The following is a 56212-nucleotide window of genomic DNA, read 5'->3' on the forward strand; positions in this document are numbered from 1 at the left end:
GGTTACATTCCGAACCCGGAAGCTAAGCCTCGTAGCGCCGATGGTACTGCAGGGGGGACCCTGTGGGAGAGTAGGACGCCGCCGAACAATTCTTCAGGGCAAAGCCCCCACCCGTTCAGGGTGGGGGCTTTGTTGTTGTAGGGTCAAGGCCGCACATGTTCACGGCTGTACAGCTGTCAGTAGGAGGGTCCCAGGTGGAGGTTCAGGAGACGCGCGTGCAGACGGACCGCGTCCTCACCATCCCCAACCTGCTGAGCATGGGCCGGCTGGTGGGTGTGCCCATCTTCCTGTGGTTGATCCTCTGGCCGGTGTTCGGCGGGCCCGAGAACGACGGCTGGGCGATCCTCGTCCTGATGCTCAGCGGTATCAGCGACTACCTGGACGGCAAGCTCGCGCGGCGCTGGGGCCAGGTCAGCCGGCTCGGTCAGATCCTGGATCCGGCGGCGGACCGGCTGTATGTGCTGTCGACCCTCGTCGGTCTGACGTGGCGTGAGATCCTGCCGCTCTGGGTGACGGTGGTGCTGCTGGCGCGCGAGGTGTTCATCGGCTCGCTGCTGCCCATTCTCAACCGACACGGTTACGGGCCGCTCCAGGTGAGTTTCCTGGGGAAGGCGGCCACGTTCAATCTGATGTACGCGTTTCCGCTTCTGCTGCTGGGCAACGGCGAGAGCTGGCTCGCCACGGTTGCCGAGCCGGTCAGCTGGGCATTCATCTGGTGGGGCACGGTGCTCTACTGGTGGGCCGGCATTCTCTATGCCGTCCAGGCCCGGCAGCTTGTGCGGGCGGACCGTGCGGCCGCCGTTTGAGAGCTGTTGACAAGATCTTCACGTCCGACTTGCCACGACACGGTGAGTCGGACGTTTTTATCCGGGTAGAGAAGCTCTGGAACGGTTTGATGGATCTGCAGGGTTCACCACCGCGAAGGAGGACGCACCCGAATGAAAGCCGTTGTGATGGCGGGTGGCGAGGGCACTCGACTTCGTCCGATGACGTCGAGCATGCCCAAGCCACTGTTGCCGGTGGCCAACAGGCCGATCATGGAGCATGTGCTCCGGCTGCTACGGCGGCACGGTCTCACGGACACCGTGGTGACCGTCCAGTTCCTGGCCTCCCTGGTGAAGAACTACTTCGGGGACGGCGAAGAGCTGGGGATGAACCTGACCTATGCCAATGAAGAGATCCCGCTCGGTACCGCGGGCAGTGTGAAGAACGCCGAGGACGCGCTCAAGGACGACTCCTTTCTGGTGATCTCCGGTGACGCCCTCACCGATTTCGATCTTTCCGAGCTGATCGCGTTCCACCGGGAGAAGGGTGCGCTGGTCACCGTCTGCCTGACCCGGGTGCCGAACCCGCTGGAGTTCGGCATCACGATCACCGACGACGAGGGCCGGGTCGAGCGCTTCCTCGAGAAGCCCACCTGGGGCCAGGTCTTCTCCGACACGGTGAACACCGGCATCTACGTGATGGAACCCGAAGTCTTCTCCTACGTGGCGGCCGGCGAGTCGGTCGACTGGTCGAGCGACGTCTTCCCGCAGTTGCTCAAGGAAGGCAAGCCGGTCTACGGCTACATCGCCGAGGGCTACTGGGAGGACGTGGGCACCCACGAGAGCTACCTGAAGGCCCAGGCGGACGTGCTGGAGGGCAAGGTCGAGGTCGAGCTGGACGGCTTCGAGATCTCGCCCGGCGTGTGGGTGGCCGAGGGTGCCGAGGTCGATCCGGAGGCGGTGCTGCGCGGTCCGCTGTACATCGGCGACTACGCCAAGGTCGAGGCCGGGGTGGAGCTGCGCGAGCACACCGTGCTGGGCAGCAACGTCGTCGTCAAGCGCGGTGCCTTCCTGCACAAGGCGGTCATCCACGACAACGTGTACGTCGGCCCGCAGTGCAACCTGCGCGGCTGCGTGATCGGCAAGAACACCGACGTGATGCGGGCCGCCCGGATCGATGAGGGTGCGGTGATCGGCGACGAGTGCCTGATCGGCGAGGAGTCGCTGCTGGCGGGCAACGTCCGGGTCTACCCGTTCAAGACCATCGAGGCCGGCGCGGTCGTCAACACCTCGGTGATCTGGGAGTCCCGCGGCCAGGAGCACCTGTTCGGCGTGCGCGGCGTCTCCGGCATCCTGAACGTGGAGATCACCCCGGAGCTGGCCGTGCGGCTGGCCGGGGCGTACGCGACCACCCTGAAGAAGGGGGCAACGGTCACCATCGCACGTGACCACTCGCGTGGTGCGCGGGCGCTCAAGCGGGCGATGATTTCGGCGCTGCAGACCAGCGCCATCGACGTCCGCGACCTGGAGAACGTCCCGATGCCGGTCGCCCGGCAGAACACCGCGCGCGGCAGCGCGGGCGGCGTTTTCCTGCGGACCACGCCCGGTGTGCCGGACTCGCTGGACATCCTGTTCTTCGATGCGAACGGCGCCGACCTCTCGCAGGCCGGCCAGCGGAAGCTGGACCGCGTCTACGCTCGCCAGGAGTTCCGACGGGCCTTCCCCGGCGAGATCGGGGACCTGCTGCACCCGTCCAGCGTGTTCGACTCGTACGCGCGGAACCTGCTGCGGGCGATCGACACCAGCGGGGTGCGCGAGGCGGGCATGAAGGTCGTCGTGGACGCCGCGCACGGCAGCGCCGGGCTTGTTCTGCCGAGCATCCTCGGCCGGCTCGGTGTCGAGGCGCTCACGGTCGACAGCGGCCTGGACGAGGCGCGGCCGACCGAGGACGCCGAGGAGCGGAGGGCCGCGCTGGCCCGGCTCGGCGAACTCGTGGCCTCCTCCCGGGCGGCCTTCGGCGTGCGCTTCGACCCGGTCGGTGAGCGGGTCTCGTTCGTCGACGAGCTCGGCCGGGTGATCCAGGACGACCGGGCGCTGCTGGTGCTGCTCGACCTGGTCGCGGCCGAGCGGCGCAGCGGCCAGGTGGCACTGCCGGTGACGACGACCAGGATCGCCGAGCAGGTGGCCGCGTACCACGGCACCCAGGTGACCTGGACGACCACCTCGCCGGACGATCTGGCGAAGGCGGCCGCGGAGGAGGGCACGGTGTTCGGCGGCGACGGCCGCGGCGGATTCGTGGTGCCCGAGTTCAGCGGGGTGCTGGACGGGCCCGCGGCGTTCGTCCGGCTGGTGGGCCTGGTGGCCCGGACCCAGCTCACGCTGAGCCAGATCGACGCCCGGATCCCGCAGGCGCACATCAAGCGGCGGGACATCGCGACGCCGTGGGCGGCCAAGGGCATGGTGATGCGCTCGGTCGTGGAGGCGGCCGGGAGCCGACGGCTGGACACCACCGACGGTGTGCGGGTCGTGGAGGCCGACGGCCGCTGGACGATCGTCCTGCCGGACCCGGCCGAGGCGGTCACCCACCTGTGGGCGGAGGGCCCGGACGACGAGGCCACCGAGCAGCTGCTCGACGAGTGGGCGGCGGTGGTGGACTCGGCCGGGCGCTGAGCACCGTCAGGGAGAGAACCTCCCGGTGAAACGGCCGGGGCGCGGCGGTCCGGTACCGCCGCGCCCCGGCCGGTCACGGTTCGGTGACCGTCGGGGTCCCTGACGGTGGGGGCTGTGCGTACGCCGCCTCGGCGACATGGGACGATGTAACGCATGCCAGCAACGCCGACGCCGAGTGACTCGAACGGACGGTTCACCCGTCCGGACGCCTCGATGTCCCTGCTGACCAACGTCATGGACCACAGCCTGGACGAGGGCTACGCCGAGGCGGCCCGTCGGGGCGACGGTCCGACCCGGCTGCCGACGAGCCTGCGCGGCAAGCTCACGCTGGCCATCGGGTTGGCGCTGGCCGCGACCGTGGTGACCGTGGCCGGGGTGAACACCTCCAAGGCCGAGCCGACGCTCGCCAAGGAGCGGGACGCGCTGGTGCACCGCGTCAACGACGCCACCAAGACCGCGGACACCCTGCAGCGGCAGGTCCAGGACCTGCGCAAGCGGGTCGGGGCGGCCCAGCAGGAAGCGCTGCCGGTCGGCGGCGACAGCACGCTGGCGGCGCTCGGCGCCCGGACCGGCACGGGGGAGATCAGCGGCCCCGGGATCAAGCTCGTGATCGAGGACGCCGCCGGGACGGGCGCCGGCGGGTCTGTGAGCAACCCGCGCGAGGCCGAGGGGTTCAGCAACACCGGCCGGCTGCGCGACCGCGACCTGCAGCTCGTGGTGAACGGCCTCTGGCTGTCCGGCGCGGAGGCGGTGTCCATCAACGGCCAGCGGCTGACGACGCTCTCCGCGATCCGCGCCGCCGGTGACGCGGTGCTCGTGGACAACCGGCCGCTGGTCCCGCCGTACACCGTGCTGGCGATCGGCGACGGCGAGCGGTTCGCCCAAGTCTTCGACTCCAGCTCGGCCGGGCGCTACCTCAAGCTCATCCAGGACAGCTACGGCATCAAGTCGAACGTGTCCGTGCAGAAGAAGCTGTCGCTGCCGGCCGCGCTCGGCGTGACGTTGCGGACGGCGAAACCCGGCGGCGCCGAGAGCGCCGCCTCGGCGGGCCCGGGCGCGTCCGGCAGCCCGTCGCCGTCGGGCGGCAGCTCGGCGTCGCCCGGCGCCTCGCCGTCCCGCTCGGCCGGGGCGGGCGGACCGACCGCCCCGCCCACCAAGTCGAACCCCACCCGGACAGGAGTACCTTCACCGTGATTGCCGTTCTGGGGCTCGTGATCGGCGTCGTCGTCGGCCTCTTCGTTCAGCCGGAGGTCCCCGACGCCGTGGTGCCGTACCTGCCGATCGCGGTGGTGGCGGCGCTGGACGCGGTGTTCGGCGGCGTCCGGGCGATGCTGGACGGGATCTTCAACGACAAGGTCTTCGTCGTCTCGTTCCTCTCGAACGTGGTCGTCGCGGCCCTCATCGTCTTCCTCGGCGACCAGCTCGGGGTGGGCGCGCAGCTCTCCACCGGCGTCGTCGTGGTGCTCGGCATCCGGATCTTCTCCAACGCAGCCGCGATCCGGCGGCATGTGTTCAGGGCGTAGGGAGAAACACGTCGTGGAACAGGACGACAAGTCGAACGGCCGCCCGGACGGGCAGCCCGCGCCCTCCTCCGAGGGGACGGGGGCGTCCGAGGGGCGGAAGACCCCCGGGAAGCCCGGCGGGTCCGTGGTGCCGCCGGCCGTGCCGCCGGTGTCCGGGGAGGCCGCCGCGGAAGCCGGACGGGCCTCGGAGGAGCCCGAGGAGCCGTCCGTCGGGCCCGTGGGCGACACGCCCGAGCCCGAGCCCGAATTCGAGGTCGCAGCCGAGCCGCCCACCGCGACGCAGCCGGCGGAGCAGGCCGAGGAGACCGGGCAGCCGGAGCAGGCAGAGCAGGCCGAGGAGGCCGAGGAGGCCGAACAGGCGGGGCAGGCCGACCCGCGTCGTCGGCTGCGGTCCGCGGTCTGGCCGCCTCGGCTGTCGCGCGGGCAGCTCGTCGTCGCCGTGCTGCTGTTCGCGCTGGGTCTGGGCCTGGCGATCCAGGTGCGGTCGACCAACGACCACAACCAGCTGCGTGGGGCGCGTCAGGAGGATCTCGTCCGCATCCTCGACGAACTGGACAGTCGCCAGCAGCGTCTCCAGCAGGAGAAGACGCAGCTGGAGCAGTCCCTGACCCAGTTGGAGAACAGCTCCAACCAGGCCAAGGAGGCTCAGGAGCAGACCAGGGAGAAGGCGGCGGAGCTCGGCGTGCTCGCCGGGACCGAACCGGCCACCGGCCCGGGGATCGTCTTGACGATCAATGATCCCCAGGGGCAGGTGAAGGCGGATATGCTGCTGGACACCCTGCAGGAACTCCGAGCGGCTGGAGCGGAGGCGATTCAGATCAACGATGTGCGAGTGGTGGCCGGCACCTACTTCACCGACGGCCCCGACGGCGGTGTGCAGATCGACGGCAAGAAGGTGTCGCAGCCGTTCCGCTTCACGGTCGTGGGCAACCCGCAGGATCTGACGCCGGCGCTCAACATCCCGGGCGGTGTGGTCCGCACCCTGGAGAAGGAGCAGGCGACCGCCGTCATCACCCAGCAGCAGAAGGTGGTCGTCGACGCCCTCGCCGAACCGAAGCCGCTGCAGTACGGCAAGCCGGCGGCGAAGTGACGGGTCGACTGTCCTACGGTCCGTCAGGTCTCCACCGGCCCCGGTGGCGCGCCGCGGTGCGGCCTGAGGCACACTGGGATGTTCCACCCCGGCGGTGTGCTCCGCCGCCTGCTCGGGCCCGGCCGGATGCCGGGCCAGCTGCCAGTCCGAGCCTGTCACCCTGCCCCGCGGGCGGGTCTGTCACACGCAAGGGGATTCGCCCGTGAGTCTGTTCTCGAAGCTGTTCGGCCGCAACAACCGCCAGGAGTCGGCAGACGCGCCCACCGCGCGCCACCGCCGCCCGGGAGAGGAGGCCGCCGTCCCCGGCATGCGGCCCGCGCCCGAGGCGGACCGGTACGCCGAGCGTCCGCTGTTCCGTGACGGCCACGGCGCGGCTCCGTACGAGGGGAATGCGCAGGGCTACGGCGCGTCGGTTGAATCCGGTGCCGCGCCGCGCATAGGTTTCCCGGCAGCACCCTCAACCTCCGGTGGAGGGTTTACCCCGGACCCCTACGCCGGGCACGTCCAGCAGGGTGTGCCGAGCCAGGAGGCTGTGACGATGGCTGGCACCTCCCCGTGCCCGCGGTGCGGCAACCAGAACCCGCTCACGGCCCGGTTCTGCTCCAACTGCGGCTCGGCCCTGCGCCACGCGCCAATGCCCGAGGGGGCCGCCGAGACCACCTCGACCATCTCGATCTCCGGGATCGAGTCGTACGAGCCCGGTGCCACGTCCACCGGCGCCACCCCGGCGCTGTCGCCCGAGGTGCTGGCCGCGATCGACGCGCTGCCGCCGGGTTCGGCCCTGCTGATCGTGCAGCGCGGCCCGAACTCGGGCAGCCGCTTCCTGCTGGACTCCGACGTGACGACCGCGGGCCGTCACCCGCAGGGCGACATCTTCCTGGACGACGTGACGGTCTCGCGCCGCCACGTGGAGTTCAGGCGGCTGCCCGGCGGCGGCTTCTCGGTGGCGGACGTGGGCAGTCTGAACGGCACGTACGTCAACCGCGAGCGGATCGACGAGGTCACGCTCAGCAACGGTGACGAGGTCCAGATCGGCAAGTACCGGCTGGTGTTCTTCGCCGGTCACGTCCGGGGGTACTGAATCCGACATCGGCAGGAGCCCGAGTGACCGCGAACCCTCCCACCACTCTCGGGGCCACCCCCGTGCCCGCCACACGCCGTGCGGCCGAGGTACGGGGGAGGGGCGGCGACGAGCTGCTCTCGATCGGCGCCGTGCTGGCGTTCCTCCGGGACGACTTCCCCGAGGTCACCATCTCCAAGATCCGCTTCCTGGAGGCGGAGGGGCTGGTCGACCCGCAGCGCACCCCCTCGGGCTACCGCAAGTTCAGCGCCGGGGACGTCGAGCGGCTGGCGTACGTGCTGCGCATGCAGCGCGACCACTACCTGCCGCTGCGGGTGATCCGTGAGCACCTGGACGCCATCGAGCGCGGGGAGGCGCCGCCGGCGCTGCCCGCCCCGGAGCCCCGGCCGGGCCCGCTGGAGGAGGCCGACCGGGAGCTCGGCGTCGCGGCCGGCACGGTCGCCGGGGTGCGGCTCGGGCGGGCCGAGATGCTCGCGGCGGCCGAGGCCGAGGAGGCCGAACTCGGCGAGTGGGAGTCCTACGGCCTGGTCTCGGCCGGGCCGGACGGCGGCTACGACGGCGAGGCCCTGCAGATCGCGCGGCTGGTCGCGGAGCTCGGCCGCTACGGCCTGGAGCCGCGCCACCTGCGGGCGATGAAGGCCGCCGCCGACCGCGAGGTCGCCCTGGTGGATCAGGTCGTCGCGCCGCTGCGCCGGCACCGCAACCCGCAGACCCGGGCGCACGCCGAGACCACCGCCCGCGAGCTGGCGACGCTCTCCGTCCGGCTGCACGCGGCCATGGTCCAGGCGGGGCTGCGCGCCCGACCCAGCTGATCGGGCGGCCGCCCGCGACACCCCGGTGCCGCGCTGCTGACCAGGGCCGGACGTGCTGCGCTTTCCTATCGGCGGCGCGAGCCATAGGGTTGCCAGTGTGAATGAGCTCGACGTCGTGGGTGTCCGGGTGGAGATGCCTTCCAACCAGCCGATCGTGCTGCTGCGGGAGGTAGGGGGCGATCGGTACCTGCCGATCTGGATCGGCCCGGGCGAGGCGACCGCGATCGCTTTCGCGCAGCAGGGCATGACCCCGGTGCGGCCGCTGACGCACGACCTCTTCAAGGACGTGCTCGACGCGCTCGGCCAGCAGCTGACGGAGGTCCGGATCAGCGACCTGCGCGAGGGCGTGTTCTACGCCGAGCTCGTCTTCTCCGGCGGTGTCGAGGTGAGCGCACGCCCCTCGGACGCCATAGCGCTGGCCCTGCGGACCGGTACGCCGATCTACGGCAGCGAGAACGTGCTCGCCGAGGCGGGCATCGCCATTCCGGACGAGCAGGAGGACGAGGTCGAGAAGTTCCGCGAGTTCCTCGACCAGGTCTCGCCGGACGACTTCGGCGGCGGCCAGCAGTAACCGTCGGCCACGGCCACGGTCCACGTACCGCAGAGTCCTCGTAGTCCTCGTACTACCGGCCTTGAGTCACTGCAACGGCGCTTTGCAAAAAGTCGGCTTCCTACCCACACTAAGGGCACGAAAAACCACTCTCCGGAGTGACATCCGACCGGAGCCCCGGCGTGGCGATCGTTGACGGGCCTGTGGTGACTGCCTACCGTCAAGGGAGGTTCCGGTCGGCCTGCGCCGTCCGGCGCCCCGGTGAGCCGAAGGACCGAGTGGACGGAGGCAGGCATGAGCGGTACTGGCGACGACGCCACCGCCGGGGGCCTGTGCGCCGTGCACCTGCCGCGCTCCGGCCGCACACCGGCCCCGCGGGCCTGGGAGGCCCCGGCCGAGCCCGTCGACACCGAACTGCCCCGGGTGGGGCGCTTCCCGGCCGTCCAGGCCGGGCAGCCCGCGATCGAGCGGATCCCGCCGACCTCCGCCCTGGTCGGCTACCGCGGGCCGACGGCCTGCGCCGCCGCCGGCATCACCTACCGTCAACTCGACTACTGGGCCCGCACCGGGCTGCTGGAGCCCAGCGTCCGCACCGCGTACCCGGCCGGCGCGCAGCGACTCTACAGCTTCCGCGACATCCTCCTGCTGAAGATCGTCAAGCGGCTGCTGGACGCGGGCGTCTCGCTGCAGAACATCCGGGTCGCCGTCGCCCACCTCCAGGCGGCCGAGCCCACCGACCTCACCGGCCTGACGCTGATGTGCGACGGCGCCACCGTCTACGAGTGCACCAGCCCGCAGCAGGTCGTCGACCTGATCGGCGGCGGCCAGGGCATGTTCGGCATCGCCGTCGGCGCGGTCTGGCAGGAGCTGGAGAGCGCGCTCGGCCGGCTGCACGCCGAACGCACCGACACCGGCGAGACCCTGATCGGCCATGACCCGGCCGACGAGCTCGCCCAGCGCCGCAACCGCGCCGTCTGATTCCCGTCCACGCAGGCCCCGGCACAGGACCGGGGGAACCGCGCCGGCCGTCCGCCGCGTCCCGCCAGATGTGTCGATCAAGGATCTGAAGAGGCTGCGCCGGGCCGCAGCACGGCTGCGGCGGATTCCCGGGCTCGGCGACCGCACAGGCCGGCGGCGCTGGTTCCAGGCCGCCGTCGTCGTCAGCACCCTCGCACTCGCGCCCAGCGCCTGGCTGTGGACCGGCGAGGACGGCCGCGTCCGCGCGGTGGCCGACGCCCCCGCCGCGCCCGTCGCCGTGGTCTTCGGCGCAGGACTCTTCGGCAGCGAGCCCTCCCCGTACCTCGCGCACCGGCTGGACGCGGCACTGAACCTCTATCAGCAGCACAAGGTGCAGGCCATCCTGGTCACCGGCGACAACAGCACCACCGACTACGACGAGACCGACGCCATGCGCCGCTATCTGACGGACCGGGGGGTGCCCGACATCCGGGTGGTCGGCGACTACGCCGGCTTCGACACCTGGGACTCCTGCGTGCGGGCCCGCCGCATCTTCGGCGTCGACCACGCCCTGCTCGTCAGTCAGGGCTTCCACGTGCGGCGCGCCCTGGCACTGTGCGAGGCCGCCGGCATCGACGCCTACGCCGTGGCCGTGGACGAGCCGCACGACACCACCTGGTACTACGGCGGGCTGCGCGAGATCCCGGGGGCGGGCAAGGCGGCGCTGGACGCCTGGCTGCGCCCCGACCCCCGGTTCCTCGGGGCCACCGAGCAGGGCGTCACCCTGGCACTGGCGGACGCGGCCCGGCGGTAGGGCGCGGCGGTACGGCCCGGCTCGGCGGTGGGGGCGCGGGCGGTCTCCCGGCCGGGAACGGCCGCTGCCCCGCCTCGAACGGATTGTCACAGCCGTGCGCGATGATCGCCCTGTGCGGACTGTGCCGAGCATCATCCACCTCGACATGGACGCCTTCTTCGCGTCGGTGGAGCAGGCGGCCAAGCCGAGCCTGCGCGGCAAGCCGGTGATCGTCGGCGGCCTCGGCGGCCGCGGTGTCGTCTCCACCGCCTCCTACGAGGCCCGGAAGTTCGGTGTGCACTCCGCGATGCCGATGGCGCAGGCCCGCCGGCTCTGCCCGAACGCCGCCTTCCTGGCCGGTCGCTTCGCCGCCTACCGGGAGAACAGCGACATCGTCATGGCCCTGCTCCGCGAGCGCTCACCCCTGGTCGAGCCGCTCAGCCTCGACGAGGCCTTCGTCGACCTGGAGGCCGGCCCGTACGGCCCCGCGCTCGCCGCGGCCGAGCCGGCGGTCGGCGCCCAGCTGGTGCTCGCGGTCGCCGAGGACCTGCGCGCCGACATCCTCGAACACACCGCCCTCACCGCCTCGGTCGGCGCCGCGGGCTCCAAGCTGATGGCGAAGATCGCCTCCGAGCAGGCCAAGCCGGACGGCCTCGTCCTGGTGGAGATCGGCTCGGAGCGCGCCGTGCTCAGCCCGATGCCCGTCCGCGCCCTGCCCGGGATCGGGCCCGCCACCGAGCAGACCCTGCGCCGGGCCGGCCTGACCACGGTCGCCGATCTCGCCGAGGCGGGCGAGGCCGAGCTCGTCCAGCTGCTCGGGCGGGCGCACGGCGCCGGGGTGCACCTGATGGCCACCGGGTACGACGAGCGCGCGGTGGTGCCCGACCGGGACGCCAAGTCCGTGTCGGTGGAGGACACCTTCGAGGTCGACCTCGCCGACCGCGACCGCATCCTGCACGAGATCGACCAGCTCACCGCCCGGTGCGTCCGGCGGCTGCGGGCGGCGGGCCGCTCCGGCCGCACCGTGGTGCTGAAGGTCCGCCGCTTCGACTTCTCCACGCTCACCCGCTCCGAGACGCTGCGCGCTCCCACGGACGACGAGGCGGTGATCGCGGAGACCGCCCGCCGGCTCGCCCTGCAGGTGGACACCACCGGCGGGGTGCGGCTGCTCGGCGTGGGCGTGTCCCAACTGGCCGACTACACCCAGGAGGACCTGTTCGCGCAGGCCGCGCACGCTGCCCAGGCGGAGGCAGAGGCGGAGGAGGCGGAGGAGGGCTCTGAGGGCACGGCGGGCGCGGGGGAGGAGCCGCCCGCACGGCCGTCCGGGCCGGCGGCGGAGGCCGTGCCCCCGCTGCTGCGCCGCTGGCTGCCCGGGCAGGACGTGCGGCACGCCGAGTTCGGCCCGGGCTGGGTGCAGGGCAGCGGGGTCGGCCGGGTCACCGTGCGCTTCGAGACGCCGTACGGGCCGCCGGGCCGGGTGCGGACCTTCGCCGTGGACGACCCGGATCTGGAGCCGTCCGAGCCGCTGCCGCTGCGCCAGGCCTGAGCCGCGGCCCGAGCGGTACGCGGCGGACATGGCGAGCGGCCCCGCACCGTCCCAGTGCGGGGTCGCTCGGTGGGGCCGGGCCGTGTCCGTGGTCGCATGCCCACAACCGTCCACGGGGCCCGGCCCCCTCGCGCCCTGTCCCCTGGCGCGAGGAGACGCCTCGTCAGGCGTCGGTCTTGGCCAGCTCGGGGCTGGTGGCGGAGGGGGTCCCCGCGGCCGGGCCGACGGCCGGGGCCTCGGCGGACTTGATCCGGCGGATGGCGAACGGCACCAGGCCGGCGACGACGCACATCACCGCGGCGGTCCAGTAGGCGTGCTCGTAGGCCTGCAGGGTCGGCAGCGCGACCGGGATCGGCAGCTTCATGGTGTCGCCGGTGAGGATCGCGGCCATCACCGCGGTGCCGATGGCACCGCCGACGGTGCGCAGCACCGCGTTCATGCCGTTGGCGATGCCGCTCTGCTCGGCCGGCACGGCGCCGTTGATGTAGGCCGGCATGGCGGCGTAGGCGAGGCCGACGCCGAGGCCGAAGACGGCGGAGGCGAGGTAGATGTCGATCTCGTGGCTGTGCCGCAGGGCGAGGTAGGCCATGGCGACCGCGCCGAGGATGCCGCCGGCGACGAGCGGCAGACGCGGGCCGCGGCGGGCGATCATCAGGGCGCCGAGCGGGGCGGCGACCATCGAGCCGAGGGCGGACGGCAGCAGCATCACGCCGGCGTGCAGCACGGTGGCGGTGAAGCCGTAGTGGGCGAGCTTCTCCGGGGTCTGCGCGAAGTTGCTGATGACCATGAAGGAGCCGTACATCCCGAAGCCCATGAGCAGGCCGGAGATGTTGGTGAAGGCGACGGCCGGGCGGGACATCATCTTCATGTCGACCAGCGGGTGCGTGACCTTGACCTCGATGAGGATCCAGACCAGGGCGATCACCGCGGCGACGGCGAACAGGCCGAGCGTGCGGTTGGAGGTCCAGCCCCAGTGGTTGCCCTGGCTGACGGCGATCAGCAGGGCGGAGAGCCAGCCGGCCAGGGTGAGCGCGCCGAGCGGGTCGGCGCCGCCCTCCTTGTCGACGACCGGGTCCGTGGGCACCCGCAGGGCGACCAGGGCGACCGCGATGATGCCGAAGACCAGGCCCATCCAGAAGATCGACTTGTAGCTCCAGTGCTCCAGCAGCAGGCCGGTGGCGACCAGGCCGAGGCCGCTGCCGACGCCCATGGAGGCGCTGATGGCGGCGACGCCGCCGGTGACCTTGGCCTTGGGCAGCTCGTCACGGACGATGCTGATCGCGAGCGGGAGCACGCCACCGCCGGCGCCCTGCAGCACGCGGGCGACGACCAGCCAGGTGAAGGAGTGGGTGCCGACCGCGAGGGCGGAGCCCGCGACCAGGCCGGCGAGCGAGACCAGCAGCATCGGCTTGCGGCCGCGGAGGTCGCCGAACCGGCCGAGCAGCGGGGTGAGCACGGCCGCGGAGAGCAGGTTGGCGGTCATCAGCCAGGTGATGCTGGAGCCGGAGACGTTCAGCTCCTTGGCCAGCGACGGCAGGATCGGCACGACCGCGGTCTGCACCACGCTGAACGCCAGCATGGCCAGCACGAGCGCGGGGAGCACCCGCGCACTGCTCGGCTTCTCGTCCGTGGCGGCGGGCTGTGGGGCCTCACTCACGGTGGGTTTCCTCCCGTTGGGGCTGCCGGAAGCCGAAATCACTGCTTCAGGCAAGCGATAGTGAATGAACTGAAGTAACGATGCAGGTCGATACTTCACTCTGTCAAATATCGATCGGTGAAGCTTCGGCAAAGCGCAGGTCCCGGCCCGCCGCAGCGGACCGGGACCTGTCGTCGTCAGGAGCCGGAGTCGGGAGCCGGAAGGGTCAGACCGGGTGCAGCGGCTCCGGCCGGGGCGGCTGCGCGGCGGCCCGGGCCGCCACCTGGACGTGCGCCGGCGCCGACGCGTGCGGTGCCGGCCCGCCCGCCGCGGGGGCGCGGCCCGCCGGACCGGCCGCCCGCTCGGCCGGCGGCGGGCTGAAGGGCTGCGGACCGTACGGCTGGTGCGCGGTCTCGTCGTGCACCTCGACCTGCTCGCGCTGCAGCTCCTCGCGGACGAGCTCCTCCTCCGTGTACCGCTCGACCACCAGGCGCACCCGCTCGATCGGGGCCAGGTACTTGCGCACCACCGCCCGCTCCTCGCGCAGGGTCACCTCCTCGACCGCATCGGCGATCTCCTGGTCGCTCAGCGCGGCCCGCTCGGCGTCGCTCACCGGCACCCGCTCCACCCGGGCCCGTTCGCGCACCACCGGCACCCGGCGCTCCACCGCCTCCGAGGTCACGTACTTGCGCAGCCGGACGGTGCCCAGCACGTGCCACTCGGTGCTGATGTCCAGCCGCTCCTCGCGGCAGACGATCTCGACCGGCCGGTGCGCCCCGGCCTCGCCGCCGGCGTGCCGCTCGGCCCGGTCGGGGCGCTGCGCCGCGGCCGGCGTCGCCGGGCGGACGTTGGCGCCGGCCGGTACCGCCTGGAGCTGCATGGTGATCTCCTGGTCGTTCTCCCGGCCGCCGTGGCTCTCGGGCCGGGCGTGCTCCCGGCGTGCCCCGCCGTGCTGCCCGTCGGCGTGGTCGGTGCGGCCCTGGTCGGTGCGGCCGTGGCCGTTCGCCGCGGACCGGGCGTCCGCCGGGGCCTGACCGTTCGACGCGGCCCCGCCGGGTGCGGTCTGCGCGACCGTGCCGAAGTCGGTGTCCCTGGGGCGCTCGGCCGGTGCCGGGGCGGCCTCCGCGCCGGGCCGGCCGGCGCCGGCGGTGTCCAGCCCGTAGTAGCGGTACAGCTGCAACTCCTGGGCGGGCGACAGGTGCTGGCCCACGCCGAAGTCGGGGGACTCCTTCACCAGCGACTTGTCGTACGGGACCTTCAGCTCCTCGCCCGAGAACTCGCTGGTGGTCAGCGGGACGAAGGCGTCCCGGCCGAAGATCCCGGTGCGGACCGCGGCCCACTCGGGCTCACCGGTCGCGTCGTCGAGATACACCTCGTCGACCGTGCCGATCTTTTCACCGTTCCGGTCGACCGCCTTGTGCCCGATCAGGTCTCGCGGATCGATATCGGTCTGCACGCTGTCCTCCAGTGCTACTGCTCCTGTGGTACGCGGACGTCGGGACGGCTGGAGGAGCTGGCCAGACGCCATCTACACAGAACGCCACGAACCGGACAGCGGCGAGCCGAACGGGGCCGTCCGGGCCGGTGATCGGCCGTCCGGGGGAGGGCCGGACCGGTGGGACGCCGGTCACAGCGCCCGCCATTCCAGGCAGTCCCGCTGGTACCCTGGGCGGCGACCGCCGAGCCCGCGCGGGAGAGTCCCGGACCCCGTTGAGCAGGGGGAAAGGGGCGCCGAAGGAGCAACCCCTCCCCGGAATCTCTCAGGCACCCGTACCGCACGGGCCAGGTCACTCTGGAAAGCAGGGCAGGATCGTCGGCACAGGAGCCGGCGGCACCACCCTCACCGACGGTGCAAGCCGACGAGATGCCTTCGGGCGTCATGGCGGCGAAGCTCTCAGGTACCGATGACAGAGGGGGAGGCCTGACGGGTTCGTGCGTCTTTGGCTCCCCACGGCGGCCGACCGGCGTGCGTACCCCCGCCGGTCCGTGACCAGGAGGCCTCGACCCCCATGAACGCCCAGCCGAACCTCACCGAGCTCGAGCAGGCCAGTCCCTTCGAGACCCGCCACATCGGCCCCGACGCCGCCGCCCAGGAGAAGATGCTCGCCCACGTGGGCTACGCGTCCCTGGACGAGCTGTCCGAGGCGGCCGTCCCCGAGGCCATCCGCAGCCTGACCGCACTGGACCTGCCGGCCGGCCGCAGCGAGGCCCAGGTCCTCGCCGAGCTGCGCGAGCTGGCCGACCGCAACCGGGTCGCCACCTCGATGATCGGCCTCGGCTACTACGGCACCTTCACCCCGCCGGTGATCCTGCGCAACGTGCTGGAGAACCCGGCCTGGTACACCGCCTACACGCCGTACCAGCCGGAGATCTCGCAGGGCCGCCTCGAGGCGCTGCTGAACTTCCAGACCCTGGTCTCCGACCTCACCGGCCTGGCCACCTCCGGCTCCTCGCTGCTCGACGAGGGCACCGCGGCCGCCGAGGCCATGGCCCTGGCCCGCCGCGTCACCAAGGTGAAGGGCGGCGTCTTCCTGATCGACTCCGACACCCTGCCGCAGACCGTCGCCGTCATCGAGACCCGCGCCGTGCCGACCGGCGTCGAGGTGGTCGTCGCCGACCTGTCCGAGGGCATCCCGGCCGAGATCGCCGAGCGCGGCGTCTTCGGCGTCCTCCTCCAGTACCCGGGTGCCGCCGGCGTCGTCCGCGACCTCACCCCGGTCATCGAGCAGGCCCACGGCCTCGGCGCGGTCGTCGCCGTCGCCGCCGACCTGCTCGCCCTCACCCTGCTCAAGTCCCCGGGCTCGATGGGCGCCGACATCGCCTGCGGCACCTCGCAGCGCTTCGGTGTCCCGATGGGCTTCGGCGGCCCGCACGCCGGCTACCTCGCCGTCCGCGCCGAGTACGCCCGCAACCTGCCCGGCCGCCTGGTCGGCGTCTCCGTCGACTCCGACGGCAACCGCGCCTACCGCCTCGCCCTGCAGACCCGCGAGCAGCACATCCGCCGCGAGAAGGCCACCAGCAACATCTGCACTGCCCAGGTGCTGCTCGCCGTGATGGCCTCGATGTACGCCGTCTACCACGGCCCCGACGGCCTCGCGGACATCGCCCGCCGCACCCACCGCTACGCCGCCGCGCTCGCCGCGGGCCTGCGCGCCGGCGGGGTCGAGCTGGTGCACGGCGAGTTCTTCGACACCGTCACCGCCCGCGTCCCGCAGCGCGCCGACGAGGTCGTCACCGCCGCGCTCGCCGCGAACATCAACATCCACAAGGTCGACGCCGACACCGTCTCGATCTCCTGCGACGAGACCACCACCCGCGAGCACGTCACCGCGCTGTGGGCCGCCTTCGGCATCGCCGGCGGCGAGCTCGACGAGACCGCGGACGCGCTGCCCGCCGCCCTGCTGCGCGAGGACGAGTACCTCACCCACCCGGTCTTCCACAGCCACCGCTCCGAGACCGCCATGCTGCGCTACCTGCGCCGCCTGTCGGACCGGGACTACGCGCTGGACCGCGGCATGATCCCGCTGGGCTCCTGCACCATGAAGCTCAACGCCACCACCGAGATGGAGCCGGTCACCTGGCCCGAGTTCGGCCAGCTGCACCCCTTCGCCCCGGCCGACCAGGTGCAGGGCTTCCTCAGCCTGATCCACGGCCTGGAGCAGCAGCTCGTCGAGGTCACCGGCTACGACGCGGTCTCCATCCAGCCGAACGCCGGCTCCCAGGGCGAGCTGGCCGGCCTGCTGGCCGTCCGCGCCTACCACCACGCCAACGGCGACACCCAGCGCGACGTCTGCCTCATCCCGTCCTCCGCGCACGGCACCAACGCCGCCTCCGCGGTCATGGCCGGCATGCGGGTCGTCGTGGTGAAGACCCTCACCGACGGCGACGTGGACGTCGACGACCTCAAGGCCAAGATCGAGCAGCACCGCGACCAGCTGTCCGTGCTGATGGTCACCTACCCGTCCACCCACGGCGTGTTCGAGACCGAGATCACCACCATCTGCGAGATGGTGCACGACGCCGGCGGCCAGGTCTACGTCGACGGCGCCAACCTCAACGCCCTGGTCGGCCTCGCCAAGCCGGGCAAGTTCGGCGCGGACGTCTCGCACCTGAACCTGCACAAGACCTTCTGCATCCCGCACGGCGGCGGCGGCCCGGGCGTCGGCCCGGTCGCGGTCCGCGCGCACCTCGCGCCGTACCTGCCGAACCACCCGCTGCAGGAGGAGGCCGGCCCGGCCACCGGCGTCGGCCCGATCTCGGCCGCACCCTGGGGCTCGGCGGCGATCCTGCCGATCTCCTGGTCGTACGTCCGCCTGATGGGCGGCGAGGGCCTCAAGCGCGCCACCCAGGTGGCAGTGCTGAACGCCAACTACATCGCCAAGCGGCTCGCCCCGCACTTCCCCGTGCTCTACACCGGCCCCGGCGGCCTGGTCGCGCACGAGTGCATCATCGACCTGCGCCCGCTCACCAAGGAGACCGGCGTCACCGTCGACGACGTCGCCAAGCGTCTGATCGACTACGGCTTCCACGCCCCGACGATGTCGTTCCCGGTGGCCGGCACGCTGATGATCGAGCCCACCGAGTCCGAGGACCTGTACGAGATCGACCGCTTCTGCGAAGCGATGATCGAGATCCGCGCGGAGATCGAGAAGGTCGGCTCCGGCGAGTGGCCCGCCGAGGACAACCCGCTGCGCAACGCCCCGCACACGGCCGCCAACCTGGCCGCCGACTGGCAGCACGCGTACACCCGCGAGGAGGCCGTCTTCCCGGCCGGCGTGAACCCCGCGGACAAGTACTGGCCGCCGGTGAGCCGGATCGACGGCGCCTACGGCGACCGCAACCTGGTCTGCTCCTGCCCGCCGCTGGACGAGTACGGCGTCTGAGCCCTCAGGGCATGACGGCGAGGGCCCCGGAGGAGATCTCCTCCGGGGCCCTCGCGGCGTTCCGGGCCGGCGCCCCTGCCGGCGATCCCGGCGGGCGTTCCGGGTCGGTGGTCAGGCCGCCACGGCGAGCGGTCGCCGCGGGGCGATCACCCGGCCGTCGGGCAGCAGTTCACCGGTGTCCTCGAACAGGAGGACGCCGTTGCAGAGCAGGCTCCAGCCCTGCTCGGGGTGGCGGGCCACCGGTACGGCCGCTTCGCGGTCGGCCGACTCCGCCGAAGGACATTCAGGACGGTGCTGGCACATAGCTCGTACCCTCGCTTCGCTCGCGATCCTGCCCCGCCGCCGGCGCCCCCGTGGTGCGCCGCCCTGCCGGCGGATCATCCTCGCCGGCCCAGGTGTGAACCGGCGCTTCGGTGGGTAGGACAAGCCCCCACAGCCGCTGGTTCCCAGTGTCGGCATCCCGGGCCGCTCCCGCAGCAGTTTCGTGACATGCGCCACAACCCGTTGCAGGAGATCACCCGTTCAGGCGGCCGACCGGCGCCGGAACGACCGAACGGGCCACCGGGTGTCTGACCCTGATAGGTCAGACCCGATGGCCCGTCCGGGTGATTCGGGGGTGTCAGCTCTGGCTGAGCAGCATCGTCGCGCCGCCGAGCGGCGGGCGCTCCAGCGCCGCCAGCAACTCGCCCGCCCGGTAGATCCGGTGGGCCGTCACCCCGAGCGGCGCGGGGGAGAGCGGAATCAGCAGGTCGTCCCGGCCGTCCGGTGCCGAACCGTTCAACCACAGGGCCGTCGCGTAGTGGCCCGGCATCGACAGCAGCCGCGGCAGCCGGATCGTGCGCGAGCCCTGCGCGAGCTGCCACGCCTGGCGCAGCGCCTGCACCGTGGAGTCGAGATAGGGGCCGGCCGCGAAGTGCGCGAAGGTGTGCCCGGCGGGCGTCTCCGCCACCTCCGCGGCCGCGACGACACCGCCGCTGCCCTGCTTGATCAGGAACCGCCAGCCGGTGCGCCGCGCGGTGCCCAGCGCGGACCCCTCCAGCACGTACACGGCCAGCGGGTGCGCGGGCAGCAGCGGACCGGCGGTATGGCGCAGCGCTGCGGCCGCTGGCTTGCTGAGCGCGCCCTCGTCGTCGAGGGCGGCCAGCACGGCCCGCAGGGCACTGGGCGGCGGCTGAGGGGTCTGCAGAGTCATGGCGGGTCGCCTCTCTGTGCGAGATCGGCGTGCGAGTGCGGCATACCGGCGTGGCGGGACCTGGCCGTGTCCGGTTGGGCATGATCGCGGTGCGGGCACGGAACCACGCGAGCACGAGGTCGTCGTGCGGCGGGAAACCGGCCGGGAGCGCAGTGCGAATTCTACTCGAACAGGTGCGCAGGGTGACCTTCTTATCACGTTCGGTGTGGTGCGGCAAGTCCGGTATTCACTGACGGGCCGTCAGTTCCGGGCCTCGCCACCGCGTTCGAGACCCCGGGCTATCGATCTTCCGGATGGGCATGATGCATGCACGGTCGACCTAGGGGAGGAGGACGCTCATGGGCGAGAAGGTCGCGGCCACTCGCGCTGAACTGTCCGACCGGCAGCTGTACCGGCGCAAGCTCCAGTCCTGTCTGGACGTGTTCGAGCGGATGCTGCGCGAGGGACGTTTCGACCGCCCCAGAGCGATGATGGGCCTGGAGATCGAGCTCAACCTGGCCGACGAGCAGGGCATGCCGGTCATGCGCAACGCGCAGGTGCTGGAGTCGATCGCCTCGGCCGACTTCCAGACCGAGCTGGGCCGCTTCAACATCGAGGTCAACGTCGCCCCGCGGCGGCTCGGCGGCCACGTCCTGGAGGAGCTCCGCGAGGAGGTCGACACCTGTCTGCGCTACGCCGACCGGCAGGCCGAGGAGGCCGGCGCCCGGATCGTCATGGTCGGCATCCTGCCGACCCTCGACCTGGACCACACCGGCCTGGACAGCATGTCCCACAACAACCGGTACAGCCTGCTCAGCGACCAGATCCTGGCCGCCCGCGGCGAGGACATCGCGCTCGACATCGAGGGCGTCGAGCACCTCGCCGTCGAGTCGGTCTCGATGGTCGCCGAGGCCGCCGCCACCTCGCTCCAGCTCCACCTGCAGGTCACCCCGGAGAAGTTCGCGCCGGTGTGGAACGCCGCCCAGGCGATCTCCGCCAGTCAGGTCGCGCTAGGCGCCAACTCGCCGTTCCTGTTCGGCCGCGAACTGTGGCGCGAGACCCGGCCGGTGCTCTTCCAACAGGCCTGTGACACCCGTTCGGCGGAGCTCAAGGCGCAGGGCGTGCGCCCCATCACCTGGTTCGGGGAGCGCTGGGTGGACTCCGCGCTGGATCTCTTCGCCGAGAACCTGCGCTACTTCCCGGCCCTGCTGCCGATCTGCGACGACGAGGACCCGGTCAAGGTGCTCGCCTCCGGCGGCGTCCCCAAACTCGCCGAGATGCGGCTCCACAACGGCACCATCTACCGCTGGAACCGCCCGGTGTACGACGTCGCCGACGGCATCGCCCACCTCCGGGTGGAGAACCGCTGCCTGCCCGCCGGCCCCACCGTCACCGACGTGCTCGCCAACGCCGCCTACTACTACGGCCTCGTCCGCGTGCTCGCAGAGCAGTCCCGCCCGGTCTGGACGAGGCTGCCGTTCGAACGCGCCGACGAGAACTTCCAGACCGCGGCCCGGCACGGCATCGACGCCGTCCTGCACTGGCCCCGGCACGGACGGGCCGGCCGCGGCGGCACCGCCCCCGTCCCGGTGACCGAGCTCGTCCTCAACGAACTGCTCCCGCTCGCCCACCAGGGCCTCGACGAGTGGGGCGTCGAACCCGCCGACCGCGACCGCTACCTCGGCGTCATCGAGCAGCGCTGCCTGCGCCGCACCAACGGCGCCTCCTGGCAGGCCGCCACCGTGCACCGGCTGCGCGAGCACTTCGGCATGGACCGCACCGCCGCCATCGCCGCGATGACCAGGAGGTACGTGGAGTACATGCGCACCGGGGAACCGGTGCACACCTGGCCGGTCGGCTGACCGGCCGCGCCCCGCCGCAGGCAGCGCCCCGCCACGGGCCGAGCTTGCGGCGGGGCGCTCTCATCCGCGTGTGCGAGGATGATCGGCCCGGAGGCCGTCCGTGCCCCCGGGCCCGCGCGCCGGCCGGCCGCGGGCAGCGAGCCGCCGCGCGGGAGACCAGGTGACCAGCGTTTCGACCGAGCCCGAGACCGGCACCCCGGCCCGCCGTCTGCTCGGCGTCGAGCTGCTCATCGTGCTCGGGCTCTCCCTCGGGGCCAGCGGCGTCGCCGCCCTGATCAGCTTCGCCGACTCGGTGACCCAGCCCATCGCCCTCGGCCGGCAGGTCGCCACCCTCAACAGTTCCCGCGCACCGGGCCGGCCCTGGATCGACCTCGCCTGGCAGGTCTACTACATCGCCCGCGGGCTGATGCCGGTCGTCCTGGTCGGCTACCTGCTGGTCCGGGAGTCCACCTCGCTGCGGGTGCTCGGCTTCGACCTGCGGGACAAGGCGCGGGACCTCGGGCGCGGCACACTGCTCGCCGCCGCGATCGGCGGCACCGGCCTCGGCCTCTACCTCGCCGCCCAGGCCGCCGGCTTCAACCTCACCGTCGCCCCCTCCGGCCTGCCGGACGTCTGGTGGCGGATCCCCGTCCTGATCGGCTCGGCCTGGCAGAACGCGATCCTCGAGGAAGTGATCGTGGTCGGCTACCTGCTGCGGCGGCTCGGACAGCTCGGCTGGTCCTGGCCGGCGATGGTGGTCACCAGCTCGCTCCTGCGCGGCTCGTACCACCTGTACCAGGGGGTCGGCGGACTGGTCGGCAACATGGTCATGGGCATCGTCTTCTGCCTGCTGTACCGCCGCTGGGGCCGGGTGATGCCCCTGGTGGTCGCGCACGCCCTGATCGACACCGTCGCCTTCGTCGGCTACGCCCTCCTCGCGGGCCACGTCAGCTGGCTGCCGACGGCCTGACCGCCCCTGCGCCCTTGGCGTCCGCCCTACCTGGGCGGGCGGTGCAGGAGGCGGTCGACGTGCCGGCGGCGGAGGCCCTCGTGAGGGTCGACGGGGACGAGGAGGCGGTCCCGGCGGAGGCGGGAGTTGCGGACGAGGCGCGGCGGGATCACGTCGTCGATCCAGGCGAACGGGCGGCCCGCCGCGTACCGGAGGATCGGTGCCCACTTGAAGCCGGAGAACAGCTCGAAGAGGCGGACACGCGGGTCGCCGGGCTGCCGGACGTAGCGGTTGACCCCCACCACCGGAAGCTCCGGCAGCCCGAGCAGCGGCGCGAGGTGCTCGTTGGCCGACTCCTGCCAGGTCGTGGCCCAGCAGAGCCGGTACACCTCGGCGAGTTCCCGCAGCCAGGCGCCGTGCACGGGCGAGAGCAGCACCTCGTACCCGAGCAGCTCGTGCCGCCGGAAGTCCTCGTCCGGGTGCGGGTCGGCGGGGTTGAGCACGCCGTCGACGTCGATGAAGAGCAGTGGTGCGTCCGGCATGCGCGGCCCCCCGGGTCTGTGCCGGGTAAGGACGCGGCGCGGGGCCGGGCGGTTGCTCAGCCGCCGACCGGCTCGGGGACGGAAGCCGCGGTGGTGGTGGCGGGCAGCGGGCGGGTGAGCCGGCGGACCTCGGGGACGACCAGGACGGCGGCGGCCAGGGCCAGGGTGCCGGCGGCGCAGGTCCACAGGGCGCCGTCCAGGCCCAGCGCGTCGGCGGCCGGGCCGGCCATCGCGGTGCCGAGCGGGGTGAGGGCGATCGAGCCGAGGTGGTCGTAGGCGCAGACCCGGGAGAACATCTCGGACGGTATCTCCTGCTGCAGCGCGACCATCCAGTTGACGCCGAACACGGTGACCCCGGCGCCGGAGACGAACATCGCCGCGACCAGGACGGGCAGTGCGGCGCCGACCGCCAGGGCGAGACCGGGCAGTGCGAACAGGAAGACACCCCAGTTGCCGGTGAGCAGGATGCGCCGCGGCTGCCAGCGGGTCATCAGCACACCGGCCGCGAGCATGCCGATGCCGAAGGCGGCCATCGCCAGGCCCCAGGCACGGGCACCGCCGAAGCGCTGGGCGGCGACCACCGGGCCGTACACCGTCTCCACCGCGCTGATGCAGGCGACCACCACGGAGAACTGCAGCACCACCGCCCAGAGCCACCTCCGGGAGGCGAACTCACGCCAGCCGAGCCGGAGTTCGTGCACGAGGCCGCCCGTCTGGACGGTGTCCCGGGGTGCCGCGTCGAGGCGGAGGAAGACCCGCAGGCCGCCGGCGACGGCGAAGCCGACCGCGTCCAGCAGCAGCACCCAGCCGGGCCCGACCGCGGCGGTCAGCGCTCCGCCGACTGCCGCGCCGCCGATCTGCGAGCCGTTCATCGCCATCCGGTAGACCGAGAACGCCTTGCCGGCGTGTTCGGCGGCCACGCTCTCCATGATCATGCCCTCGGAGGCGGGCGCGTAGAACGCCTGCCCGGCGCCGCCGGCGGCGGACAGCAGCACCAGCGACCAGAGCGGCGGCGCGCCGGCCAGCACCAGTGCCGCCAGTGCCGCCTGGGAGAGCGCGTTGAACAGGTTGGCCGCGACCATCACGTGGTGCCGCGGCAGGCGGTCCGCGAGCGCGCCGCCGACCAGCAGGAAGAGCACCAGCGGCACCAGACGTGCCGCCGTGACCCAGCCGACCTCGGTGGTGGAGCCGCCCGCCTCCAGGACGGCGAAGGCGGTGGCGATCGGGGCGGCCGCGTTGCCGAGCCCGCTCACCACGGTGGCGGCGGTCTGGATACGGAAGTTCCGCCCGGCCCAGGCGAAGGGGCGCGGTGCGGCGGCGGTGGTGGTGGGGGAGGCGGGGGAGCTCACCCGGAGACTATCGGCGTTCCGCCGCGCGGTGTCCATCCGGTTTCCGGTGCCCCTCGTCCGGACTCCGGTTGGTGCCGTCCGGACTCGGGCGGACCGGGCGGGCCGGGTGCGGTCGGGCGGTCAGCCCAGGTGGCCCCAGAGGAAGCTGAGCGTGCGCTGCCAGGCGATCCCCGCCTGCAGCGGGTCGTAGGTGCCGGCGAGGTTCTCGTCGTTCATGAAGGCGTGCCCGGCAGGGTAGAAGTGGATCTCCGGCCGCCGGTCGGTGGCCTCGCCGATGAGCATCGCGGCCTCGTCCACCGCCTTCTGGCGGATCGAGGGGTCCTCCTCGCCGTAGTGGCCGAGGACGTGCGCGGTCAGTCCGCGGTAGTCGTAGTCCGGGATCTTCGGCAGGCCGTAGAAGGGCACCACCGCGGCGACCCGGTCGCCCTCCTGCGCGGCCAGCACCAGCGCGAGCCCGCCGCCCATGCAGAACCCGACGACGCCGACCGCGTCCCCGACCACGTGCGGTTGGCCGAGCAGGAAGTCCACGGCGCCGCGCAGGTCGCGGGCGGCCCGGTCGGCGGGCAGTTCGCGCAGCATCCGGGCGGCCTCCTCGCGGTCGTGGGTGGTGGCGCCGCCGAACAGGTCCGGTGCGAGGGTGACGAAGCCCTCGGCGGCGAAGCGGTCCACCGTCGACACCATGTGCGAGGTCAGCCCCCACCACTCCTGGACGACCACCAACCCGGGCCCGGTGCCCTGCGGTGGCAGCGCCAGGTAGCCGTGTGCCGTCCCCCCGTTGCTGGGGAAGGTGACGTTCTGCGGGGAACTGCCCATGGCCTCTCCGTGGGGTGGGCCGCGTGCGCGCGGCGGGCGGTGGGCACGGGTGGGCCCGCCGGACGGTACGGGAGCGGTGCTGCGGGAGGGATGCGGGGACGATGCTATGCGCGGCGGCCGCGCGGCACCCGGCACCCGCACCGCGCCGATCGGGTGAGCGGGCCGCCCGTGCGCCCGTCAGCCCATCTCCTCCAGTGCCCGCCCCTTGGTCTCCCGGATGCAGAAGACCACGAACGGGATGGAGAGCAGTGCGAAACCCGCGTAGATGGCGTACGTCGCCGACAGGTTCCAGTCCGCCAGGTCCGGAAAGCTGACGGTGATCGCCCAGTTGGCGATCCACTGCGCGGACGCCGCCACCGACAGCGCGAGCGCCCGGATCCGGTTGGGGAACATCTCGCCGAGCAGCACCCAGACCACCACGCCCCAGGAGAAGGCGAAGCAGAAGACGAAGACGTGTGCGGCGACCAGGGCGACCGTGGCGTAGGTCTGGTCGAGCGTCGCGTTGTCGCCGGTGCCCTCCCGGTAGGAGAACGCCCACGCGGCGGTGCCCAGGGCGACGGCCATGCCGACCGAGCCCGCGAGCGCCAGCGGTTTGCGGCCGATCCGGTCGACCAGGGACATCGCGAGCACCGTGCCGATCACGTTGACGATCGAGGTGGAGAGGCTGATCAGCAGGGAGTCGGACTCGTTGATGCCGACCGACTGCCAGAGGAAGGAGGAGTAGTAGAAGATCACGTTGATGCCGACGAACTGCTGGAAGACCGAGGCGCCGATGCCGATCCAGACGATCGGCAGCAGCCCGAGCCGCCCGCCCAGCAGGTCCTTCGCCCGCGGCTTGTGCGCGGACTGCAGCACCGCCCGGATCTCGGCGATCCGCGCGTCCAGATCTACCTCCGGCCCCTCCACCTCGGCGAGCACCTCGCGGGCCTGGTCCTCGCGCCGGTCGGCGATCAGAAAGCGCGGCGACTCCGGGATCGCCAGCGCCATCAGCCCGTACACCAGCGCGGGGATCGCCTCCACCCCGAGCATCCACTGCCAGGCCTGGATGCCGCCGAGGTGGTTGGTGGACTCGCCGCCCGCCGCCTGGTTGAGCGCGTAGTTGGCCAGCTGGGAGACGGTGATGCCGAGTACGATCGCCAACTGCTGGAAGGAGGCCAGCCGGCCGCGGTACGCGGTGGGTGCGACCTCGGCGATGTAGGTCGGCGCGATCACCGAGGCGATGCCGATCGCGATGCCGCCGACGACCCGCCAGAAGCCGAGCACGCCGATGCTCGGCGGGAACATCGAGCCGACGCCGCTGGTCGCGAACAGCACCGCGGCCAGCAGCATGGTCCGCACCCGGCCCAGGTGGTCGGCGAGCCGGCCGGCGATCACCGCACCGAGCGCCGAGCCGAGCAGGGCGATCGCGACCACGAACGCGGTGGTGCCGTTGCCGACCTCGAAGTGCCGCTGAATGCCCGTCACCGCACCGTTGATCACCGCACTGTCGTAGCCGAACAGGAAGCCGCCCATCGCCGCCGCTGCCGAGATGAAGACGACGTGGCCGAGATGGTCCTCGGGGTGCGGCGCGGAGGTGGACACGGCGAGCGGCTCCTCGACGGTCAGCGGCCCTCCTGCTCGGCCGAATGGACAGGGCGCATCCCACAGTCCATCAGGCCCGGGCCCCCGCCGCCCGCCGGGCCGGGCCGACCGGGCGACGGCGATCACCCGGCCGACGGCGATCACCAGGACTCGGGCCGGCCGGGCGTGCCGCGGCGTCAGCCCCCGGGCGCGGCCCCCCGCAGCGCGTTGCGGCGCAGCAGCTGCGCCCGGGCGCCGCCGTCCAGGCCGGTGCCGCGCTCGGCGAGCCGCTCGGCCAACGCTGCCTGCTCCGCCACCGGCTTTTTGTCGTCGTACTTGAACTTCGCCCGGACCTCCCGGACCGTCAGCCGCAGCCCGCGCAGGCCGCCGAGCAGCGGGCCGTACGGCGCGGCGCCGGGCGTCACGTCGAGCGGTGCCTCGGGCTGGAAGTGCGCGACCTGGCGGCGGAGGATCTCGGCCTTGCCCGCCGCGTCCTCCACGATCTCGGCGGTGCAGTGGAAGTGCACCGAGGCGTAGAGGCTGGTCGGCGTGTGCGGCTCGGCACGCCAGTGCCCGGGGGCGTAGGCGTAGTCGTCCGTGACCGCGAGCGTGGCGTGCGGGTCGGCGCGCAGCGCCGCCCACACCGGGTTGGGTGCGGCGAGGTGGAGCAGGATCTCGCCGGCGTCCGCGTCCAGCAGGAAGTGCGTCGGGACGAGGACCGGGCCCTGCCCCGGTGGGCCGTTGGCGGCGAGCAGCCCGAAGTCGCGGCCCTCGGCGAGCCAGGCCCGCCACTCGGCGTCGCCGCCGCGGTCCCACGGCCTGATCAGCACGGCCGGCTCCCGGCGGCGAAGTCCGCGAGGTAGCCGGGGACGGGGCCGGCGGTGTGCCCGTCCGGCTCGGGCGCGCCGTACGCGGTGTGCACCGGCACCACGCCCGACCAGTGCGGCAGGCCCAGGTCGGCCTCGTCGTCGTTGACGCCGCCGGCGCGGGACTTGAGGGACACCTCGTCCAGGTCGAGCCGGACGACGGCGGTCGCCGCCAGCTCCTTCGCGTTCGCCCGCCGGGCGTCGGCCGAGCGGCCGGGGACCGCCTGGTCGACCAGCGCGTCCAGAGCCAGCGACAGCTCCTCCGGGTCGGTGACCTGGCGGGCTGTGCCGTGGGCCACCACCGAGCGGTAGTTGACGGAGTGGTTGAAGGCGGACTTGGCCAGCACGATGCCGTCGACCAGCGTCACCGTCACGCACACCGGCAGGCCGTCGTCGGCCCCGGCGCCGCGCAGCGGGCGGCTGCCGGTGGAGCCGTGCAGGTAGAGGGCGTCGCCGACCCGGGCGTAGATGGTGGGCAGCACCACGGGCGCGCCGTCGGCGACGAAGCCGAGGTGGCAGACCCAGGCGGCGTCGAGGACGGCGTGCACGGCCGCCCTGTCCCAGCTGGCGCGGTCGCGCGATCGGGTGGGGACGGTGCGGGGGGTCCGGGCGTAGGCCGTGTCCGACATGACAACCTCACTGCACTAGTGCATACTTGTGTTTGTGCTAGGAGATTATCCGATCAAGGGGCGGCGGGCCAGTGAGATTGCCGCCGACGTCGAGGCGGCGGTCGCCGCGGGCCGGCTGGCGCCCGGCGCGGCCCTGCCGCCGCTGCGCGAGCTCGCCACCGACCTGGGCGTGAACCCGAACACCGTCGCCGCCGCCTACCGCCTGCTGCGCGACCGCGGCGTGATCGAGACGGCCGGCCGCAAGGGCAGCCGGGTGCGCCCCCGGCCGGTCACCACTCCGCGCGACGAGGTGGGCATCGCCGTCCCGCCCGGTGCCCGGGATCTCTCCGCCGGCAATCCGGACCCGGCCCTGCTGCCGCCGCTCGGCCCCGCCCTGGCCGCCGCGGCGGCGGCCGAGCCGGCGCTGTACGGGCACCCGGCCGCCGACCCCGGGCTGGTCGCTCTCGCCCGTGCCTCCTTCGCGGCGGACGGTGCCCCGGCGGGCCCGATCGCGGTCTGCTCCGGCTCGCTCGACACCATCGAGCGGGCCCTGGTCACCCGGCTGCGCCCGGGCGACCTGGTCGCCGTCGAGGATCCGGGCTGGGGCAGCCTGCTCGACCTGCTGCCCGCGCTCGGCCTCAAGCCCGTCCCCGTCCGGACGGACGACGAGGGGCCGCTGCCCGGCGAGGTGGCGAACGCGCTGGCGCTGGGCGCCCGCTGCCTGGTCGTCACCAGCCGCGCGCAGAACCCGACCGGCGCCGCGCTGAGCCCGGCCCGCGCCGCGGCGCTGCGTGCCGTGATCGCCGGCCGTCCGGGCGTTCTGCTGATCGAGGACGACCACGGGCACGGCATGGTCGACCTGCCGTTCCAGTCCCTCGCGGCGGGGCCGGACGGCGTCCCGCTCACCGAGCACCGGCTGCTGGTCCGGTCGGCGGCCAAGGCGTACGGCCCGGATCTGCGGCTCGCCGTCGCGATCGGGGACGAGGACACGGTGGGGCGCATCCTGGGGCGGCAGCGGCTGGCCGCGGGCTGGGTCAGCCACCTGCTGCAGCGGGCCGTGGCGGAGCTGTGGCGCACCGACGCCGCGCCGGTCGCCGAGGTGGCGGCCGCCTACGGCGAGCGCCGGGCGGCCCTGCTGCGGGCCCTCGCCGGGCACGGCATCACCGCGTACGGGCGCAGCGGCCTGAACGTGTGGATCCCGGTGCGGGACGAGACGACGGCGGTGGCGGGGCTGGTGCAGCGCGGGTGGGTGGCCGCGCCCGGTGCGCGCTTCCGCCTGCACTCGGAGCCCGGGATCCGGCTCACGGTGGCGACGCTCGCGCCGGCGGAGGCGGCGCGGCTCGCGGCGGACGTCGCCGAGGTGCTCGCGGCGGGCGGGGGCGGCTCGCGGGGGGTGTGATCCGGGTCATTCCCGGCGCGCGGCGGTGACGGAGGGAGAAACCTCGTCACTGTCCGAATTGTGGCATGCAGATACCTGGCGGTAACAACCGCGTCCATGCCATCTTCATCGCGCCACCGGCCGGCGGTCCACCCTCACCAGCCTCGCGCCCCCACAGCGCGGGGCCGTCCGCAGGAGTTTCGCCGTGCCCGAGATCCGCCCTGCCCGAAGAGACACCGCCGCCCGCAGCACCACCGGCCGCGGCACCACTGCCCGCAGAGCCGCCGCCCTGTGCGTCGCCGCGGCCCTCTCCCTGCCCCTGACGGTCACCGCCGCCGCCCCGGCGGCCGCCGCCGGCCCCACCGCCGTCGTCTCGATGGGCGACAGCTACATCTCCGGCGAGGCCGGACGCTGGGACGGCAACAGCGACACCGCGAGCGGAAGCCGGGACGGCACCGACCGCGCCTGGACCGGCAGCGGCTACGACCCCGCCCGGGTCTACGGATCCACCTACACGAGCGGCTGCGACCGCTCCGACTCCGCCGAGGTCCGCTCCGCTGCCGGCGTCGCGCAGACCCAGATCAACCTCGCCTGCTCCGGGGCCACGACCGCCAACGTCTTCCGCGCCGCGAACGGCGGACAGTCCTTCAAGGGCGAGACCCCGCAGGCCGACCAGCTCGCCGCGGTCGCCGCGCAGAACACCGTCAAGCTGATCACCCTCTCCGTCGGCGGCAACGACCTGGGCTTCGCCGACGTGATCTCGACCTGCGTCCAGGACTACGAGATCTGGTGGTCGTACTGCCACGACGACCAGCAGACCGCGGTCGACGCGAAGATGAACGCCGCGATGGCCGGCGTCGGCAAGGCGGTGGACGAGGTCCGCGCGGTGATGTCCGCCGCCGGCTACACCGCCTCCTCGTACCGGATCGTGCTGCAGTCCTACCCCTCGCCGATCCCGCGCAGCAGCGAGAACCGCTACCCGGAGAGCGGCTGGAGCCGCACCAACACCGGCGGCTGCCCGTTCTGGAACCTGGACGCGGACTGGGCCCGCGACTCGCTCGTCCCGCAGATCTCCGACCGGCTGGCCGCCGTGGCCGCCGCCAAGGGCGTGCAGTTCCTCGACCTGCGGGACCTCCTGCAGGGCCGTGAGGTCTGCTCGACCGCGACCCGGCTCGCGGTCCCGGGCACGCCGCCCTCGGCGACCACCAGCGAGTGGGCCCGCTTCCTCGACATGGGCACCACCACCCAGGGCACCCTGCAGGAGTCCTTCCACCCCAACCACTACGCGCAGCTCGCCCTCGGCCGCTGCCTGACGCTGCTCAACGGGCAGCCGACCGGCAACTGGTCCTGCCGCAACACCGCCGGCCGGGACGCCTCCGGGATGTACCTGACGGCCCGCTAGCCGGGGCCTCAGCGCACGGCGCCGCGCATCAGCTTCCCCTCCGTGGACAGCAGCCCGGAGCGGTAGTCGAAGCGCGGCGCCGCCGCGAACATCAGGTACAGGTACTTGGTGTTCTCCGCGAACCAGTAGCCGGGCGTCAGGTCGCCGCGCCGCAGCGGCTCGGTCGTGACGTCGTCGGCGACGGTGTAGCCGCCGGGCACCCGCAGCCGGTCCCGCAGCCCCGCGAAGTAGGCGTAGGCGGTCTCCTTGAACCGCTGCTCGCCGGTCAGCATCCACAGGTCGAAGGAGGAGTTGACGTACTCGGGCCGTAGGTCGTTGCGAGCCGAGCGGACGGTGGCGTTGCCGTAGTCGATGGCCTCCGGCACCACCGGGTTGTTGTCCAGGATCATCGTCCAGGTGTTGTAGTAGTCGACGGCCGCGTCCATGTCCTCGCCCTTGCCGAGCAGGCCGGGGAAGAAGGAGCCGAGTTCGGAGGCGCCGCGGCCGGTCGTCCGCCCGGTGCCGTAGTCGACCTGCTTGTACCAGGCGTAGCCGCCCTGGTGCTCCAGCTGGTACCGCAGCACCGCGCCGATCAGCAGCTTGTACCAGTCGCCGAGTTCGCGGTCGGCGAAGAGTTCGGCGCCGGCCCACAGGTACTCGTAGTAGGAGTCGACCGGCGGGTTGGGGGCGCAGGAGGTGGTGTCCGTCCAGCGGCCGGTCTCGACGTTCAGCGTGGTGCCGAGCAGGCCGAGTGCCGAACGCCGGTCGAAGACGGCCCGCATGGCGCGCCTGGCCGCGTCCCAGTACTTCTGATTGCCGGTCAGCTTGGACAGCATGCCGAACTCCAGGATGTTGGAGCCGATCTCGGCGAGCGGGCTGGTGTTGCCGGAGACCGCGCCGGTGCGCAGGTTGACGTACCGGTAGGGCATGCCGGTGGGGGAGCGGGTGAAGGCGGGCAGCAGCCGGTCCGCCAGTTCGCGGCCGCGGTCCAGCAGCGGCTGCCGGCCGGTGCACAGGTAGCCGGCGACGAGACCGCCGACCAGCCGGATGATCGTCTCGAAGACCTGGACGTCGGCGTCCTGGGCCGGGTCCAGCTCGTTCTCGATCCAGTCGGCGGCGAGCGCCACCTCGTCGTCCAGCTCCATCAGCCAGAGGGTGTCCAGCGCCTCGACCATGGACAGGCCGAACGTGCGCCCGTCGGCGAAGAAGTCGTTGCGCCCGCCGGAGACCGGCCGGACCTCGTCGTAGCCCCAGGCGGCCCGCTTGTACCCCTCCCAGCTGTGCACGAACTCGTCGCGGATCTCCCGGGCGGCCTGGGCGTCGGAGGGCAGCTCGACCGCGGGGGCGGCGAGTGCCGGCGCGGCGGCGGCGGGTCGGGCGAGCGCGACCCCGGCGGTGGCCACGGCGGCGGCGGAGAGCACGGTACGGCGGCGGGGCAGGGAGAGTGATCGCATGCTGCCGGACGGTAGCGACGGTGACCGTCCGTGGTCCGACAATCACGAAGAAGACGCGTGTCGGCGCTACCGCCCAGGTCAGGGCGGTAGCGCCGGGTTCGGGTCGGCTGCCGGATTCACCCGACAGGTGACGTCGACCCTCCGTCAGGTGGCGGAGCCCTTCGCGAGCAGCGACTGGGCGTGCTCCCGGACCTGCTCCTTCGTCAGATACGCGTCGGTGTACTCGAAGTCCTGCAGCCGGGCGGGCTGCCGGGCGAGGAAGCCGGTGCGGACGAAGTCGTCGCCGGCGGTCGCGTTCAGCAACCAGTTGGCACCGACCCGGAACTTGCCGGCGTTCGTCCGCATCGCCATCAGGTGGTACCCGCGGGCGACCAACTGGGCGGGCACGCCGTGCAGTTCGATACCGGCAGGCTTGGAGACGGCGTCCTTGCCGCCGAGGTCGACGACCAGGCCGAGGTCCTTGTGGTAGTAGGGCTCCAGCGGCTGGTTGTGCATCGCGGCGACCACGTTGTCGGCGACGGCCTTGCCCTGCCGGGCCGCGTGCTGCGCGGTCGGCGGGCAGACCGCGCCGTCGCCCTTCGCGAGGTCCGGCACCGCCGCGGCGTCGCCGAGCGCGAACACCCCGTCGAACTGCGGCACCCGCATCTCGGCGGTCACCGCGATCCGGCCGCGCACGGTCTCCGCGTCCAGCGTGCCGATCAGCGGGCTGGCGACCACGCCGGCCGTCCAGATCAGGGTGCGGGAGGGCAGCAGCCGACCGTCGGTGAACTTGACGTTCTCGGCGCCGACCTCGGCCACCGACACACCCAGCGAGACCTCGATGCCGCGCCCGCGGAGGATCTCCAGCGCCGTGGTGCCGAGCTTGTCGCCGAGCTCGGGCATCAGCTTCGGCGCGATGTCGATCAGGTGCCACTTGATCAGCCGCCGGTCCAGCCGCGGATAGCGGCGGATCGCCGCCGTGGTGAGCCGCTGCAGGCAGGCTGCCGTCTCGGTGCCCGCGTAGCCGCCGCCGACCACCACGAACTGCAGCCGCGACTCCCGCTCGCGCTGGTCCAGAGTGGTCGAGGCGAGGTCCAGCTGGGCGATCACGTGGTCGCGCACGTACACGGCCTCGGCGAGCGTCTTCATCCCCCGCGCGTAGTCCCGCAGGCCCGGGATGTCGAAGGTGCGCGTCACGCTGCCGGGCGCCAGCACCAGGTAGTCGTAGCGCTCGGCCACCACCTCGTCGGTGATCTTGCGGACCACGATCACCTTGGACCGCGGGTCGACCCCGATCGCGCCGCCCGGCACGATGTGGGTGCGGCGCAGCGTCCGGCGCAGCGACACCGCGACCGACTGCGGAGTGAGGACCCCCGCCGCGACGTGGGGCAGCAGCGGCAGGTAGAGCTGGTAGCCGAACGGAGTGACCAGCGAGATCTCGGCCTCCGCGGGCGCGAGCCGGCGCTCCAGGCGGCGAGCACACTCCAGGCCGGCGAAGCCGCCGCCCACGATGCAGATTCTGGGTCGCTCCATCGTCCATCCCTCACGTGCTCGTCCATGCCGGGCCGGGACATCGTTTTCCCCCAAACTCGCACGGACGAACGGGCCCTGCCACCGCAGCACGGCACGGGGAGTAGCCGGGCGCCGATAGGCTGGCCGGATGCTCCCCGAGGTGACGGCGGTCCGGTACGTGACGCCACTGCGAGAAGGCGGATCGATGCCCGGCCTGGTCGAGGCCGACGACCGCCGGCTGTACGTCCTGAAGTGGTGCGGCGCCGCCCAGGGCCGCAAGGCGCTCATCGCCGAGGTGCTGGCCGGCGAACTCGGCCGCGGCCTCGGGCTCCCCGTGCCGGAGCTGGTGCTGCTCGACCTCGACCCGGTGCTCGCCCGCAGCGAGCCCGAGCACCAGATCCAGGACCAGATGCGTGCCAGCGGCGGCGCCAACCTCGGCATGGCCTTCGTCAGCGGCGCCCTCAACTTCGACCCGCTCTGCTTCGACGTCGACCCCGGCCTCGCCGGGCGGGTGCTCTGGTTCGACGCCTTCGTCGGCAACGTCGACCGCTCGTGGCGCAACCCCAACATGCTGATGGCCGCCGGCGGGCTGAGGCTGATCGACCACGGCGCCACCCTGATCTTCCATCACCACTGGGCCGGCGCCGAAGGCTGGACGGGCCGCCGCTACGACGCGGGCGATCACGCGCTGCTGCGCGCCGCCCCCGACCTCAAGGCCGCCGACGCCGAACTCGCCCCGCTCGTCCCGGCCGCCCTGGAGGCCGCGATCGCCGCGATTCCCGAGGTATGGCTGGCCGACGAGCCGGGCTTCGACTCGCCCGAGGCGGTCCGCGCCGCGTACCGCGACCGACTGACGGCCCGCCTGGCGGGCCCCCGCGACTGGCTTCCGGAGGTGGCCGGCTGATGGCCACGCGCGACGACTACGAGTACGCGGTGATCCGCGCCGTCCCCCGGGTGGAGCGCGGCGAGTTCATCAACGTCGGGGTACTGCTCTACTGCCGGCAGTCCGGCTACCTCGGCGCCCGTACCCACCTCGACCAGGGGCGGCTGCTCTCCCTCGACCCGGTGGCCGACGTCGCCGCCGTCCGCCGCGCCCTGCACGGGGTGGAGGCGGTCTGCGCCGGCGGTGAGGCGGCGGGCCCGGCGGCGGGCGACAGCCCCGGACAGCGGTTCCGCTGGCTGACCGCGCCGCGCAGCGCCGTCCTGCAGCACGGGCCGGTGCACACCGGGCTCACCGGCGACCCGGAGGCCGAGCTGCGGCACCTCTTCGAGCAGTTGGTGCTCTGACGGCCGCGCGGCCGGTGTGCCGCGCGCCACTCGGTGCTTGCCGACCTCAAATCTTGAGCCGCTGAAGAATACCGGCGTACGCTGGCCGCATGGCCACGACAGCGACCACCAGCGCACCGTCCACCGCCGACCTGATGGAGTCGGTGGCGGCCGTCGCCGCCGCCTACTTCCAGGACTTCGCCGCCGCAGCCGCCCGGCACGGGCTCAGCTCCTCGCAGGCCAAGGCCCTCAAGGCGGTTCGGGAGCCGGTGCCGATGCGGGCGCTGGCCGGCCGGCTCGGCTGCGACGCCTCCAACGTCACCGGCATCGTCGACCGCCTGGAGGCGCTCGGCCTCGCCCACCGCGAGGCCGCCGCCGGCGATCGCCGTGTCAAGATCGTCGGCATCACCGACGAGGGCAGCGAGGTCCTCGACCGGATCCGCACCGACATGGTCCGCACCCACGAGGCCTTCGGCAGCCTGGACGCCGAGCAGCGCAGCGCCCTCCAGCAGCTGTGCCGCCAGGTGCTGCCGCTGCTCGCCGAACGCTGAGACGCGGCGCCGAACGCCGAGACACGGCGGGGAGGACCGGGACGCGGCGGCGGGCGGCTCGGGCCGCGCCGACCTCGGCTGTTAGGCTTGCCCAGCGTGAGCGCGAAGCCCCAGATCCCCAATGTCCTGGCCAACCGGTACGCCTCGGCGACCCTGGCCCAGCTCTGGTCCCCCGAGCACAAGGTGGTCCTCGAGCGCCACCTGTGGCTCGCCGTCCTGAAGGCCCAGCGGGACCTCGGCATCGAGGTCCCGGTCGACGCCGTCGCCGACTACGAGCGCGTGATCGACCAGGTCGACCTCGAGTCGATCGCCGCCCGCGAGCGGGTCACCCGGCACGACGTCAAGGCCCGCATCGAGGAGTTCAGCGAGCTCGCCGGGCACGAGCAGATCCACAAGGGCATGACCTCGCGCGATCTCACCGAGAACGTCGAGCAGCTGCAGATCCGCCAGTCGCTGGAGCACGTCCGCGACCGCACGGTCGCCGTCCTCGTTCGCCTCGGCCGGCTCTCCGCCCAGTACGGCGAGCTGGTCATGGCCGGCCGCTCGCACAACGTCGCCGCCCAGGCCACCACCCTCGGCAAGCGCTTCGCGACCGTCGCCGACGAGCTGCTCGTCGCCTTCCGCCGCCTCGAGGAGCTCATCGCCCGCTACCCGCTGCGCGGCGTCAAGGGCCCGGTCGGCACCGCCCAGGACATGCTCGACCTCCTCGGTGGAGACGCCGAGAAGCTTGCCGAGCTGGAGCGCCGGGTCGCCGGCCACCTCGGTTTCGACCACGTGCTGACCAGCGTCGGCCAGGTCTACCCGCGCTCGCTGGACTTCGAGGTCGTCTCCGCGCTCGTCCAGCTGTCCGCCGCGCCGTCCAGCCTCGCCAAGACCATCCGCCTGATGGCCGGCCACGAGCTGGTCACCGAGGGCTTCAAGGCCGGCCAGGTCGGCTCCTCGGCGATGCCGCACAAGATGAACACCCGCTCCTGCGAGCGCGTCAACGGCCTCGCCGTCATCCTGCGCGGCTACGCCTCGATGACCGCCGAGCTCGGCGGCGACCAGTGGAACGAGGGCGACGTCTCCTGCTCCGTCGTCCGCCGGGTCGCCCTGCCGGACGCCTTCTTCGCCTTCGACGGCCTGCTGGAGACCTTCCTCACCGTCCTCGACGAGTTCGGCGCCTTCCCGGCCGTCATCGAGGCCGAGCTCGACCGCTACCTGCCGTTCCTCGCCACCACCAAGGTGCTGATGGGCGCGGTGCGGGCCGGCGTCGGCCGGGAGACCGCGCACGAGGTCATCAAGGAGCACGCCGTCGCCTCCGCGCTCGCCATGCGTGAGGGCGCCCGCGAGAACGCCCTGCTCGGCCGCCTCGCCGAGGACGAGCGCATCCCGCTCGACCGCGCCGCCCTGGACGCGCTGCTCGCCGACCGGCTCTCCTTCACCGGCGCGGCCGGCGCCCAGGTCGCCGAACTGGTCCGCCGGATCGAGGCCGTCGCCGACGCCTACCCGGAGGCCGCCAAGTACGCCCCCGGCGACATCCTGTAGTCCCCGGTTCGGAGGGCGTCCGGCGGACGGTGCGAGCACCGTCCGCCGGACGCCCTCCGGTGTCTCCGGCTCAGGGACCGGCGCGGTCCGGCCGGTGCGCGCGGTCCACCGGGTGCCCCGGGTCGAGCGGCGGCGTCGTGGTGTCGCAGCGCCAGCCGCAGTTCGGTTCGGCGATGTCCCGCTCCTCCGGCTCCAGCGCGTCGCTGCGCACCGTCGCCAGCGCCAGCAGCCCGCCCGCGGCCAGCAGCCCGGCGCAGATCAGCATCGCCGTCCCGAAGGCGTCGTCGACCTCCGCCGGCACCCGGTAGGCGTCCCCGCTGAGCCCGGCCAGCGCGGGCAGTGCGGCCACCGCCAGCAGGCCCGCCGCCCGGGCCGCCGCGTTGTTCACCCCGCTGGCGATACCGGCCCGGCGCACGTCCACCGCGGCGAGCACGGTCGCCGTCAGCGGCGCCACCAGCAGCGTCATCCCGCAGCCCAGTACCGTCACCGCGGGCAGCACGTCCGCCCAGTACGAGGCGTCCGGGCCGATCCGCAGCATCAGCAGCACCCCGACCGCGCAGATCATCGGCCCGAGGAAGAGCGGCAGCCGCGGCCCGATCGCCCGCCCCAGCCGACCCGCCCGGCTGGAGAAGGCCAGCATCAGCACCGTGATCGGCACCAGCGCCACCCCCGCCACCAGCGGAGTGAATCCGGACACCACCTGCAGCTGCACGGTCAGCAGCAGGAAGATGCCGCTGAACGCGCCGTACACGCAGAGCGTCACCAGATTCACCGAGGTGAACAGCCGCGACGAGAACAGCTCCAGGGGCAGCATCGGCTCCGCCGCCCGCCGCTCGGCCAGCACGAACGCGACCCCGAACAGCACCCCCAGCAGCCCCGCCACCGGCGCGAGCGGGCGGCTCGTCTCGGTCAGCGCGTACGTCACCCCGGCGAGTGCCAGCGCCGCCAGCACCGCGCCCAGCACGTCGAACCGCCCCGAGCGGTCCGGGTCCCGGGTCTCCGGCACATGGCGCGCCGACACCGCGATCACCACCACCGCGACCGGCAGATTGAGCAGGAAGATCCACCGCCAGCCCGGCCCGTCGACCAGCCACCCCCCGAGGAACGGCCCGACCGCCGCCGCGACACCGCCCAGCCCCGACCAGGCCCCCACCGCCGCACCGCGGTCGTCCGCGTGGAACACCGCCTGCAGCATGGCCAGTGAACCGGGCGTCAGCAGCGCCCCGCCGACGCCCTGCAGCGCCCGCGCCGCGATCAGCACCTCGATGTTCGGCGCCGCCGCACAGAACGCCGAGGCCACCGCGAACCAGGCCACCCCGATCAGGAACACGCGCCGCCGCCCGTACCGGTCGCCCAGCGAACCGCCCAGCAGGATCAGCGCTGCCAGCGTCAGCAGGTAGGCGTTGACCGTCCACTGCAGGGCGGCCAGTGAGGCGTTCAGATCCTCGCCGATCCGCGGCAGCGCCACGTTCACCACCGTGCCGTCCAGCATCGCCATGCCGGAGCCGAGGACCGTCGCCAGAAGCACCCAGTGCGCCCGCGCGGTGCCCATCCGAATCGCCTGTGCCGCCTGATCGCCGCTCATCCTTCGATCCTGCGCCGCACCCCGCCCCCTCCGCACCCCTCGCGGGCACCCGGCGACCCGCCGTGCCCGGCGCGCTCCGCAGCGCGACCGCTCCGGCCGCGTGCTGCGCCGCGGCGGGTACCGGTGAGGGGGTGCGCGGCGGCCGGGCGGGTCGCCGTGGCCGGTCAGTCGAGAAGGCCGGCGCGGCGCCAGCGCGGGGCGGTGCGGCGGTCGACGACGCCGAGGTCGGTGAAGAAGACGAGGGCCTTGCGGGCCCACTCGACCCGGGCCCGCTGCCAGTGCGGGTTGGCGGCGGCGGCGCGCCTGGCCGCCGTCACGTCCAGACCGGAGAGCTCGTACACCCGGGGGTGGACGAGCTCCGCGACGGCGAGCCGGGCCAGCACCAGCAGACCGCGCCGGAAGACCGCGCGACGGGCCGGGCCCATCTGCGACCAGATCCGCTCCAGCTCCGGCTTGGCGTAGCCGATGTGCCGGGCCTCCTCGATGACGTGGATGCGCGCCACCGACCGGGCCAGCGGCTGCAGCGTCTCGTCGCGGACCATCTCCCGCTGCATGGCGTCGGTGAACTCCTCCACGAAGATCGCCCCGGCGAAGGTGATCGCGGTGTCGTTCAGCAGGAAGTGCAGCTTGCCGCGCCGGTGCGCCTTGGCCGTCGGCCGGGCGGAGGGGTAGCCGGTGGCCGCGATGTAGCGGGCGAACATGGTGGAGTGCCGGCACTCGTCGGCGATCTCGGTCAGCGCGTACTGGGCGTGCCGGGTGGTCAGGTCGCCCTCGTACACGTGCCGGACCAGGCCCTCCATCAGCACCAGTTCGAACCAGATGCCGGCCGCGGTGGCCGAGGCGAGCTGGAGCACGCTGAGGCGGGCCTGTTGCCGCGGCGTCAGGGTGTCCCACAGCGGGGTGCCGTAGAGGGTGACGCGGTGCGCGGGGAGGGCGAAGTGGTCGGGGTCGATCGGCCCGTCCCAGTCGATCTCGGTCAGCGGGTCGTGGGAGTGGCGGGCGGAGGCGCGCAGCAGCCGGGCGGCGTTCTGCTCGCGGTCCCCGGTGTGCGGCGCGGCGGTGTCTGGCATCGGTCGGCTCCGGTGGGGTCGGGGCGGGGGCCGGCCGGCCCTCGGCCGACAGCCGGTCAACGGTCGGTCGGCGGCCGGTCGAGGGTCGGGGGCATCGACGGGAGCAGTGAACCAGTTAGACGACGTGTCAACAAGGGGTCGCGCGCGGGCCGGCCCGCCTCCGGCGACACTGGCCCCATGGAGCCTGTCGCGGCCTTGGAACGCATCGCCTTCCTGCTGGAGCGCGAGGACGCCTCCCCGTACCGGGTGAAGGCCTTCCGCACGGCCGCCGAGGCCGCCCGCGCCCTGCCCGCCGGCCCGGTCGACGCGGCACGCGCCGCCCGGCTGCCCGGGGTGGGGCCGAAGACCGCCCAGGTGATCGCCGAGGCCTCGGCCGGCCGCGTCCCCGGCTACCTCGCCGAACTCGAGGAGCGCGCCGGGCCGCTCGCCGAGGGCGCCGACGCGCTGCGGGCCGCCCTGCGGGGCGACTGCCACCTGCACTCGGACTGGTCCGACGGCGGCAGCCCGATCGAGACCATGGCCCGCACCGCCCGCGACCTCGGCCACGCCTGGGCGGTACTCACCGACCACTCGCCGCGCCTCACCGTGGCCCGCGGCCTGAGCGCCGAACGCCTGCGCGAGCAACTGGACGTCGTCGCCGACCTCAACCGGGAGCTGGCGCCGTTCCGGCTGCTCACCGGCATCGAGTGCGACATCCTCGACGACGGCTCCCTGGACCAGGACGAGGACCTGCTCGCCGAGCTCGACCTGGTGGTCGCCTCCGTCCACTCCAGGCTGCGGATGGACCGCGCCCCGATGACCCGCCGCCTGCTCGCCGCCGTCCGCAACCCGCTGGTCGACGTCCTCGGCCACTGCACCGGCCGGCTGGTCGGCGGCCGCACCCGCCCGGAGTCGCAGTTCGACGCGGAGGCGGTCTTCACGGCCTGCGCGGAGTCCGGCACCGCGGTCGAGATCAACTGCCGCCCCGAGCGCCGGGACCCGCCGACCCGGCTGCTGCGCCTAGCCGTCGACACCGGCTGCGTCTTCACGATCGACAGCGACGCCCACGCCCCCGGCCAGCTCGACTGGCAGCAGTACGGCTGCGCCCGCGCCGCCGACGCCGGGCTCGACCCGGAGCGGATCGTCAACACCCGCCCGGTGGAGGAACTGCTCGCCTGGACGGCCGCCTAAGGCCTCAGCGCACCGGCCCGGTGCGCTGAGGCCCCAGGCGGCCGCGGTCGGCTCAGACGACGAGCCGCTCCCGCAGGTGTCCGAGCGTCTCGTCCTTGATGCCGAGGCCGGCCCGGGCGTAGCTCTCGACGTCGCCCCAGCCGTCCTCGACGGCCTGCCGGGCCGCGGCCAGGTACTCGGCGTGCGCCCCGAACACCGCGTCGGCGATCTCCGGGTCGCCGCCCCGGGCGGTGAACGCCTCGATCAGCGGGGCGAACGCGGACCGCACCGCGGCCCCCACCGACATGTACTCGGCGGTGACCGTCCGGTCGTCCGCACCGAGGAGCAGCAGGACGAGCGCCGCCCCCCAGCCGGTGCGGTCCTTGCCGGCGGTGCAGTGGAACAGCACCGGGCCGCCGTCCCGGTGCGCCAGCGCGGTCAGCAGCTGCCGGTACGACTGGCGGGCCGATTCGGCCGTCACGAAGGAGCGGTAGTCGGCGGCCAGCGCCAGGGCCGCCCGGCCGCCGCGGAACTCGCGGTTGGCGAGCACGGGATCGGCGAAGGCCGCGGCCAGCCGGGCGGCCGTGCCGGTGCCCGCCGGGTCCGCCATGACGTCGGCGACCAGCAGGTGGGCGCCGCCCGGCACCCGGTCGGGCCGGGCCGCGCGTTCCCGTTCGGTGCGCAGGTCGACGACGGTGCGCACACCCAGCGCGGCGAAGGCCGGGTCGGAGCGGACGTCCAGCTGGTCGAGCTGGCCGGAGCGGAACGCCAGGCCGGGACGGACCCGGCCGCCGGCGACGCCGACACCACCGAGATCGCGCAGGTTGGCGACGGTGCTGGAGCCCACGATCTGCGAGCACTGCATGGCTACCTCCAGGCAGGGGACGCGACTCACCTGCACGCTAGGCCCTCGGGTGAGCGGCCGCTCGCGGAGCGCGTCCGGCCGGCGCGGGCCGGAACCCGGCCGAAGGGGGCGTACAAGGGGGGCGCGCGCCGGCGCACCGGGCGCGTACCGTCCGTGCCTCGCGCGCCGCATTGCCCGACGGACCGTCAGAAGGCAGTGTGTGTCGGGGCTCACACAGGGTGGGCGGAGGAAGGACGGTACCGCCGAACATGGCAGCCAAGATCCTGATCGTCACCGGTGATGCGGCGGAGTCGCTGGAGGTGTTCTACCCCTACCAGCGGCTGCGCGAGGAGGGGTACGAGGTGCACATCGCCGCGCCCGCCAAGAAGACGCTGCAGTTCGTGGTGCACGACTTCGTGGACGGCTTCGACACCTACACCGAGAAGCCCGGCTACACCTGGCCCGCCGACATCGCCGTCGCCGACGTCGACCCGGCCGACTACGTGGCCCTGGTGATCCCCGGCGGCCGCGCCCCCGAGTACCTGCGCAACAACGCCGACGTGCAGCGCATCGCCACGCACTTCTTCCAGGAGGACAAGCCGGTCGCGCAGATCTGCCACGGCCCGCTGATCACCCTGGTCGGCGGTACCCTCAACGGCCGCACCACCGCCGCGTACCCGGCGCTGGAGCCGGACGTCGCCGCGGGCGGCGCCGACTTCGTGGACGGCGAGGCCGTCGTCGACGGCGTCGTGGTGTCCGCGCGGGCCTGGCCCGACCACCCGGCCTGGATGCGCGCCTTCGTCGAGGTGCTGCGCGAGAAGGCGCCGGTCGAGTAGGGCCGTTCACGGTCGCACCCGCGGCCCGCCGGCCGAGTGCCGGCGGGCCGCCGCCGTGCTGTCCCGGTGTCGTCCCCGTACCGTCCCCGTGCAGCCCTGCGGAGGCCGGGGCCACCGGAGGGTCAGAGCCGGTCCGCCCAGGGCGGGTTGGGTCCGGCCACCGCACAGGTCAGCGCCGCCACCTCGGAGGCGAACCGGCAGGCCTCCGCCACCGCTGCCACCGTCAGCCCGTCCAGCCGGCCGCCGAGCAGCCCTCCGGCGCCCAGCCGGTGCAGCAGCCCGGCCGTGAACGCGTCCCCGGCGCCGACCGTGTCCACCACCTCGACCCGCCGGGCCGGCACCGCGATCCGCCGCCCGTTCAACGAGGCCAGCGCGCCCTGCGCGCCGAGCGTCACCACCACCAGGGGCACACCGTCCGCGTGGAACCGGTCGCACACCGCCTCCACCCCGCTCCCCGGGAAGAGGTGCTCGACGTCGTCCTCACTCAACCGCAGGATGTCCGCCAGCTCGCACCAGCGCGGCAGCCGCTCCCGGTACACCGCCGGATCGACCAGCAGCGGACGGACGTTGGGGTCGATCGACACCGTCGCCCCCGCCGCGGCCCGGGCCAGGTACGCCTCGATCGCCCGCCCGCCCGGATCGCGCACCAGCGCCAGCGACCCCGTGTGCACACAGGCCGCACCGCCCGGCGGCACGGCCGCCAACTCGGCCTCCGTCCACTTCCAGTCCGCGGTGCCCTCGGCATGGAACGAGAAACTCGCCCGGCCCTCGCCGTCCAGCTCCGCGACCGCCAGCGTGCTCGGCTCGGCCGCCGCCACACAGCCCGACAGGTCCACCCCGGAACCGGTCAGCTGCGCGCGGAACAGCCGACCGAAGACGTCGTCCGCCAGGCGCGCCCGGAACGCCACCGGCGTGCCCAGCCGGGCCAGCGCCACCGCCGTGTTGGCCGGACCGCCGCCCGGGTGCACCCGCAGCCCCAACTCGCCGGGCCCGCTCAGCGCGGCATCGGTGAAGGCGTCGGCGACGCACTCGCCGATCACGGTGACGCGGACCGGACTGCTGGCCTCGGCCGGACTGCTCGGCACGGGGTGACCTCCTGGGCGGCGGGCGGTGAGGAGGCCATCATGCCGGGTGCGCCGCCGCGCCGAGCAGCACGGCCGCGAACCGCCTCCGCTGCGCCGGGTGTTCGCCGAACCACCGGCCGAGCCGGTGGACGGCCTCCGGCAGTACCAGCCGGGTGTGGTCGGACCGGGCGGCCAGCGCCTCGCCGACCGCCGCGGTCACCTCCGGCGGGATGACCTCGTCGTGCCCCGGCACGGCCAGCACCGAGCGCCCCCGGAAGGCCCGCAGCGCGGGCAGCGCCGCCGAGTCACGCCAGCCGCCGGGCCGCCGGATGATCCCGGTGAAGCCGGCGCCGAACCGCACCGGCCAGGCCTCCCGCGCGTACACCGCAGGGGCGCACAGGCCGAGGGCGCGCACCCGCGATCCGTACCGGGCCGTCAGATCGGCCACCGTCTGCCCGCTCATGCTGAAACCGACCAGCACCAGCCCCCCGTCACCGGCGTGCCGGTCGATCAGGGCGGCGGCCTGCCGCAGCCGGCGCTCCAGGGACAGCTCCGCGAGCCGGCCCGAACTCGCGCCGTGCCCCGAGAAGTCCAGGGCCAGCACCCGGCACCTGTGGTCGGCGAGGTCGCCGAGCAGTGGCAGCAGCAGAGCACTGTCGCTGTCGCCGGCGCCGTGCAGCGCCACAGCCGTGAGCCCGGACCCGGCGCCGGCGCCGCCGCCCGGTGTGTCGTCGGGCCCGGCGGGCGGCAGTGCGAGGGCGGCCAGCCGCTCGCCGTCCGCGTCGAGCCGGAAGCGTTCGATCTGCGGGAGTTCGATCCGCAGGGGTTCGATGCGCGGGGGTTCGAACGGGAGCCCTTGGGGGCCGCCGGGGCTGTCGGGGCAGGGGAGCGGGGAGCGGTCCATGGCTCCGGCGACGCAGGCCGCGGGCCGGCCGGTTCCGCCGGGGTGCCGCGTCGTCCGATCGGGTGAAGGGTGGAGTCATGTCAGTAGAACCGGAAGCCCTGCTGAAGCTGTTCGCCGACGCCCAGGACGCCTTCGGCCGGCATGTGCGGGCCGCCGCCGCGGGCGACGCCTGGCAGGCGCCGACGCCGTGCACCGACTGGACCGTCCGCGATCTGGTCGGCCACCTCACCTCGGAGCACCTGTGGGTGCCGCCGCTGCTCGAGGGCCGTACGGTCGCCGAGGTCGGCGACCGCTTCGACGGCGATGTGCTCGGCGACGACCCGGTCGCGGTCTGGACGGCCGCCGCCGAGGGCTCCCGCGCCGCCTTCGCCGCGCCCGGCGCGCTGGAGCGCAAGGTCCACCTGTCCTACGGCAGACGGCCCGCGCAGGGCTACTGCCGGGAGATGACGGTGGACGCGATCATCCACGCCTGGGACCTGGCCGTCGGCGTCGGTGCCGACCGGGCGATGGACCCGGACGCCGCCGAGTTCGCGCTCGCCGAACTCGCCGCGTTCGGGGGCGACCTCTCCGCCAGCGGGGTGTTCGGCCCGCCCGTGCCGGTGCCCGCGGACGCCGACGCCCAGAGCCGGCTGCTCGGCCTCGCCGGCCGCGACCCGGCCGACCCGCTGCACACGGGCGGCTGACGGGGCGCGGCCGGCCTGCCGGGCGCGGTCGCCGGACCTGTCAGCAGCTGCGCAGGCCGGGCACCTGGTTGAGCAGCTGCGCCCGTGCGGAGGTGAACCGGGCGTACGCCTCGCCCCGCTCCGCACCGGGACGGAACACGGCGACCCGGTGGCAGTTCTGGAAGGCGAGCTTCACGCCGAAGTGCCGCTCCAGGCTGCCGCGGATGGCGTCGCTGGCCATGGCGCGCAGCAGCTGCCCCCGCTCCTCGTCGCTGGGGGCGGTCGTGTTGTCGGCGAACTCGGCCGGGGAGTCCTGCAGTTCGCCGCTCAGCTCGGCGACCGTGCGCCAGGCGTACGGCAGTGAGGTGCGGACGGTCTCGGCGAACTCGGCCTCCTCCACCTCGCCGTGCTCGGCCTTCTCCAGCAGGGCGGCGGGGACGTTCAGGGACATGCGGGTGCTCCTCGGCTGTGCGGGTGCGGGTGCGGGTGCGGGCAGGGGACAGGGGGGCAGGATGAATGACCGGCGACTTATGAAAGTGAAAGTCATTTCCAGCAGGCGCCATCCTGTGTCGCCGTCTGACGCCCTGTCAAGCCCGTGCTCGGCCGAACGGGTGCCGGGTCGCGCCGCACACCGCCCGTTCCTAGGCTGGGGGCGAGGAGGTGTCCCGGTGGACGAGCAGACGAGTGGCGGTACCGACCGGCGGATCCTGGACCGGATCGGTGAGATGGTCGCGGCCGAACGCGAGCTGCGGACGATGCTGGCCGAAGGGCGGATCGACCCGGACAGCGAGCAGCAGCGGCTGCACGAACTGGAGGCGGAGCTCGACCAGTGCTGGGACCTGCTCCGGCAGCGCCGGGCACGGGTCGACGCCGGGGACGACCCCGATCTCGCCGCGGTGCGCAGCATCGAGGAAGTCGAGCGCTACGAGTCCTGAGGCGTTGGGAGTCCCGCGGTGCTGCGAGTCGGCTCGGACGTGCTGTCACGCCCCGCGGCTGCGGAGCAAGTCGGCCAGGGCGTCGGCGTTGCGCCGGACGTCGTCGGCGAGCGAGCGCAGCAGGTCGCGGCTCGCGGGGTCGCGGTCGCCGAACCAGTCGGCGATCTCGCCGTAGGTGGCGAGGACGATCCGCTCGGCCCGCAGGTTGCGGTCCAGGGTTGCGGTGAGTGCGGCGTCCGCGGGCACCGAGTAGTCGGTGTGGGCGCGCTGCGCGAGGGTGTCCGGGTCGAAGTTGGGGCGGCCGCCGAGCGCGGTGATCCGCTCTGCCACGGCGACGGCGTGCCGCATGCCCTGCTCGGCGTGCGCGGTGAGCAGCGCGGCCGCCGCCGCGGCTTCCGGTCCGCCGCCGGCGGCTGCCAGGGCGTCCCGGGTGTAGCGCAGCCAGCCGACCACCTCGGTGGCGACCACGTCGTTGAGCACGCTGACCGCCCGCTCCTCGTCCAGGTGCGGTGCGCTGCCGGGGTCGGCGGCCATCGTGCGCAGGGCCTCGCGGCTGATGCGGGTCACGTCGACGGTGAAGCTGTCGGCCATCGCGGTGCCTCCTGTCGCGGGCGGTCCCCGTCACGACCGACGGTATGCCGGACGGCGGCGCGGGGAAACCGGGACCGGCGCCCCCGGGTGGGGGCGCCGGCGGGCACCTGGAGGCTAGAGCGGCTGCAGCTCGGGGCGCTTGGCCTCGACGTTGTCGCCGGACGACTCGCCGCGCAGCCGGCGGCCGACCCACGGGATCAGGTAGGCCCGGGCCCACTGCAGGTTCTCCCGGCGCTGCTCGGCCGGGGTCGGCTCGGGGCGGTCCGGCCAGGGCGCCTCCGGGTCCTCGTCGACCGGCAGCCCGAGCGAGCGGGCGGCGAGCAGCGCGACCCGCTGGTGGCCCTCGGGGGAGAGGTGCAGCCGGTCCTCGCTCCAGGCGCGGCGGTCGTGCACCGAACGCAGCGACCACAGGTCGGCGACCGCGCACCCGTTGCGGTCCGCGATCGCCCGCATGTGGCCGTTGTAGGTGGCGATCTTGCCGCGCAGGTGGCGGAGGACCGGCACGGTGCGGGTGTCGAAGCCGGTGCAGACCAGCACCGTTCCGGCGCTCTCGCGGAGCTGCAGGACGGCGGACTCGAAGCGTTCGGCGACCTCGTCCGGGTCGCTGCCCGGGCGCAGGATGTCGTTGCCGCCGGCGCAGAAGGTCACCAGGTCCGGCCGGATGCGCCGGACCTCGGGCACTTGCTCGGCCGTGATCTGGTCGAGCAGGCGGCCGCGGACGGCGAGGTTGGCGTACTGGAATCCGCCGTCCGGGCGGCGCGCCGCGAGCATGCCCGCGAGGCGGTCGGCCCAGCCGGCGAACCGGCCGTCGGGGCCGGGGTCGTTGAGGCCCTCGGTGAAGCTGTCGCCGAGGGCGACGTAGGAAGTGGGGTCAAAGGTCTCCAGTGGATCAGGCATGGTGTCGATGGTTCACCCTGTGAAGTGACCTACGCCACCGTAGGTGGCCCGTAGCAGAGCGTGATCTCCGCCACCCCTCGCGGCAGGTGGTGCCATCGGGCCCGGGGCGGGGCCGGTCGGGCCTGGGTCAGGCCCGGGTCGGGGCGCCGGTCGGCCGCTCAGGCGGCCGCGGCGCAGGCGTCCAGGATCACCCGGCCGACCAGCGCCGGGTCGTCGCTCATCGGTACGTGGCCGCAGCCCGGCAGTCGCACCAGGCGGGCGCCCGGGATCTCGCGCAGCGCCCGGATGCCCTGGCGGCGGACCAGCAGGCGGTCCCGGCTGCCCCAGGCGATGGTCACCGGCACCCCCGGCACGTCGCCGGTGAAGCGGACCCGGCGGCCGGCGGCCAGGGTCGGCGCGAAGCCGGTCGCCTCACGCAGCGCCCTGGTTTCGTCGATCGCGCCCTCGGGCGACCGTCGGCCCGGGCGGGCGTAGATGCTGCTGACCAGCAGGGCGCGGCCGGCGGCCGAGCGCGCCAGCCGCTCCACCGCGGGCTGCGGCAGCACCCGGGCGCCCAGGCGCATCCCGGCGAGCACCGCGAACGCGTAGCGCCGCTCCGGCTCCGTCCAGAAGCCGGCGGGGGAGAGGGCGGTGACCGAGCGGGCCAGCCCGGCGCGGCCGAGGCCGAGTGCGAGCAGGCCGCCGAGCGAGTTCCCGGCCACGTGCGGGCGCTCCACCCCGAGCGCGGCGCAGAACGCGCCGATCGTCGGGACGGCGGCCTCCAGGCCGTACGGGACGCCCTCCGGGAGCGCGGGCGAGGTGCCGAATCCGGGCAGGTCCACCGCGATCACCTCGTGCCGCGCGGCCAGCGCGGACAGCACCGGACCCCAGGCCTGCCAGTGGTGGCCGATGCCGTGCAGCAGCAGGAGCGGGCTGCCGGAGCCCTCCCGGTGGTAGCGCACCGTCGCGGTGCGCGGGCCGTACGGGGCGGGCAGGGCGAAGGTGGCCTCGGCGGGCATGGCGCTCCTCGGTCGGAGGTCCTGTTGGACGGATTGTCAGCAAAGATTACCGACCGGTAGCCGCCCCGCAAGGGATTCGTCAGAACAGTGCCCGCTGGGCGTCCGGGGCCGGCGGGCGCCGGTGCGCGCGCACCTCCACCCCCGAGCACGGGCCGGAGGGCGCGGGCGACAGCCCCCAACCGGTCAGCCGCCGGGCGTCCAGCAGCAGCGGCTCGCCGCCGTCCGGCTGGTCCAGGAACAGCTGCCGCCCGATCGGCGCCCGCAGCGTCCCGCTCACCGCCGCGCCGTCCGCCAGCCCCACCACCTCGCGGTACGTCCGCGGCGGGCCGTCCGTCAGTCCGAACAGCCCGACCTGGTCCACCACCTCGCCCGCCGGGAACAGCTCCACCGGATGGCCCGCCAGCAGCCCGACCACCGCCGCCCGCAGCTCCGCCACCCGCGCCGCACGCTCGGCCGGGCCCGGCAGGTGCCACCACTGCTCGGCCTTCGCCCGCACCCCGAACCGCTCCCGCGCCAGCCCCGCACCGGACACCGTCAGCTCCGCCCGGCGCACCGCCGGCAGGGGGCCGCGTGCCACCACGGTGAACACCGGCGCGCCCTGCTCCTGCAGGCGGGCGTGACCGCGCTGCTCCGCCGTCAGCCCGACCTTCGCCAGGTCGCCGCCGAACCAGGCCAGATACAGCAGGTAGGTGCGGCCGTCGTCGAGGATCCTGTCCCGCGCGAGCGCCAACCCGCGGTCGACCGCCTGGCAGGGGACGCAGAGCACCGCCCCGCCCGAGGGCTCGATCTCCGCCCGGTGCGGGCACGGCCGGCGGTCCGTCTCACCGGCGAGCCACGGGCCCGAGCAGTACCGCGGACCGCGCAGCCGCCAGCTCACCTCGGTGCCCGCCGCCACCACCCGCTCGTGCCGCCGGCCCGCGAGCACCGCCCCCAGCACCGGACGCCCGTCCTGCCAGTGCAACCCGGTACAGCGCCACCCCGCCTGCCCGTCCACCGCGACCTCCTCGACTCCGCCGCCCCCATCCCAGCAGACGGCACCGACAGCGCTGGACGGGCGGCTGCCGCAGGGCGGCGGCCGGCAGGCCCGGGGAGCGGGTTCGGAGCGGTGCGGGTGGGGCGGGGGAGGCGTACGGTCAAAGGCGCGGGGCGGCGCGACGGTGAGGAGGCCCCGGTATGGCGGAGCAGCGGATTCCCGGGATCGACCCGGCGGCGGTGCCGACCGGTGCGGGGTGCGCCGAGTGCCTCGCGGGGCAGGACGCCGGCTGGTGGCTGCACCTGCGGCGCTGCGCGGAGTGCGGGCACATCGGCTGCTGCGACTCCTCGCCGTCGCAGCACGCGACCCGGCACGCCCGGGAGAGCGGACACCCGTTCATCACCAGTTTCGAGCCCGGCGAGGACTGGTTCTGGAACACCGACACCGGCGAGTACTACGCCGGGCCGGCGCTGGCACCGCCGCTCTCCCGGCCGGACGCGCAGCCCTCGCCCGGTCCGGCCGAGAAGGTGCCCGCGGACTGGCGGAGCAGGCTGCACTGAGGCGGGCGGCCTCAGTCGCCGAACGCGAGCCGCAGGCCGAACAGGGCGACGACGCCGCCGGTGACGCGGTCGAGGACGCGCTTGGCCGTCGGCCCGGCCAGCCAGCGCCGGACGACCCGGGCGAAGCCGACCAGCACCGCCGACCAGAGGGTGCCGAGCAGGATGTGCTCGCAGGTGAGCAGCGTGCCGAAGGCCAGGTGCGAGGCGCCCGGCGGGATGAACTGCGGCAGCAGCGCCATGTAGAAGACGCCCACCTTGGGGTTGAGCAGGTTGGTCAGCGCCCCGCGCCGCCAGCCGGCCGTGAAGCCGTCGCGGGCGTCGGCGTCCGCCGGCTCCGCCGCGGGGTCGCCGGGGGCCGGTTCCCGCCGCCAGGAGTCGCGGATCATGCGGCCGCCCATCCACAGCAGGTAGGCGGCGCCGGCCCAGCGCAGGATCTCGTACGCCAGGTGGGAGGCGGTCAGGACGGCGGTGGCGCCGGCCGAGGCGAGCACGCCCCAGGCCAGGGTGCCGGTCTGGATGCCGAGGACGACGCCCCAGGCGCGGCGGCGCCGGCCGAGCACGGCGGTGCGCAGGATGAGGGCGGTGTCGAGGCCGGGTGTGAGGGTCAGCAGGCCGACCAGGAGGGCGAAGGACCAGAGGGCGGTGGCGTTGTCCATGCCCGGTGAGCCTATCGGGCGGCCTCGGCCGGACCGCCGGGGCGGGGCCAGCTGCGGCCCTCCTTGCCCTCGATGCTGCGGTTGAGCCGGGTCAGCAGCCGGGCCAGCGCGGTGACCTCCTCCTGCGGCCAGTCCTCCAGCACGGAGGCCAGCCCGTTGACGGACCACTCGCGGTCGTGGTGCAGCCGGCGCATGCCCTCGTCGGTGATGCGCAGTTTGCGGGCGATGCCGCCGTCCGGGTCCGGGATGCGCTCGACCAGGGTCTGACGGAGCATCGCGGCGGTCTGCCGGTTGACCGTGGAGGTGTCCAGCCCGAAGGCCTCCGCCAGTTGACCGATGGTCATCGGCCCCTCGGCCTCGATCCGGCTGAGCAGGGTGTACGCGCTTCGTTCCAGGCGGCCGCCGGAGTCGGCGCGCAGCGCGGCCATCGCCTGGTGGCGGCCGATCAGCATCAGCTCGCGTTCGAGGTCGCCGAGCTCCTCGTGCACAACGTCCTCCCTCGTCGGTCCGCCGGGTGTGATCCGTTCGGTTCCAGTCAATCGTATGTGCATCATGCACATCGTATGTACGATGCATAATGCATCCACGTGACTTGGAGTCCCCCCTTGAGCACACCTCCTTCCGGTTCCCCCGGGCGCACCGGCGGCGGCGCGATCATCGGCGTCCTCGCCGGCGCCGGCATCGCCGTCTCGCTCATGAACACGCTCGTCGTCCCGCTCATCCCCGACCTGCCGAGACTGCTCGGCACCACCCCCGCCAACGCCTCCTGGGCGATCACCGCCACCCTGCTCGCCGGCGCCGTCGCCACCCCGGTGCTCGGCCGGCTCGGCGACATGTACGGCAAGCGCCGCATCCTGCTGGCCAGCCTCGCCCTGATGGTGATCGGATCCGTCGTCCCCGCGATCGCCGACGGCCTCGTCCCGATGGTGGTGGGCCGCGCCCTGCAGGGCTGCGCCGCGGCCGTCATCCCGCTCGGCATCAGCATCATGCGCGACGAGCTGCCGCCGCAGCGGATGGGCTCGGCGATGGCCCTGGTCAGCTCCTCGCTCGGGATCGGCGGTGCGCTCGGCCTGCCGCTCGCCGCCGTCGTCGCCCAGCACGCGGACTGGCACGTGCTCTTCTGGACGGCGGGTGCGCTCGGCGCCGTGGTCATCGCCCTGGTGATCGCCTTCGTGCCGGAGTCCCCGGTCCGGTCCGGCGGGCGCTTCGACCTGGTCGGCGCGGTCGGTCTCTCGGCCGGCCTGCTCTGCCTGCTGCTGGCCGTCTCCAAGGGCGGCGACTGGGGCTGGGGCAGCGTCACCACCCTCGGCCTGTTCGGCGCGGCCGCCGCCGTTCTGCTGCTCTGGGGCGTCTGGGAGCTGCGCACCGGCAGCCCGCTGGTCGACCTGCGCACCACCGCCCGCCGCCAGGTGCTGATGACCAACCTCGCCTCGGTGGTGATCGGCTTCGCGATGTACGCGATGTCGCTGATCGTTCCGCAGCTGCTCCAGCTGCCCGAGCGGACCGGGTACGGCCTCGGCCGCTCGATGGTGGTCGCGGGCCTGTGCATGGCCCCGTCCGGACTGGTCATGATGGCCGTCTCGCCGTTCTCCGCGAAGATCTCGGCGGCCCGCGGCCCGAAGGTCTCCCTGCTGATCGGCTCGCTGGTGATCGCCGCCGGGTACGCGCTCTCGCTCGGCCTGACCGGCCACGTGTGGGGCATGGTGCTGTTCTCCAGCGTGATCGGCGCCGGCGTGGCCTTCGCCTACGCCGCGATGCCCGCGCTGATCATGTCGGCGGTACCGGCCTCCGAGACCGCCGCCGCGAACGGCCTCAACAGCCTGATGCGGTCGATCGGCACCTCCACCTCCGCCGCCGTCGTGGGTGTGGTGCTCTCGCACATGACCGTCACCATGGGCCCGGTCGTGCTGCCTTCCGAGGACGGCTTCCGGACCGGCCTGATGATCGGCCTCGGCACGGCGGTGCTCGCCGCCCTGGTCACCCTCGCCGTCCCCGGCCGGCCCGAGCCGGCCGCGGTGACCGCCCTGACGGCGGAGGAGTCGTCGGAGGCCGCCGCGGAGCCGGCCGCGCGGCCCTGAGCAGGCCGCCCCGGACCGCCGGGCCGGCGCCCCCTGCGCGAGGGGGTGCCGGCCCGGCGGCCGTGAGGGGGCGTCAGGCGTCCGCGCCCAGCCACAGGTCGGGACCGAACACCTCGTAGTGGATGTCGGCCGGCCGCACACCCGCCGCGATCAGCTGGCCGCGCACCGAGCGCAGGAACGGCACCGGACCGCACAGGTAGGCGGTGGTACCGGCCGGGACCTCCACGGCCGACAGGTCGACCAGCCCGGTGCGGTCGGCGGGCCACTCGCCGACGGGGCGCTCGTAGAAGACGTGCGCCTCGGCGTCGGCGAGCTTGGCGGTCAGCTGCTGCAGGTCGGCCCGGAAGGCGTGCGAGAGCTGGTCCCGGTCGCCGTGCACGGAGACCACCCGGCGGGTCGCACCGGTCGCGGCCAGGTGCGAGAGCATCCCGATCATCGGCGTGCAGCCGATGCCGGCCGAGGCCAGCAGGACCGGGCCCTCGCCCTCCGCCAGCACCACGTCGCCGAACGGGTGGCCGAGCAGCAGGGCGTCGCCCGCGCCGACGTGCGCGTGCAGGTGGTTGGAGACCTCGCCGTCCGGGGTGCCGGCCACCCGCTTCACCGAGAACTGCAGCGCGCCGTCCGGCTGCCCGGAGAGGCTGTACTGGCGGATCTGGTGGGCGCCGTCCGGCAGTTCGACCTGCACCGAGACGTACTGGCCGGGCGCGGTGGCGGGCAGCGGGCCGCCGTCGGCCGGCCGGACCAGGAAGGTCGCCACGTCGTCGGTCTCCAGCAGCCGCGCGACCACCGTGTACGGGCGCCACAGCGCCGCAGGCCCGGTGCCCGCCCCGGCGTACAGGCCCTTCTCCAGGGCGATCAGCGCGTTCGCCATCAGCCAGTACACCTCGTCCCAGGCGGCCGCGACCTCCGGCGTGACCGCCTCGCCGAGCACCTCGACGATCGCCGCGAAGAGGTGCTCGTGGACCACCGGGTACTGCTCGGGCGCGACGCCCAGCGAGGCGTGCTTGTGCGCGATCCGGGCGAGCATCGCGTCCGGGCGCTGCTCGGGGTGGGTGACCAGCGCGGTGGCGAACGCGGCGATCGAGCCGGCCAGCGCCTGCCGCTGGCTGCCGTTCGCCTGGTTGCCGCGGTTGAACAGGTCGCGCAGCAGCTCCGGGTGGGCCTCGAACAGCCGCTCGTAGAAGCGGGCGGTGATGTCGCCGACGGCGGCGCCGACCACCGGCAGCGTGGCTTCGACGACCGGGGCGTTCTGCGGGGACAGCATGGACGGCTCCTTAATTGGTATTTGATCTTCGCATTTTGTTGGACGGGGAGCGGGGCGGGAGGGCCGGGGCCCTCCACGGGGGAGTGGATCAGTCCGGCGGGCGGACCGACAGGCCGAGCAGCACCGGGCCGGTCGGCGAGGCGACCAGGTCCTCGATCGACAGCGGGTCGAGCACCGCGAAGAACGCCTCCTGCGCCTGCCGGAGCGCCCCGCGCAGCCGGCAGGCCGCCCGGAGCGGACACGGCGGATCGTCCTCACAACCCACCACGTCGCCGACGCCCTCGAGGTCGCGCAGCAGGACGCCGAGCGAACCCGTGCGGCCGGCCGTGGTGAGCGCCAGGCCGCCGCTGCGGCCGCGCCGGGCCTCGACCACGCCGAGGTGCTGCAGCCTGCTGACCACCTTGGCCGCGTGGGTGTAGGGCACCTCCATCGCCGCCGCGACCTCGCGGGTGGTCGGGTTGGACGACTCGTCCAGCACGGCCAGCCGCATGGCGATGCGCAGCGCGATGTCGGTGCTCTTGGTCAGCCTCACATCCAGCAGACTATCTAATGCGACTTTCGGATTCGCATTTGGGGTCCCTGCTACCGCGTTCCCGCAGCGTGCGCGGCCAGCAGCTCACCGAGCAGCTCCGTCCCACCCCAGGCCCGGGCCCGACCGGGCCCGGCCAGCTCCGCCTCCCGGACGAGTTCGATCAGCCGGGTGTTCGCCGGCGCCGGCAGCCCGTGCCGGGCGGCCATCGCCACCACCTCGCCCTGCAGGCTGTCGATCTCCGTCCGGCGGCCGCGCTGCAGGTCCTCCCAGGTGGACGAGCGGGCCTCCGCGTCCACCTGCAGGGCCGCCGCCGCGAGGCGCCGGAACACCCCGTCGGGCAGCGCCAGCAGACGGGGCATCAGCGCCGTCGGCAGCGCGCCGAGCCGGGCCGGGCGCACCCCGTCCGCCCGTATCGCCGCCAGCGCCTCCCGCTGGCACAGCGCCAGACACCGCCGGAACGCCCGCTGCCCGAGCTCCTCGCGCAACGGAACCCCGGAGAGTGCGTTGACGGCGTTGTTCAGATTCATCAGCAGCTTGCCGTGCTGCACCTCGCGCATGTCCGCACGGCGCTCCACCGGCACCCCGGCCGCCCGGGCCGCCGCCGCCAGCGGGGCGCCCGCCGGCTGGTCGTCGATCATCAGCGCGCCGCCGGAACCCTGGTGGAACACGCCCGGCGCGGTCTGCAGCACGTTGTACGGCACCATCCCGGCGACCACCGGGCGGTCCGGACCGACGGCGGAACGGATCTGCGCCGGGTTGTGCAGGCCGTTCTGGAAGCTGACCAGTGGCGTCGTCGAGTCGAGGTGGTCGGCGACCGAGGCGGCGGCCTCGGCGGTCCCGGCGGACTTCACCGTCACCAGGACGAGGTCGGCGCCCTCCGCGGCGGCCGGGTCGGTGGCCGTGCGGAGCCGCTCGGCGGGCACCCGGACCGTGGGGCGTCCGCCGCCGGTGAGGGTGAGGCCGTGCTCGCGCACCGCGTCCAGGACGGACGGCCTGCCGATCAGGGTGACATCGGCGACCTCGGCGAGCAGACCGCCGAGGTGGCAGCCGATGCTGCCGGCGCCGAGCACGGCGATCCGCAGCCGCTCGGACGGCGGGGTGGACGGGGCGGACGTCACAGCAGTCATCCTCCGGACCGGACACGGACAGTGTGCCGAGCACCCTAGAGGCAGTCCACACCCGCAGGGAACCGGCGAGAGCGGATATCGCAGGGGCCCGCTCTCGCGGAGTGCCTCAGGTCTCAGAGCAGCGGGGCGAGGAGGCCGGCGGCGGTGGTGGTGACGTGGTGGCGGGTGTCGGTGCCGTCGAGGTAGCCGCCGACCATGGCGCCGTCGCGGAGGAGAAGCAGGGCGGTGGCCCCGGCCGTCGGGTCGGGGTGGCCGCAGGCGGCGAGGAGGTCGGCGAGGGCGTCGCGGAACCAGTGTCGGTGTGCGGCGACCAGTCGTCGGACGGGGTGGTCGGCGTCCGGGTACTCGGCGGCGGCGTTGACGAACGGGCAGCCCCGGAAGCCCGGCCCGCAGACCTCGTCGGCGAGGGCCGCCACCAGGACGGCGAGGGTGCTG

The 56212-nt window shown here is 73.7% G+C and carries 54 protein-coding genes, 1 rRNA gene and 1 riboswitch (1 of these 56 cut by a window edge); of the genes, 27 read left to right on the plus strand and 28 right to left on the minus strand.

Going from position 1 to position 56212, the window contains the following annotated elements; all coding sequences use genetic code 11:
- From rrf to AB0P35_RS29515, 12 genes are all read left to right on the plus strand, one after another.
- Positions 1-87, plus strand: a 5S ribosomal RNA gene (gene rrf / locus AB0P35_RS29460); the annotation flags it as partial.
- Between the two features lie 107 nt (positions 88-194).
- A complete protein-coding gene (pgsA, locus tag AB0P35_RS29465) occupies positions 195-806 on the plus strand; it encodes a CDP-diacylglycerol--glycerol-3-phosphate 3-phosphatidyltransferase (protein WP_095876367.1) in 612 nt (203 codons plus the stop codon).
- A 132-nt stretch (positions 807-938) separates the two neighbouring features.
- Entirely contained in the window at positions 939-3434 is a 2496-nt protein-coding gene (locus tag AB0P35_RS29470; protein WP_363516675.1) for a mannose-1-phosphate guanyltransferase, read from the plus strand.
- 153 nt (positions 3435-3587) lie between these two features.
- A complete protein-coding gene (locus AB0P35_RS29475) occupies positions 3588-4628 on the plus strand; it encodes a DUF881 domain-containing protein (RefSeq protein WP_363516678.1) in 1041 nt (346 codons plus the stop codon).
- Positions 4625-4957: a small basic family protein gene (locus AB0P35_RS29480; protein WP_030269510.1), complete on the plus strand. Its 333-nt coding sequence runs from the start codon at positions 4625-4627 to the stop codon at positions 4955-4957. The genes AB0P35_RS29475 and AB0P35_RS29480 overlap by 4 nt, the downstream gene beginning before the upstream one ends.
- Before the next feature lie 13 nt (positions 4958-4970).
- Complete coding sequence (locus tag AB0P35_RS29485) at positions 4971-6047, plus strand: DUF881 domain-containing protein (RefSeq protein WP_363516680.1); 1077 nt, start codon at positions 4971-4973, stop codon at positions 6045-6047.
- 202 nt (positions 6048-6249) lie between these two features.
- A complete protein-coding gene (locus AB0P35_RS29490; protein ID WP_095876364.1) occupies positions 6250-7128 on the plus strand; it encodes an FHA domain-containing protein in 879 nt (292 codons plus the stop codon).
- 62 nt (positions 7129-7190) lie between these two features.
- Positions 7191-7940, plus strand: a complete 750-nt coding sequence (locus AB0P35_RS29495; protein WP_095877215.1) for a MerR family transcriptional regulator — start codon at positions 7191-7193, stop codon at positions 7938-7940.
- Positions 7941-8037: 97 nt separating this feature from the next.
- Positions 8038-8511 carry a bifunctional nuclease family protein gene (locus AB0P35_RS29500; protein WP_095876363.1) on the plus strand — a complete coding sequence of 158 codons (474 nt, stop codon included), beginning with the start codon at positions 8038-8040 and terminating at the stop codon, positions 8509-8511.
- A gap of 273 nt (positions 8512-8784) precedes the next feature.
- On the plus strand, positions 8785-9468 hold the full coding sequence (locus tag AB0P35_RS29505; protein WP_257019418.1) for a MerR family transcriptional regulator: 684 nt from the start codon (positions 8785-8787) through the stop codon (positions 9466-9468).
- Positions 9469-9583: 115 nt separating this feature from the next.
- On the plus strand, positions 9584-10261 hold the full coding sequence (locus AB0P35_RS29510; RefSeq protein ID WP_363516787.1) for an ElyC/SanA/YdcF family protein: 678 nt from the start codon (positions 9584-9586) through the stop codon (positions 10259-10261).
- A gap of 112 nt (positions 10262-10373) precedes the next feature.
- On the plus strand, positions 10374-11786 hold the full coding sequence (locus tag AB0P35_RS29515) for a DNA polymerase IV (protein ID WP_363516685.1): 1413 nt from the start codon (positions 10374-10376) through the stop codon (positions 11784-11786).
- A 163-nt stretch (positions 11787-11949) separates the two neighbouring features.
- On the opposite strand, the gene AB0P35_RS29520 is transcribed toward AB0P35_RS29515, so the two are convergent.
- Complete coding sequence (locus AB0P35_RS29520) at positions 11950-13443, minus strand: MFS transporter (protein ID WP_363516688.1); 1494 nt, start codon at positions 13441-13443, stop codon at positions 11950-11952.
- 205 nt (positions 13444-13648) lie between these two features.
- Complete coding sequence (locus tag AB0P35_RS29525) at positions 13649-14878, minus strand: PRC and DUF2382 domain-containing protein (protein ID WP_363516691.1); 1230 nt, start codon at positions 14876-14878, stop codon at positions 13649-13651.
- A gap of 224 nt (positions 14879-15102) precedes the next feature.
- Positions 15103-15208: riboswitch (glycine riboswitch) on the plus strand.
- A gap of 223 nt (positions 15209-15431) precedes the next feature.
- Between AB0P35_RS29525 and gcvP the strand changes: the two genes are divergently transcribed.
- Positions 15432-18305, plus strand: a complete 2874-nt coding sequence (gene gcvP / locus AB0P35_RS29530) for an aminomethyl-transferring glycine dehydrogenase (protein WP_363516694.1) — start codon at positions 15432-15434, stop codon at positions 18303-18305.
- 111 nt (positions 18306-18416) lie between these two features.
- Here gcvP and AB0P35_RS29535 read toward each other — a convergent pair whose 3' ends face one another.
- Positions 18417-18608 (minus strand): DUF5999 family protein, encoded by a 192-nt coding sequence (locus AB0P35_RS29535; protein WP_095876357.1) that lies wholly within the window; start codon positions 18606-18608, stop codon positions 18417-18419.
- A gap of 316 nt (positions 18609-18924) precedes the next feature.
- Entirely contained in the window at positions 18925-19497 is a 573-nt protein-coding gene (locus tag AB0P35_RS29540) for a hypothetical protein (protein ID WP_095876356.1), read from the minus strand.
- Between the two features lie 338 nt (positions 19498-19835).
- On the opposite strand from AB0P35_RS29540, the gene AB0P35_RS29545 reads away from it, so the two are divergent.
- Together AB0P35_RS29545 and AB0P35_RS29550 are read left to right on the plus strand one after the other, a co-directional pair.
- Positions 19836-21338, plus strand: coding sequence for a glutamate-cysteine ligase family protein (locus AB0P35_RS29545; protein WP_095876355.1), 1503 nt, complete (start codon positions 19836-19838; stop codon positions 21336-21338).
- Positions 21339-21498: 160 nt separating this feature from the next.
- Complete coding sequence (locus AB0P35_RS29550) at positions 21499-22287, plus strand: CPBP family intramembrane glutamic endopeptidase (protein ID WP_363516699.1); 789 nt, start codon at positions 21499-21501, stop codon at positions 22285-22287.
- A 26-nt stretch (positions 22288-22313) separates the two neighbouring features.
- Here the strand turns inward: AB0P35_RS29550 and AB0P35_RS29555 are convergent, their stop codons facing one another.
- The 6 genes from AB0P35_RS29555 to AB0P35_RS29580 form a co-directional block, all read right to left on the minus strand.
- A complete protein-coding gene (locus AB0P35_RS29555) occupies positions 22314-22808 on the minus strand; it encodes an HAD domain-containing protein (RefSeq protein WP_095876353.1) in 495 nt (164 codons plus the stop codon).
- Between the two features lie 56 nt (positions 22809-22864).
- Positions 22865-24157 carry an MFS transporter gene (locus AB0P35_RS29560; RefSeq protein WP_363516703.1) on the minus strand — a complete coding sequence of 431 codons (1293 nt, stop codon included), beginning with the start codon at positions 24155-24157 and terminating at the stop codon, positions 22865-22867.
- Positions 24158-24277: 120 nt separating this feature from the next.
- Positions 24278-24970, minus strand: coding sequence for an alpha/beta fold hydrolase (locus AB0P35_RS29565; RefSeq protein WP_363516706.1), 693 nt, complete (start codon positions 24968-24970; stop codon positions 24278-24280).
- 177 nt (positions 24971-25147) lie between these two features.
- On the minus strand, positions 25148-26551 hold the full coding sequence (locus AB0P35_RS29570) for a sugar porter family MFS transporter (protein ID WP_363516709.1): 1404 nt from the start codon (positions 26549-26551) through the stop codon (positions 25148-25150).
- Between the two features lie 176 nt (positions 26552-26727).
- On the minus strand, positions 26728-27360 hold the full coding sequence (locus AB0P35_RS29575) for an FMN-binding negative transcriptional regulator (RefSeq protein WP_363516712.1): 633 nt from the start codon (positions 27358-27360) through the stop codon (positions 26728-26730).
- Positions 27354-28025, minus strand: a complete 672-nt coding sequence (locus AB0P35_RS29580; RefSeq protein ID WP_363516715.1) for a pyridoxamine 5'-phosphate oxidase family protein — start codon at positions 28023-28025, stop codon at positions 27354-27356. The genes AB0P35_RS29575 and AB0P35_RS29580 overlap by 7 nt, the downstream gene beginning before the upstream one ends.
- Positions 28026-28059: 34 nt before the next feature.
- Between AB0P35_RS29580 and AB0P35_RS29585 the strand changes: the two genes are divergently transcribed.
- Entirely contained in the window at positions 28060-29403 is a 1344-nt protein-coding gene (locus tag AB0P35_RS29585) for an aminotransferase class I/II-fold pyridoxal phosphate-dependent enzyme (RefSeq protein ID WP_363516718.1), read from the plus strand.
- Positions 29404-29587: 184 nt separating this feature from the next.
- Positions 29588-30784, plus strand: coding sequence for a GDSL-type esterase/lipase family protein (locus tag AB0P35_RS29590; RefSeq protein WP_363516721.1), 1197 nt, complete (start codon positions 29588-29590; stop codon positions 30782-30784).
- An 8-nt stretch (positions 30785-30792) separates the two neighbouring features.
- On the opposite strand, the gene AB0P35_RS29595 is transcribed toward AB0P35_RS29590, so the two are convergent.
- Positions 30793-32217: a glycoside hydrolase family 47 protein gene (locus AB0P35_RS29595; RefSeq protein ID WP_363516724.1), complete on the minus strand. Its 1425-nt coding sequence runs from the start codon at positions 32215-32217 to the stop codon at positions 30793-30795.
- Between the two features lie 144 nt (positions 32218-32361).
- A complete protein-coding gene (locus AB0P35_RS29600; RefSeq protein WP_363516727.1) occupies positions 32362-33729 on the minus strand; it encodes an NAD(P)/FAD-dependent oxidoreductase in 1368 nt (455 codons plus the stop codon).
- A gap of 127 nt (positions 33730-33856) precedes the next feature.
- On the opposite strand from AB0P35_RS29600, the gene AB0P35_RS29605 reads away from it, so the two are divergent.
- The 4 genes from AB0P35_RS29605 (at position 33857) to purB (ending at position 37052) form a co-directional block, all read left to right on the plus strand.
- Entirely contained in the window at positions 33857-34612 is a 756-nt protein-coding gene (locus AB0P35_RS29605) for a HipA family kinase (protein ID WP_095876345.1), read from the plus strand.
- Positions 34612-34995 carry a DUF3037 domain-containing protein gene (locus tag AB0P35_RS29610; protein ID WP_363516730.1) on the plus strand — a complete coding sequence of 128 codons (384 nt, stop codon included), beginning with the start codon at positions 34612-34614 and terminating at the stop codon, positions 34993-34995. Before AB0P35_RS29605 ends, AB0P35_RS29610 begins: the two co-directional genes overlap by 1 nt.
- 89 nt (positions 34996-35084) lie before the next feature.
- On the plus strand, positions 35085-35525 hold the full coding sequence (locus AB0P35_RS29615) for a MarR family transcriptional regulator (RefSeq protein ID WP_363516733.1): 441 nt from the start codon (positions 35085-35087) through the stop codon (positions 35523-35525).
- Positions 35526-35621: 96 nt separating this feature from the next.
- Complete coding sequence (gene purB / locus AB0P35_RS29620; RefSeq protein WP_363516736.1) at positions 35622-37052, plus strand: adenylosuccinate lyase; 1431 nt, start codon at positions 35622-35624, stop codon at positions 37050-37052.
- Between the two features lie 70 nt (positions 37053-37122).
- Here purB and AB0P35_RS29625 read toward each other — a convergent pair whose 3' ends face one another.
- Entirely contained in the window at positions 37123-38637 is a 1515-nt protein-coding gene (locus AB0P35_RS29625; RefSeq protein ID WP_363516739.1) for an MFS transporter, read from the minus strand.
- 164 nt (positions 38638-38801) lie between these two features.
- Complete coding sequence (locus tag AB0P35_RS29630) at positions 38802-39707, minus strand: diiron oxygenase (protein ID WP_363516742.1); 906 nt, start codon at positions 39705-39707, stop codon at positions 38802-38804.
- Positions 39708-39884: 177 nt separating this feature from the next.
- On the opposite strand from AB0P35_RS29630, the gene AB0P35_RS29635 reads away from it, so the two are divergent.
- Complete coding sequence (locus tag AB0P35_RS29635) at positions 39885-40877, plus strand: PHP domain-containing protein (RefSeq protein ID WP_363516745.1); 993 nt, start codon at positions 39885-39887, stop codon at positions 40875-40877.
- Between the two features lie 52 nt (positions 40878-40929).
- On the opposite strand, the gene AB0P35_RS29640 is transcribed toward AB0P35_RS29635, so the two are convergent.
- On the minus strand, positions 40930-41721 hold the full coding sequence (locus AB0P35_RS29640) for a tyrosine-protein phosphatase (RefSeq protein ID WP_363516748.1): 792 nt from the start codon (positions 41719-41721) through the stop codon (positions 40930-40932).
- 248 nt (positions 41722-41969) lie between these two features.
- Between AB0P35_RS29640 and AB0P35_RS29645 the strand changes: the two genes are divergently transcribed.
- Positions 41970-42536 (plus strand): DJ-1/PfpI family protein, encoded by a 567-nt coding sequence (locus AB0P35_RS29645; protein ID WP_095876338.1) that lies wholly within the window; start codon positions 41970-41972, stop codon positions 42534-42536.
- Between the two features lie 122 nt (positions 42537-42658).
- Here the strand turns inward: AB0P35_RS29645 and AB0P35_RS29650 are convergent, their stop codons facing one another.
- Together AB0P35_RS29650 and AB0P35_RS29655 are read right to left on the minus strand one after the other, a co-directional pair.
- Positions 42659-43621 carry a carbohydrate kinase gene (locus AB0P35_RS29650; RefSeq protein ID WP_363516751.1) on the minus strand — a complete coding sequence of 321 codons (963 nt, stop codon included), beginning with the start codon at positions 43619-43621 and terminating at the stop codon, positions 42659-42661.
- Positions 43622-43658: 37 nt separating this feature from the next.
- Positions 43659-44504, minus strand: coding sequence for an alpha/beta fold hydrolase (locus AB0P35_RS29655; protein WP_363516754.1), 846 nt, complete (start codon positions 44502-44504; stop codon positions 43659-43661).
- Between the two features lie 77 nt (positions 44505-44581).
- On the opposite strand from AB0P35_RS29655, the gene AB0P35_RS29660 reads away from it, so the two are divergent.
- Positions 44582-45187, plus strand: coding sequence for a TIGR03086 family metal-binding protein (locus AB0P35_RS29660; RefSeq protein ID WP_363516757.1), 606 nt, complete (start codon positions 44582-44584; stop codon positions 45185-45187).
- A gap of 40 nt (positions 45188-45227) precedes the next feature.
- Here the strand turns inward: AB0P35_RS29660 and AB0P35_RS29665 are convergent, their stop codons facing one another.
- Positions 45228-45617, minus strand: a complete 390-nt coding sequence (locus tag AB0P35_RS29665) for an SCO5389 family protein (protein WP_095876334.1) — start codon at positions 45615-45617, stop codon at positions 45228-45230.
- A gap of 217 nt (positions 45618-45834) precedes the next feature.
- Between AB0P35_RS29665 and AB0P35_RS29670 the strand changes: the two genes are divergently transcribed.
- The gene (locus AB0P35_RS29670) at positions 45835-46101 is read left to right on the plus strand and encodes a DUF2630 family protein (protein ID WP_257019415.1); all 267 of its coding nucleotides are present in this window, start codon (positions 45835-45837) and stop codon (positions 46099-46101) included.
- A 45-nt stretch (positions 46102-46146) separates the two neighbouring features.
- Here AB0P35_RS29670 and AB0P35_RS29675 read toward each other — a convergent pair whose 3' ends face one another.
- The 4 genes from AB0P35_RS29675 to AB0P35_RS29690 all read right to left on the minus strand — a co-directional run bounded on the left by AB0P35_RS29675 (position 46147) and on the right by AB0P35_RS29690 (position 49581).
- The gene (locus tag AB0P35_RS29675; protein WP_095876332.1) at positions 46147-46692 is read right to left on the minus strand and encodes a ferritin-like domain-containing protein; all 546 of its coding nucleotides are present in this window, start codon (positions 46690-46692) and stop codon (positions 46147-46149) included.
- 114 nt (positions 46693-46806) lie between these two features.
- Complete coding sequence (locus tag AB0P35_RS29680) at positions 46807-47589, minus strand: SGNH/GDSL hydrolase family protein (RefSeq protein WP_095876331.1); 783 nt, start codon at positions 47587-47589, stop codon at positions 46807-46809.
- Between the two features lie 158 nt (positions 47590-47747).
- On the minus strand, positions 47748-48587 hold the full coding sequence (locus AB0P35_RS29685) for an alpha/beta fold hydrolase (RefSeq protein WP_363516762.1): 840 nt from the start codon (positions 48585-48587) through the stop codon (positions 47748-47750).
- Positions 48588-48666: 79 nt separating this feature from the next.
- Entirely contained in the window at positions 48667-49581 is a 915-nt protein-coding gene (locus tag AB0P35_RS29690; protein WP_363516765.1) for a DUF2797 domain-containing protein, read from the minus strand.
- Positions 49582-49760: 179 nt separating this feature from the next.
- On the opposite strand from AB0P35_RS29690, the gene AB0P35_RS29695 reads away from it, so the two are divergent.
- The gene (locus tag AB0P35_RS29695; RefSeq protein WP_095876328.1) at positions 49761-50120 is read left to right on the plus strand and encodes a UBP-type zinc finger domain-containing protein; all 360 of its coding nucleotides are present in this window, start codon (positions 49761-49763) and stop codon (positions 50118-50120) included.
- Positions 50121-50131: 11 nt separating this feature from the next.
- On the opposite strand, the gene AB0P35_RS29700 is transcribed toward AB0P35_RS29695, so the two are convergent.
- Together AB0P35_RS29700 and AB0P35_RS29705 are read right to left on the minus strand one after the other, a co-directional pair.
- Positions 50132-50776, minus strand: a complete 645-nt coding sequence (locus tag AB0P35_RS29700) for a LysE family translocator (protein ID WP_363516768.1) — start codon at positions 50774-50776, stop codon at positions 50132-50134.
- Positions 50777-50787: 11 nt separating this feature from the next.
- Positions 50788-51228, minus strand: a complete 441-nt coding sequence (locus AB0P35_RS29705; protein ID WP_257019507.1) for a MarR family winged helix-turn-helix transcriptional regulator — start codon at positions 51226-51228, stop codon at positions 50788-50790.
- A 153-nt stretch (positions 51229-51381) separates the two neighbouring features.
- Here AB0P35_RS29705 and AB0P35_RS29710 point away from each other — a divergent pair, with 153 nt between their 5' ends.
- Positions 51382-52854: an MFS transporter gene (locus tag AB0P35_RS29710; RefSeq protein ID WP_363516771.1), complete on the plus strand. Its 1473-nt coding sequence runs from the start codon at positions 51382-51384 to the stop codon at positions 52852-52854.
- Positions 52855-52927: 73 nt separating this feature from the next.
- On the opposite strand, the gene AB0P35_RS29715 is transcribed toward AB0P35_RS29710, so the two are convergent.
- The 4 genes from AB0P35_RS29715 to AB0P35_RS29730 all read right to left on the minus strand — a co-directional run.
- Positions 52928-54118 (minus strand): globin domain-containing protein, encoded by a 1191-nt coding sequence (locus tag AB0P35_RS29715; protein WP_363516774.1) that lies wholly within the window; start codon positions 54116-54118, stop codon positions 52928-52930.
- A gap of 88 nt (positions 54119-54206) precedes the next feature.
- Positions 54207-54650 carry an Rrf2 family transcriptional regulator gene (locus AB0P35_RS29720; RefSeq protein WP_363516777.1) on the minus strand — a complete coding sequence of 148 codons (444 nt, stop codon included), beginning with the start codon at positions 54648-54650 and terminating at the stop codon, positions 54207-54209.
- Positions 54651-54700: 50 nt separating this feature from the next.
- A complete protein-coding gene (locus tag AB0P35_RS29725; protein WP_363516780.1) occupies positions 54701-55768 on the minus strand; it encodes a 2-dehydropantoate 2-reductase in 1068 nt (355 codons plus the stop codon).
- Between the two features lie 122 nt (positions 55769-55890).
- Positions 55891-56212: the 3' portion of a TetR/AcrR family transcriptional regulator gene (locus tag AB0P35_RS29730; RefSeq protein ID WP_363516783.1), read on the minus strand. It continues 260 nt past the right edge of the window; the window shows 322 of its 582 coding nt (coding positions 261-582); its start codon lies beyond the right edge, outside the window; its stop codon occupies positions 55891-55893.

The organism is Kitasatospora sp. NPDC085879, from assembly GCF_040686255.1.
In the GTDB taxonomy this organism is placed as follows: Bacteria; Actinomycetota; Actinomycetes; order Streptomycetales; family Streptomycetaceae; genus Kitasatospora.

Excerpts from the sequence above, each read along its gene's own strand:
- AB0P35_RS29470 (WP_363516675.1), top strand. The coding sequence starts at position 939 with ATGAAAGCCGTTGTGATGGCGGGTGGCGAGGGCACTCGACTTCGTCCG.
- AB0P35_RS29475 (WP_363516678.1), top strand. The coding sequence starts at position 3,588 with ATGCCAGCAACGCCGACGCCGAGTGACTCGAACGGACGGTTCACCCGT.
- AB0P35_RS29505 (WP_257019418.1), top strand. The coding sequence starts at position 8,785 with ATGAGCGGTACTGGCGACGACGCCACCGCCGGGGGCCTGTGCGCCGTG.
- gcvP (WP_363516694.1), top strand. The coding sequence starts at position 15,432 with ATGAACGCCCAGCCGAACCTCACCGAGCTCGAGCAGGCCAGTCCCTTC.
- AB0P35_RS29535 (WP_095876357.1), bottom strand. The coding sequence starts at position 18,608 with ATGTGCCAGCACCGTCCTGAATGTCCTTCGGCGGAGTCGGCCGACCGC.
- AB0P35_RS29540 (WP_095876356.1), bottom strand. The coding sequence starts at position 19,497 with ATGACTCTGCAGACCCCTCAGCCGCCGCCCAGTGCCCTGCGGGCCGTG.
- AB0P35_RS29545 (WP_095876355.1), top strand. The coding sequence starts at position 19,836 with ATGGGCGAGAAGGTCGCGGCCACTCGCGCTGAACTGTCCGACCGGCAG.
- AB0P35_RS29555 (WP_095876353.1), bottom strand. The coding sequence starts at position 22,808 with ATGCCGGACGCACCACTGCTCTTCATCGACGTCGACGGCGTGCTCAAC.
- AB0P35_RS29565 (WP_363516706.1), bottom strand. The coding sequence starts at position 24,970 with ATGGGCAGTTCCCCGCAGAACGTCACCTTCCCCAGCAACGGGGGGACG.
- AB0P35_RS29580 (WP_363516715.1), bottom strand. The coding sequence starts at position 28,025 with ATGTCGGACACGGCCTACGCCCGGACCCCCCGCACCGTCCCCACCCGA.
- AB0P35_RS29595 (WP_363516724.1), bottom strand. The coding sequence starts at position 32,217 with ATGCGATCACTCTCCCTGCCCCGCCGCCGTACCGTGCTCTCCGCCGCC.
- AB0P35_RS29600 (WP_363516727.1), bottom strand. The coding sequence starts at position 33,729 with ATGGAGCGACCCAGAATCTGCATCGTGGGCGGCGGCTTCGCCGGCCTG.
- AB0P35_RS29605 (WP_095876345.1), top strand. The coding sequence starts at position 33,857 with ATGCTCCCCGAGGTGACGGCGGTCCGGTACGTGACGCCACTGCGAGAA.
- AB0P35_RS29610 (WP_363516730.1), top strand. The coding sequence starts at position 34,612 with ATGGCCACGCGCGACGACTACGAGTACGCGGTGATCCGCGCCGTCCCC.
- AB0P35_RS29615 (WP_363516733.1), top strand. The coding sequence starts at position 35,085 with ATGGCCACGACAGCGACCACCAGCGCACCGTCCACCGCCGACCTGATG.
- AB0P35_RS29625 (WP_363516739.1), bottom strand. The coding sequence starts at position 38,637 with ATGAGCGGCGATCAGGCGGCACAGGCGATTCGGATGGGCACCGCGCGG.
- AB0P35_RS29630 (WP_363516742.1), bottom strand. The coding sequence starts at position 39,707 with ATGCCAGACACCGCCGCGCCGCACACCGGGGACCGCGAGCAGAACGCC.
- AB0P35_RS29635 (WP_363516745.1), top strand. The coding sequence starts at position 39,885 with ATGGAGCCTGTCGCGGCCTTGGAACGCATCGCCTTCCTGCTGGAGCGC.
- AB0P35_RS29640 (WP_363516748.1), bottom strand. The coding sequence starts at position 41,721 with ATGCAGTGCTCGCAGATCGTGGGCTCCAGCACCGTCGCCAACCTGCGC.
- AB0P35_RS29645 (WP_095876338.1), top strand. The coding sequence starts at position 41,970 with ATGGCAGCCAAGATCCTGATCGTCACCGGTGATGCGGCGGAGTCGCTG.
- AB0P35_RS29655 (WP_363516754.1), bottom strand. The coding sequence starts at position 44,504 with ATGGACCGCTCCCCGCTCCCCTGCCCCGACAGCCCCGGCGGCCCCCAA.
- AB0P35_RS29660 (WP_363516757.1), top strand. The coding sequence starts at position 44,582 with ATGTCAGTAGAACCGGAAGCCCTGCTGAAGCTGTTCGCCGACGCCCAG.
- AB0P35_RS29665 (WP_095876334.1), bottom strand. The coding sequence starts at position 45,617 with ATGTCCCTGAACGTCCCCGCCGCCCTGCTGGAGAAGGCCGAGCACGGC.
- AB0P35_RS29675 (WP_095876332.1), bottom strand. The coding sequence starts at position 46,692 with ATGGCCGACAGCTTCACCGTCGACGTGACCCGCATCAGCCGCGAGGCC.
- AB0P35_RS29680 (WP_095876331.1), bottom strand. The coding sequence starts at position 47,589 with ATGCCTGATCCACTGGAGACCTTTGACCCCACTTCCTACGTCGCCCTC.
- AB0P35_RS29685 (WP_363516762.1), bottom strand. The coding sequence starts at position 48,587 with ATGCCCGCCGAGGCCACCTTCGCCCTGCCCGCCCCGTACGGCCCGCGC.
- AB0P35_RS29695 (WP_095876328.1), top strand. The coding sequence starts at position 49,761 with ATGGCGGAGCAGCGGATTCCCGGGATCGACCCGGCGGCGGTGCCGACC.
- AB0P35_RS29700 (WP_363516768.1), bottom strand. The coding sequence starts at position 50,776 with ATGGACAACGCCACCGCCCTCTGGTCCTTCGCCCTCCTGGTCGGCCTG.
- AB0P35_RS29705 (WP_257019507.1), bottom strand. The coding sequence starts at position 51,228 with ATGCTGATCGGCCGCCACCAGGCGATGGCCGCGCTGCGCGCCGACTCC.
- AB0P35_RS29715 (WP_363516774.1), bottom strand. The coding sequence starts at position 54,118 with ATGCTGTCCCCGCAGAACGCCCCGGTCGTCGAAGCCACGCTGCCGGTG.